Raw genomic sequence first — 56418 nt, 5'->3', positions numbered from 1 at the left:
CGGAGCGCGCGTGACCTGCTGACGCAGGTCCGGGCCGAGATCGAGCGCCGCGCCGCGAAAGCCGCGCCGCGAAGATGAACCGGGGCGGCGAGCGCCGAGCAGCCGCGCCCGGGCCCGCGGCGAGCCCGCGAACGCGGGCCGCCGGAGCCGGCCTCAGTTGGGGGGCGTGAAGACGAACGGCACCTGGAAGGCCGTCGAGCCCGCCGGGATCGCGGGGAACTTCCAGTCGCGGATCTGCGACAGCGCGCAGCTCGCGAGCGCCTTCGAGCCGAGCGTGTCCTGGATCACCTCGGCGCGCGTCACGTTGCCCGCGGCGTCCACGACCAGCGCGACGACCAGCTTGCCCTTGAGGCCTTCGTTGCGCTTGAGCTCGTTGCCGTAGCAGAACTGGATGCCGGCCGAATATTTCTGGATGACCGCCATGAGCGAAGCGTTGCTGCGGTAGACGCCCGGTCCCGCGACGCCCGAGCCACCGGGTCCGCCGCCCATGCCGCCGCCGCCGCCGCCCGCGGGCAGGCCGTTGCCACCGAGCCCGCCACCACCGTAGCCGCCGTTGCCCATCCCGGTGCCCGAGCCCACGCCTCCACCGCTTCCGCCGCCCATGCCGCCACCTCCGCCCTGGCCGCCGCGACCCGGACCGCCGCCGCCAAGCGGATCGCCGCCCACGCCACCGACGAGCGAGCCCACCGACACCGAGGCGCCGCGCACGGCGGAGCCGCCGAGGTCCGCGCCGCCGCCCACGCCGGAGCCGAGCCCGGCGCCGGACGAGGCGACCTGCGCGTCGCTTCGCACGTTGCCCACCGACGAGACGCGGCGCGCGAGCGCCGCACCGGTCCTGCCGCTGCTCGAGCCGACGACGCCGAGATCACCGAGCCCGGCGAGCGACTTTTCGAGCGAGCTGGTCGCGCCCGAGAGCTGCGCCGCGACCTGCATGGCGCGCGCCCGGCCGGCTTCGCCCGTCCCCAGCCCGGGCGAGGTTCCCTTGCCGCCTCCCGGCCCGGGCACGCCGGTGCCGGGGCCGAGCTTCGCGGCGAGCGGGCCCTTCGGCCCCGTGCCTTCGGGCGGGCCGTCGCCGAGCGGGCCGGGCCGCAGGCCCGGCGTTCCGCCGAGCGGAGTGGGCGCGGGCATCGGAACGGCGGGCGCGGGCGTGAACAGGATGCGTGCGACGCGCGGCGCGTCGTTCGCGGCCAGCTCCATCATCTGTTTCGGCAATGGCGCGAGCATCACGACGGCGAGAAAGATCGCGCCCGCCACGCCCGAGCCGCCAAGACAGCGCTGGAAGAGTCCGTCTCCGCCCGTATCCGGCGAGGACAGCCAGTGATTCGATCGAACGAAGCTCATGACGATGCCCTCACGCCTTCCGCAGGACGGCGAGCGAGACGTTGTCGTAACCGCTCTGGCTGAGCGTGAACATGACCTTGCGAAGCAGCGAGTACTCGATGGCGCGGTCGCCCTGGATCGTGACCGTGGTGGCCTGCGCGGCGCCGGCGGCGGGATTCGCCGCCGCGACGGGCAGCCGCGCCGCGAGCGCGGGGATGCCGGCATCGCGGCTGGCGGCGACTTCGGCCACGGAGGCGACCTTCTCGGAGCCGAGCTTGATCGCATCGCCGTCGATCGCGACGACCAGCGAAGCGTCGGGGGCCTTCTCGGCCGTGGATTCGGGCAGGCGGACTCCCGGCTGCGGAACCATGACCTCGCCGCCCGCCGAGTAGCTCTTCAGCAGGAAGAGCAGCAGCACGGTGAGAATGTCCATCATCGAGATGAGGTTGACGCTCGAGCTGGCCTTGAGGCCGGCGCGTGCTCGGTGTCGGCGTGAAACGAGTCGGGCCATGTCAGACGGCTCCCGGGACCGCGTCGGCGAGCGCGGCGTTCGGCATTCCCGCGGCGCGTGCCAGGTCCATGATGTCGATGATCTCTTCGTAGCGGGTGCGGGTTTCGGGAACGATGCGGACTTCGGGCTTCCTGCCTTCGCGCGAACCCAGCGCCCGCAGGGCCGCTTCGAGCTGAAGTCGTCCCGGGTCCTTCGACCCTTCGCCGCCCGGGGTGCGTGCGAACGAGCGGCGCGCGAGCCCCTGGCCCTCGACGATGTAGTCCGAGGAGCGGATCCAGATCGTGACCGGCGGCGGCGGCGCATCGTCCGCGGCCTCCGGCGGAGGGGTGACAGCGGCCGCGTTCGCGGGCAGCCCCGTGGGGATGACCGCGAGCTGCACGAACGCCGCCGACAGCAGCAGCATCGGGATGATCGAGATGAAGACGTTCAGCATGGGCATCAGTTCGAGATCGGGTGTCTCGACCCGGTGCCCCTTGCCGCGCCTTGCGTGCCGGCCGGCCATGGGTCTAGCGCGTCCCGCTCTCGCCCGCGACCTGGCGGACGGGCTGGGCCGCGACCTGCGGGCGGACGGGCCGCACGGCCTGCGTGGCCGACTGGGCCGGGGCGGACATGACCTTGCCGAGCCGGATCGCGAGCTGGTCAATGCTGTCGCCGAGTTCCTCGACGCGGCTGATGAACCAGCCCTGCACGATGAGCGTCGGAATCGCGACCGTGAGGCCGAACGCGGTGCAGTGCAGAGCTTCCGAAATGCCGGCGGAGAGCTTCGCCGAGCGCGTGGCCGCGTCGGCGACACCGACGCCGGCGATCGCGGTGATGAGTCCCGTGATCGTGCCCAGGAGTCCGATCAGCGTCGCCGAGTTGGCGAGCAGACCGAGCCAGGCGAGGCGCTTCGAAAGGCTCGGGAGCTGCAGCGTGGTGGCGTCGTCGGCCGCGCGCTGCAGGCTCTCCTCGTCCTGCGCGCCGGACTCGAGCATGGCCTGCGCGACCCGGGCGAGAGGCGTGCCCGACTGCATGGCGGTGTGGCGGGCGCCGTTCCAGTCACCACGGCGGGCATGGGTGACGATCGCGTCCACGAACGCACGGGCGTCGATGGCCATGGCCTTGCCGATGACGATGAACCGCTCGGCGATGATGGCGCCGACGATCAACCCGATCGCCAGCACCACGTGCATGAACAGGCCGCCCTCTTTATAGAAGGAGGCAAGAGCCGACAGGGCATTCATTTGCGGTTCTCCTTTCGTGCATCGCTTGCAGCGTGGGGTGAAGGTGAAATCCAGGCCGGGAACGTCGCGTCGGTCGCCAGTCGGCGGGCCGGACGCACCGACGTCGCCCGGGCGTAGTCGGTGAAGCGGTGCGGCTGGCGCACCGTGATGAAGGTCACGCGCGGCACTTCGACTTCTCCCTCGATGTGCACGTCGCCGAGGCGGCGAGCCTCGGTCCCCGGGGCCGCGGCCGGCGTGCCGGGGCGGGGCGGCTGCGCCACCGCGGGCCGCTTCGCGGCTGCGGCACGCTTCGCCGGCGTCGAGGCGGTCGCGGCGCCGACGGGCGCGGCGGCGAGCAGGAGACCGGCAAGAACCACGATCCGGAGCGCGCGCATTGTCATGGTTGCTGATTCCTCTCGGCCGGCGGGTTGGCGGGTGGCGGTGTGCTCGGAGCGACCTGTGCGCGCAGCGCCAGGCGCGGCTGCAGCGCCGCGCGCGCGCGCGCGAGCCAGGCGTCGTCGGAATCCGCCGTCGTGCCCTCGAGCAGGTCGTGCCAGACGCCCTCGGCGCGCTGGTAGAAGACGTCGCTCTGACGGTGGATGACTTCGTCGTAGGCGGCGCGGTCCTCACCCTTGAGATCGGCCGGACGCTCGCTCGCCTCCAGCGCGTCGCCAAACGCCACCAGTGCCTCGCCGATGCGGAACGAAGCCGCGTGCGACCACTCGGGATCGCCCAGGGCGATGCAGGCGCGATAGCGGGCGAGCAGCACGTCGAGCTTCGACTTGCGCGAACCGATCGTCTTCGCGAGCGGCTGCCGAAGCGCGACCCGGGCGCAGGCCGCCGCGGCCTCCTCGCCCTCGAGGAAGCGGACGCGGGCGAGCAGCGAACGGGAGGCGAGTTCGGGATGCTTCGCCGCGCGCGCAAGATAGTCCGCGAGCGACGTGCGCGGACTCGTGCGCTTCTTCGCGGCGGGCAGCCAGCGCGAGATCGGACGCGCGGTCGAGACGGAGTCGAGCGAGCGCGAGGCGACGGGCTCGAGCAGCGCGAGCGCCGTGGCCTCGTCGGCCGGGTGGCGACGAATCCACGCCAGGCGCAGCGAGTCGGCGCGGGCGGTGCGCCCCGCGCGCTCGAAGAAGCCGGCCGCCCGGAGCGACGCGTCGTCCGACTGCGGGTCGGACCGGAAGCGTGCGGCGAAGTCCAGCCAGGCCTGCGCCGCGGCGGCGGTGTCGCCCGCGGCCTCCCACGCGGACGCGGTCGCACGTCCGGCGTCGCGCGCCAGCGAACTGCCCGGCCGGCGCGCGGCCAGCGAGCCCATGGCCCTGGCGCCGTCAGCGGTGCGCCCGGCGCGGAAGTAGGCGAGCCCGGCGCGGTAGAAGGCCGCGTCGGCGTGCTCGAAGGTCGGCCAGCGCAGCGCCACGTTCTCGAAACGCGCCGCATGGCCCGAGTAGTCGGTCGAGTCCGCGGCCACCCGTGACTCGGCATAACGGTAGGCGCAGGCGGGAATCGCACGCTCGACGCGGCGGGCGAGCGAGTCGTCGCCGGCGGACCGCGCCAGCGCGAAGGCGCTCTCGTAGGCCTCCTGCGCACGGTCGAAGCGCTCGAGACGAACGAAGGCGTCGGCACGCAGCGTCGCCGCGCGGGGCGCCCGCGGGTCGCCGGGGTGCCGCCCGGCGAACGCGCCGAAGGCTTCGGCGGCGCGATCGAACCAGCCGTGGGCGAAGGAGAGCTGGCCCTGGCGCCAGCGCACGTCGGCCGCGTGCGCGTCGGCGGGGAATCCGTCGAGCAGCGACTCGCCGGCGGCGAGAACGGCCTGGGCGACGGAATCGCTGCCGACCGGGCCGGCCGATGCCGCCCGCGTGCGTTCGTACCACGCGTCGAGCACCGCGATGCGCTGCAGGCGCGCGGCCGCGGCCAGCGTGTCGCGGCCGTCGGCCACCGAATCCACGTGCGCGAGGGCGCCCGCGACGTCGCCGAGCGCGGCGCGGGACTCCGACGCCTGCAGCATCAGCGCGCGATGATTCGGCTCCGCGGGCCAGGTCGCGAGCACGCGCTCCTCGAGCCGCGCGGCCTCGCGCCAGTCCCCGGCGTCGCCCCGCTCGCGTCCGGCCGCATGGTGCTCCCACGCGACCTCGAGCAGCGCCGCGCGGGCGAACGCGTCGCCGGCCGCGCGCAGCGAATCGCCCCGGGTCGTCAGCGAGTCGCCCGCCCTCGCCGTGATCCACGCGCTGCCGGGGGAGAAGCGTTCGGCGTTGGCCAGCAGCGCCGCACGGCGCTCCTCGGGATGGTTCCAGCGGCGGTAGGTCTCGTCCATGCGCCGCGCCGACTCGAGCGCGTCGGGCGCGAGCGGGTAGCGGTCGAGCATCAGCTGATCGGCGGCGATCGCGGGCCCGAACAGCGCGTACTTGCGGAAGTGCTGCCCGAGCGCCCGCAGCAGCCGCATCTCGTAGGGCCGCGGGCCGACGCGCTCGAAGTGCGCGGTGAACGCCTCGGCGCCGCCCCCGCGCGCCAGCGAATGGACGAGCAGCACCTCGGCGTCATCGTCGAGGCGGATGCGCGCGTCCACTCGGCCGGCGGCGTACAGGTCCAGCACGTCGCCGAACGCGTCGGCCGCCTGCTCGAAGTGGTCCACGTGGAACTCGGTCCAACCGAGCTTGTAGAGCGCGATGGTGCGCAGCGTCGTGTCTGCGCCCTCGACCGCGGCGCGGTAGAGGGGGACGGCGTCGTAGAAGCGCTGCTGGTCGAACGCCTCGTCGGCGAGGTGCAGCCACGACTCCTGCGCCAGCGGCGAATCCGGATGATCGTTGACCAGCGTGCGGAAGCAGGTGATCGCCCCGGCATCGCCGCGTTCCGCCAGCAGAGTGCCGAGGTCGTAAAGCACCGCGTCGCGATGCTGGAACTTCGGGTCGTCCTGCAGGCTCGCGCGATGGAGCGCGATGGACGGTCCGGTCTCAAGGACGGGCACCGTGCCCGTGGGCGACTTCAGGTACTGCTCCATGCGGGCGCGGAACGCCACGCGCGCGCGCTGCTCGAGCAGGTCGGCGAGACGGTAGCGCGCGTCGGCGCGCCCGGCCGCCCCGGGATGGCCGGCGAGAAACGCCTGCAGGCGGGAGATCGCCTCGTCGCGCCAGCGCGACGCTTCAGGTGACTGCGCGGCCGCGCCGGAGTCGGCGGCGCCGGCATCGGTCGCGTGGTCCAGGCCGGCGGCGATCGCCCAGGCGGAGGCGGCGAGGCCGTAGTCGATCGCTTCGCGCTCGTCTTCCATCGTCGCCAGCGTGCGACGCACCGCCGAACGCGCCACGGCGTCGCGTTCGCGGCCCGCGGCGGCGCGCAGCGAGTCGGCATGACCCGCCAGGCGTTCGGCGCGGGCCGCCAGCGCACGAGAGAGCTCGGCACGGGTCGCGACCGCGAGGCTCGAGTCGAGCGAGCCGGCGAGCCGCTTCGCCCACGCGAGCGAGGCGGCCGCTTCGGCGTCCTGCCGGGCGATGCGGTCGAGCACGCCCGGCCGCCATGCCCGTTCGTACGAACGCGCGATGGTGCCGGGGCTCTCGGCCGCGACGCGCGCGGCGATGTCGGCGACGCCGCGCACGAGCGCGCGCTCGACGACGAGCACCGACTCCGGGCTCGCGTAGCCCGCCGGAGCGCGCATCGGCGCGGGGCCCTTCACCCAGAAATGGTCGAGCCCGGCGATCCAGCGCTGGTTCGCCTCGCATGCCGCGAGCAGCGCCGCGGCGCGGCGCAGGACCCGTCGTGTGGCCGAATCGCGCACGGCCCGGAGCCGGGCGTCGATCGCATCGAGCGCGCGGTGCAGCTCGCCGAGGCGCGCGAGGCGCGTTTCGATGCGCGCGTGCTCGCGCGCCAGCGAGTCCTGACCGGTCCGCAGGTAGCGCTGCAGCTCGGCGGCGCTCTCACGCTCCCGCCGGGCCTCGTCGCCCGCCCGCGCGGCCGCGGCGTCCGCCTCGCCGGTGCGCGCCTGCGCGTTCGAGAGCGCGGCCCACTCCGGGGCCGAGGGAGGCAGCACGCGGGCGGCGGTGACCACCCGCTCGGGGCGGTCGAACGCGGCGCCCGGATCGCCGGCGCCTTCACCACGGTCGGCGCGCGAGCGGCCGAGCGCCGCCGCGCCCTCGCGCGAGCGGCGGGCCGGCACGAGCGGCGCGCCGCTCGCGGCGGGATCGTCCTCCCACGCGGCGATGAGCGGCTCGAGGTCCTTCCGGGTCGCCAGCGTGCGCAACGAATCGCGCGTCGCGGTCCATTCGGCGTCGAGCGTCCCCCAGAGCCGGTAGGCCTCGTGGGCGTCGCCGCGGCGCAGGGCGTCGTCGGCGAGCAGCGCCTCGAGTTCGCGCCGGTTCGCGTAACCGGGATCGCGCTCGAGCAGGTTCGCCAGCGCACGCACGGCCGTCGAGGAATCGCCCCGTTCGTACGCGAGGCGCGCCGCCAGGTCGCGTGCGGCGGGATCGTGCGCGCTCCCGCCGGGCACGCGGCCGAGTTCGTCGCGCGCGTCCCCGCCGGCGGCGACGCTCTCGGCGGCGGCGCGGAAGTGCACCGCGCCCTCGGCGTCTTCACGCAGGCGTGGCGCGCCGCCGGCGTGCAGCGCCCCGCGGGCGTCGGCGGCCGGATCGAGCAGCGCGCGCTGGTCGGCGAGCGCACGCGTGAACTCGCTGGAGCGGGGCCAGCCGGCGACCTGGCGGGCGAGCGAATCGAAACGCGCGTGCGCGCCGAGGCGAAGCCACGCCTGCGCGAGCAGGAACGCCGCGCGGTCCGCCCCCTCGAACGCGGGTGGGGAGGCGAAGTCCACCGCTTCGAGCACGCGGATCACCTCGAGCGGCTGCCCCATGCGCCACGCCGCCTGAGCGCGGGCCAGGCGCAGCGCGCCCTCCCCGAGCGAGTCGCCGACCACCGGCCGGACCGCGGGCGGGGCTTCCGTCGCCGAGGAGGGCGCGCCGAAAGCGCCGAGCGCGAGCGCGGCGAGCAGCCACGCGAACGCCCGCGGAGCGCCGGGATGGGCGGCGCGCGAGTTCGGGGAAGTCGAGCTCACCGGGCGAGGGCGGTCCGGTCGTCCAGCACCCAGGCGGTGGCCGCGACGCTCGAGGAGTCGTCCGCGGCCAGGTGGGAGATGTCCAGGCGCAGCAGGTTCAGCCGGTCGCGCGCCGGGTCCAGCTCGAGCCAGCCGGGCGCGCCGCCGCCGAAGGCGAACTCGAAGACCTGCTCGCGTGGCTCGAGCAGGCGGTGGAGCACCTGCACGGCCCCGCCCGTACGCAGCGCGTCGCACTGCTCGGGCGAAAGGTTCACGGTTTCGCGGGTGCCATCCTCGAGCGAAATCACCAGCGCCCGCGGCGCGTCGTCGCCGGGCCAGCCGCTCAGGACGACGGCCAGCGCGGTGCGCTGCGTGCCGGCGAAATCCGCCTGCAGCACGCCGAGCCGCTCGCGCTGGCGCGCGAGCGCGCGGTCGAGCTGGTCCAGCTCGCCCTCGAGCCCGCCCAGCTCGGTGACGCTCGCGAACAACTCACGTCCCGAGCGGGCCGAGTCCGCGGCGGCCGCGGAGTCGCCGGCGGCCCGCGCCGCCGCGACCATCTCGCCGTAGCGCAGGAAGCGCGGGTCGATCGCCGCGGCCTCGCCGCTCACGCTCACGGTCTTCGCGCGCAGGCGGTCCAGCTCGGCGCGCAGGTAGTCGCGGTTGGCGCCGAGGAAACGCAGCGTCGGCAGCTTCGGCCGGTCGGGCTTGACGCGCTGGACGCGCACCTCGGTCGGCGTTTCGCCGGGAGTCACGCCCGCGAGCGAGGTGGCCGCGCCGATGGCGACGAACCACAGGGTCGGAAGGAGCAGTTTCGGGCGCATGACGGTCAGCCCCTCCAGGTCCGGCGGACCTTGCCTTCGGCCGCGTCCACGACGACCCACAGCGACGGCGCGCCCGGGGCCGTGTAGACGAGCGTCCAGGTCGTGCGGTCGGGATCCGATTCGTCGAACGCCCCGCGCATCAACAGCATCGTGCTCAGGTGGCCCTGCGCTCCCTTGCGGAACGCGCGGCCCGCCTCGCGGTCGGCCGCCGCCAGCGCGGCGCCGCTGTCGATCCAGCCTTCGGGCAGCGGCGGGGCCTCGAACGCCATCTCGACGTTCTCGGCCGCGGCGATGCGGCCGTCGCGAACGGACCATGCGCGTGCGCGTCCGGTCGCGGGGGAGACGAACAGGTAGCCCCAGCGCGCGGCGCCGCCGTCGGCGTCCACGTCCTCGTCGTTCTCGACGTAGACCAGTCGGGAGTCGGCCGCCCAGGCGGTGGCGGCGGCGCGGGCCAGCTCGAGGCCGGCTCGCGCCGCGATGGGCGGCGGCGCCTTGGCGCCCGCGGGGGCCGCGAGGCACGCCGCGACCAGCAGCGCGGCCCCGAGGGGGCGGAGGAGTCCATTCTTCATGACGCGCTCCTAGAAGAGGTAAAGAGTGCCGATCGTGAGTTCGACGTTGTGGTGGGTCTGGCGCGCGTTGGCGGCGCCCGTCTTCATGCGGTAGTCCCGCACTTCCCAGCGCACCGCGGTGCGGCGCGAGAGGTACATCGTCGTTCCGGCGCCGAGGTTCAGGCTGGGCTCGGACTCGCCCTTCATGATGCTGGAGCCGGCGCCGACGCTGACGTACGGCACCATCTGCCGGCCCGGCAGCAGTTCGTACGTCGCCATGAAGTGGTAGAACATCATGTGGAAGTCCTCGGCCTCGAGCGACAGGCCGAAGAGCGACTCCACGATCTCGGCGGGGCGGCGCACGTGCGTCCACGACAGGCCGCCCTCGACCGTCAGGCGGTCGAAGACGTAGTAGCCGAGCCGGCCGCCGGCGACGAGGGAGTTCGACTTCTGATCGAACGCGTAGCCGCCCGTGTAGCCCTCGATCAGGAACGCTCCCGTGCGCGAGTAGAGTCGCGGGTTCGGCTTGAACTCGAGGCCCGACACGTCGTCGAGTTCCTTGCACAGCGAGCGATGCACCCAGCCCGTCTCGGTGTCGGACAGCTTGACGCCGTACCAGTCGCCGCTCTTGGCGAACACCGGAAACTCGGTCTTCGCCTTGAAGACGCCGACGACCGCGTAGGTGTCGCCGGGGCCCGAGCGCACGACATTGCGCGCGGCGCCGGTCAGGCGCACGCGCTTCGATCCGACCTTGAGCTGCGGGTTCATGACCGGAGCCGCGGGTGCCGCGAGCGTGCTGTCGCCGAGCGGCGCCGTGTCGGTGGACTCACCGACGACGACCGGGGCCGCGAGACTGTCGGCCGCGGATTCGTCCTGCGCCCGTGCGGGCAGGGCGAGCGCCGGCAGCGCGAGCAGCGCCAGCAGCGACCACGTCGCCCGCGCCGTGCGGGCGAACGGAACTGCGGGTCGGGAGCGGTGTGGCTGCGATCCCTGCGCCTTCATGCGGGTCCTTCCTTTCATCGCTCGCCGAAGTAGCGGGCCAGCTCGAGCCGGCCATTCCAATTGCCGAAGGTCTCCCGCGCGTACGTCACTCCGGAGCCGGAGCGATGCGCGGTTTCGAAGGACAGGGCGGTGCGTTCGACCGCCAGCGCGGCCATCCATCGGGGGGCGATCGGGCGCCTCAACGCGGCGCCGGCGCCCCAGGTGAAGGCGTGCACCGGCGCGAGGTCCACGGTCGTCGTGCCACCGCCGGCGTCGAGCGTGACCCGGTCCGGCGAATAGCTGAGCGAGGCGCGGCCGGCGCTGCCGCGGGCCAGCAACTCGGCCCCGAGTCCGCGCGCGAGCGTGGCCTCGCCGGCCAGATCGAAGGTCGTGACGCGCACCGCCGGGTCGGGAACCGAGGCGGAGGCGTCCACATGCTGCGCCGCCAGTGCCGACCAGCCGCGCAGGGCGAGTCCGAAACGGCCCACGGTGGCGCCGACCTGCGCGCCGAATGCCGGGCGCGGCGCGAGGTTCCATTGGTAGTCGGCGAGATGCGAGTCGAATCGGGCCGTGCCGCCCGTGACGCCCACGAACCACAGCGGTCGCGCGGCCATCGCCAGCGCGGGAGCGGTCAGGCAGGTCAGCGCCAGCAGCGGCGCGCCGATTCGCAGGGTCGCGTTCGTCACGGCGTGGGCGCCGTTCCGAGCGTGAGCTTCAGGCCGACGGGCAGGATCTGGTATTGCGCGGCCGGGAAGGGGGTGATCGCGATCGAGTCGGAGCCGTCGCGCAGCTCGATCTCCTCGCCGCTGCCCAAATAGCAGAGCAGGAACAGTCCCGAGGTGGCGCCCGTGGTGTCCACCGAAGCCGGCGGGACCGCGGCGAAGGACATGGGCAGCGTCTGGACCAGGTGGTCCCAGCCGGTGATCGGGTGCACGGTGCGCCCCACCGACACCGAGTTGGCGAGGATGCGGTCAATGTCGTAAGCCATCGGTTCGCGCGAGGCGTCGGGCGAGAGCGTCACGTCGCCGTTGGCGACCGAACCGCTCGCCCGCAGCTCGGCCACCGCGTACCCGGTGACGATCGCGCGGTAGGTGATGCGGGCGACCAGCATCACCGAGTCGCGCACGCCGGGAGGCACGCTCTGCCCGGGCGCGTGGTTGGCCGAAGCGAGATCGATGCGAGTCCACCGATCCTCGATCTTGGGCGCGCCCAGGCAGCCGGCGAGGCTCGCCGTGCAGGCGGCCAGCGCCAGCAGGGCCGCGGCGCGACGGGAAGCCCGCCGCGCCCGCGTCGCCCATGCCCGGTGGGGTTGCGTCACGGAATCACCACCAGCCGCTGCGACAGCTCGCGGCCGTCGGTCGTCAGGCGGGCGAAATAGACGCCGGGCGCCACACGACCACCCCGGTCGGAGCGCAGGTCCCAGGTCACCTCGTTGCGGCCGGAGGCGAACGACGAGCCGAGCGAGCGAACGGCGCGGCCCATCGAGTCGTAGACGCGCAGCGAGGCGGCGCCGGACCCGGCGGGCAACGCGAAGGCGATGCGGGCCGAGCGGGCGGCGGGGTTCGGCGAGCTGCCGAGCATCATGGCGAAGGCCGGAGGCGCGAGAGCGCCCGAGCTGTTCCAGCGAAAGCCCGTCTCGGCCTGGGCGGAGGGACCGCCGGCGTACATGGAGGTCGCGACCAGCCGCAGGCGCAGGTCGCCGCGACCCGCGACCGCGGCGCGATCCGCCTCGGTCAGGGCCAGCGTGTGCGCGCCGGCTTCGAGCGTGCCCGCGGAACGCGAAACGAGCGGCGCACCGCCGGTGGCGTCGAGCAGCTCGACGACGACGCTGGCGCGATCGGTGAGCGTGAAACGCGCTTCGGGCTGGTCGGCGCCGGCGACGGCCAGCTCCGGCACCTCGAGGCCGAGGTTCCACAGGCGCACGCCGCTCGCGTCGGTCCATTCCTCGACGGTCAGGCCGTTCGCACGGCCTTCGCGGGTGACCGTACCGGTCCGGTGGTCGCGGACCGTGAAGAACGGCACGTGGAAGTTGCGCGGGCGCACCAGGTCGCCGCGCAGCTCGGCGACCGGCGAGAGGTCGGGCGCGTACTTGCGCACGACTCCGCGGTTGGGCGCCGCCGCGTAGAGGTTGCCCCACTGATCGGTGTCCAGCGAGGTGACGACGTCGGCGTCCACCTTCGTCTCGGACGCCCAGTGCAGCCCCGAGGCGTCGTGCAGAAGGCGCACGAGCCGGCCGTTGTGCGCGTCGGCGACGAACACGTCGTGGGTGTTGCGGCCGTCCTCGCGGCCGGCGCGAATCGCCATCGGTCCGGCGAAGCGGCCAGGACCGCTGCCGAGATCGCCGATGGCGGCGACCTCGCGGGCCGAGCCGGCGCCGAGCGCGAATGCGGCGACGCGATTGCGGCCCGTGTCGGCGACGTAGAGGGCGTCGTCACCGGGGGTGAACGGCGTGCCGCCGTCCGACCAGGCGACGTCGAACGGCCGGGAAAGACCGCGAATCTCGTAGAGCGGTTCGAGCGTCACCTCGCCGTACGTGGTGCTGGCCTGCAGGACGACGATCCGGTCGTTGCCCGCGTCGGCCACGTACACGCGATCGTTCTCGTCCACCGCCAGACCGCGCGGCTCCGAGAGGCGGCCGAGCGGGGTTCCGGCGCCGTCGTAGGCGCGCAGCGCCCGCCCAGCCTCGCCGATCACGAGCCGGTTCCAGCGCGGATCCGAGACGATCTGGAACGTACGGGACTCGACGTAGGGGAAGACGTCGTACAGGTCCACGTGTCCGATCGTCGCCGTGGCCCACGGGTCCGAGAACAGCTCCCGCCCCACCTGCTGGCGGGTGACACCGCGGGTGATGGCATCGAGACCCAGGTCGGGAACGATGCGGGCGCGCTCGAACGTGCCCGCCTGCGGCGCGGTCGCCGCGACCAGGGACAGTCCGAGACTCAGCACAATGACTCGTCGCACGTCAGGCTCCTCTCTCCGGCCACTCCATCACCTGGAATGCACCTAGAACCGGAACTCCAGTCCCGTCTCCAGGATGTCCGCTGAATAGTTGTTGCTGTTGAAGTAGCGCTCGTAGTCGAGCGAGACCGAGAACCGTCGAAACTTCGGTGAATCGGGCGCGAGCACGCCGAGATCGGCGTTCAGGTTGAAGCCGAACAGGTGGGACGACAGCGGGCTCATCCGGTAGTCACCCGTGACGTAGCCGTCCACGCCCTGCGTGGTGGCGTACTCGGGGCGCCAGAAGTCGGCGCTCGACTGCGTGTACCAGCGGTACTCGTACTGCGCGTACAGGCCGCGCGTGATGTACTGCGACAGACCGCCCGCGACCTCGTGCGAGAGCACGCCCCAATCGTCGTCGTAGAGGCGGTAGTCGAACTTGAGGCTCGAGCGGTTCGCGAGGTAGTGGTGCAACTTCAGGAAGGCATCGCGCCGCAGTCGCGACTCCGGGTGCCGCTCGGGCATCGTGGTGCCGCCGGCATACACCATGCGGTAGGGGTTGTGCTGCAGGCCGGTGACGCGATTGACCTCGACGCCCAGGCGCACGACGGACACCGGCGAAAGGACGCGGGTGGCGACGGCATTCACGTGCAGCGTGTTCTTGTGGTCGGGCGCGGTGCTGCCGCGCTGGTCCACGAGCGGTTTGATGTCGTCCCAGCCGAAGCTGGTCCCGACCGAGATGTTGATCTGGTCGTCGCGCACGTCGCGGTTGTAGGAGGCCGACACCTGGTGCCCCAGGTAGTCGCTCTCGATCGAATGGTAGTAGCCCAGCGAAGCGCCACCGCGACTGACCTGCCCCTCGAGCTCGTTGCGGACCTTGATGAAGTCCTGGAACGCGTTGCCCTCGATGGGCCGGCTCGCGGTCGTGATCGCGTCAATCGCCTCCTCGCTCCCGGCGGGAGCCGCGACGCCGGGGATGAGCACCCGCTCGTGGTTCCAATGCAGCGTCACGTTGCCGTCGCCGCGAAGCGGCACGGTGAAATCCTCGACGAACGAGCGAACCAGCACGTGCTTCGAGTCCACGAACGTCCGGAACAGCCCGTTCGCGGTGCTCGCGACTGCGACCTGCGCGCCGGCGGGGGAAGCCGCCAACGCGCCGAGCGCGATCGCCGCGAACCCGAGCCCCGTGCCGCGCGTCACTTGCACGCGCAGCCTCCGCCCTCGCCACCGACACCGCCGGTCGAGCCTTCGCGCGCCTCGAACGCCCGCACGCGGCGCGCGTCCTTCGCGGCGCGCGCCTGGAACGCCATGATGGGGTCCGCGAGTCTTTCGCGCTCGTAGGCCGCGACCGAATGCGCGGCGCAGCCCGTGAGCATCGGGGCCGCGACAGCCAGGGCGAGGATCAGCAGCAGGACGCGCCTTTCCATCGTCGAACTCATCGTCCGCCTCCGTTCGGTTCGATGCCGGCCACCGGTGCGGCGCCCGCGAGGCGACGCACGACGGACGTGAGCTTCGCCAGCTCGGCGTCGTCGGAGCGGCCGGTGCTCCAGGCGATGCGGCCGTCACGGTCCAGGACGATCGTCGCGGGCACGTGCCGAAGGTTCAGTTGACGGGCCAGCCCCTGAGGGCCGTCGCAGGCGATGGGCATGGAGAGCCGCCCGCTCCGGACGAAGCGACCGGCGTTGCGGGCGTCGTCGTCGATCGAGACGGCGAGCACCGACGCGCCCTGCGAACGCCACTCGCGGTGGAGCGCATCGAGCTTCGGCAGCTCGCGCCGGCAGGGCGAGCACCAGCTCGCCCAGAAGTTGACGATCACCACGCGCCCGCGCATCGCCGAGAGCGACGTGTTCGAACCGTCCAGCATGCGCAGCGAGTGACGGCCCAGGGCGGTCTCGGCGACCGTACTCGAGACTCCGAGGGCCTCGGCGCCGGCCGCCGGCAGGGGCGCGCCCGCGACCGGCCCGGCGGCGGCCATCGCCGCCACCGCCGATGCGAACGCCACCCGACGCACGGTCTGGGTGAGAAGGAAGCTCATGCTGGACTCGCTCACTTGTACTGGGCGCCGAGAAGCACCCAGAGGTTGAACTTGCGGCGCTCGACCGCGGTCAGCGAGTCGGCGCCGGTCGGGTGCACGCCCGAACCGCTGCGCGAACCCACGCCGAGCACGTAGTCAATGAGACGCGAGCGGCGGGGGAACGGGGGATCGGTCTCCTGCCGGCGGCCGTCCATCATTTCGCCCGACAGGTTCACGTAGGCGCGCGGGAAGATGCGGTTCATGCGGACCGTGTCGGGGACCGTCGTGAGATCGAGGCCGCCGGCCAGGGTCGTGTCGGGCCCGTTGATCACAGGGGTGTGACAGCTCTGGCACTTGGCCGCCACGACGGGTCCGATGTCGTTCTGCCAGTTGATCACCATGAACTGCGACTTCGGGATGTTCAGGTCGTGCGCCGGGAGCATGCCCGCGATCGGGTTGGGGTTCGTGGGGAACGGCCCGCCCGGAACCCGGTCCTCGTGGCAGCCGATGCAGCGATCGAACGTCTCGCCGGGGCGGACGTAGAGGTGCGTGCGCTTGACGACGAAACCGCGGCCGAGGCTGTCGAGCGTGGCGAAGCTGATCGGCGTGTCCGCCGGCACCCGGATCTTGAACGAGCCATCGGACTGCACCGGCGCGAAGCCGATGAGCGCCCGCTTCTCGAACTCGTTCGCCGAGAAGTCGTTCATTTCGCCCACGAGGGTGGGCCGCGCCGCGATGACCGCGATGCTGTCAATGCGGTCCACACCGCGCTGCGGGCGCTCCTGGCCGTCGTTGGTGCCGCGGTTGAAGACGTCCTGGGCGAGGAACACGCCGTAGTCCACCATGCGGTTCACGGTGGACGCGATGACCGGGGGTTTGGCGTGCGGCGCCAGCAACTGGGCGTCGAACTCGTTCGTGTTCGGGTCGTTGTAGAGGAACGTCAGGTCCGCGACGCTGAACGTCGCGGGGTCGGCCGTGGTGCCCGCGCCGGCCTGCGCGAGCGTGAACGTGTAGAGCGCGTAGTCCGTCTCTTCGGGCGTCGCCGCGGGAAGCGTGTAGGACGCGACGAAGCGGTTGCCGCCGAGCGGCCGCGGGTACTTGAACGCACCGTAGGGCCAGGGCTCGCCGTCGGTGTTGACCTGCGGCGTGAGGACGTCCCAGTGCAGGGCACGCGCGCCGGTCGTCGGGTCGGCGGGCCCCTGCTCGGGCTTGAGGACGGCCAGCGGGCCTTCGTCCTCGTTCACCATCGTGGACTCGATCGAGATGATGCGGCCATCCGGCGCCACGACCGGGTGGAAGAAGTTCCGGTCGTGCGGGCCGAAGAAGTGGAACGTGCCGGTGCCGTCGGGATTCGTGAAGAACAGGGGGAACCGGTTCATGGTCCCGAAGTGTTCCCAGCGCGTGTACACGAGCCGTCCGTCGGGGAGCAGCTCGGGATCGAAGTCGTCGCTCTGGTTGAAGCTGATGCGCTCGATGCCGCTGCCGTCCATGTTGCAGGTGTGCAGGCTGGCCGAAGGCGCGTGGTTGTACTCGTCCATCTCGCCGGGCCGGGTGCTGGTGAACGCGATGCGGCCGTCCGGCAGGTAGAGCGGATCGAAGTCGTCCCCGCCACCGCTCGTCACCTGGCGCAGATTCGTCCCGTCGGCGTCGATCTCGTAGATGTTGTGCGCGCCTCCGCCCGAGGGGCGCATCGAGAACAGGATCTTCTTGCCGTCGAACGATACGGCCGGGTCGCACACGTTCGCGCCCGTGAAGTTGGTGACCGGAGTGACGACGCCGTCCGGAGTGATGGGCGAGAGTTTGAACAGGTTGCCGGCGTCCTCGGTGCGATTGAGCGTGCCCGAGGCCGTGGTCTTGACGAACACGAGCGCGTCGGTGGTCGGCTCCTGCTGGATGAGGTCGTCGGGCGCGCTGTCGCGGCATCCGGCCGCCGACAGCTGGAGCAGGCACGCCGCGGCGAGCGGCGCGAACAGGGCCTTGAAGGCGCGATGCTGGGTTCGGGGCGTCATGATGTCGCTTTGACCTCCGGTCGAGGATCCGTGGGTCACGGCCTGATGGTCCGGTAGAACGCGAGACCCAGGGTCTGCTCCGCGTAGTCGTACGCGACCAGACCTTCACGGTTCGCCTGGCGTCCGAAGACGGTGCTGCGCCGCATCTCCGCCCGAAGCGCGAGATCGTCCCGGATGTACAGCTCCAGCCCGCCGCCCAGCGCGAGCATGTTCTTGGTGACGGCATCCGCGTTCACGGATCGTCCGGGGAGGACGACCGCCATGCCGTAGCCGGCAGTGACGTAGGGCTGCAGCCGCCCGGACAGCGGGCGGCGAACGAGAATGCTCAGGCGGTGGAGGATCGCGTGCACCGCCTGGCTGGGGTTGTGGGCGAGCTCGGCTTCGTAGCCGAGCCAGCGATTCGGGTTGTAGGCCACCCGGATCGCGAACAGCCGTTCGGATCCGAGCGCGCCGAAGGCCGGGGTCACCGCCAGCCGGTCGAGAAACGGCCGTGGACCGGACTCGAGCGTGTAGGCGTTCTCGGCGAGCGCGGGCACGAGCGCTTCGAGGCCGTCGCGCCGGTGCGCGGGCGGCGCCGGCGCCACGGGGGACGCGGCTTCCGCGCCCACGGCGACTTCCGAGCCGGCGGCGCTGTCGGCGGGCGCGTCCTGCGCGTGCGCGGGCGCGGCGGCCAGCGCGAGCGAGGCCACGAACGCGAGCATGCCGGCGCGGACGGGCGTCATGGCGTCACCCCGGCGAGCACCCAGGTGCGGATCGCGACGAAGTCGGTGTCGGCGGTGCTGGCGAAGGGCTTGAACGAGTGGGGCACACCGCCGGCGGCGAGCGCCAGCGGCTTGGTGAGGATGCGGCTCGAGTCCGGCGTCACCGGATTGACCTGAAGCGAGACCTGGTCGAAATCGAACCGCGTGTTCTTGGAACCCGAGGGCGAGAGCTCGAACGCCCCGCGTGGACCACCGCCGTGGCAATCCCCACCGGTGTCGCAACCACGGCGCTGGATCACCGGTTCGACCTGGGCGACGAAGTCGGAATAGCTGCCGTTGAAGGTCTTGCCGCCCGAAGGCGGCGCAGGTGGAGCGGTCGGGGAGGCACAGCCGAGCGCGACCAACGGCGATCCCAGCAGGATCGCCAGCGCGCAATGCCGCGTGCTTCTCACCGACTTCGTGAACCGATTCACGTGCTCCGCCTCTCCTGGACTCAAACTGCGAATGTGCAAGGCGCTCCGTTGCGAATCGCGACCCCGAGCCGCAATTGCGGGGGCACGCGCTCCGTGTTGCGCCTGCAAGTCGTTTGTGGCTTCGCTTGTGCGCGTCGGGCACAAGGTCCGTCGGGTTGGACGCGGTGTGCAGGGCAAGCGTCGTGCCTCGGCGCCGGATACCGGGAAATGACCCGGAAAGCGGAGCGGGCCGCGAGTGCGCGCTCTCATGTGCATGCGGAGGGGCCGGCACCGCGCTCCGCACGGAATGGCCGACTACATTAGAAGGACCGCACGCGGAGGAATCCGGCCGCTGAGGGCTCGAGGTGGAAGCGATCGAGGAGCGACGACTCCACCCACACCGTGTCCACACCATCGCGACCGGGTTCGACCAGGATCGCCTCGAACTCGGGGTGGGCGAGCGCCTTCGCCTTCGCCGCTTCGGTGCCGAGAACGAACAACGGTGTGTCCCAGGCGTCGCAGGTGAAGGCGCTCTTCGAGACGAGCGTCACCGAGATGAGACCCTCGGCCGGGCGGCCCGTGCGCGGATCCATGATGTGTCCGAAGGTCCGGCCGTCCGCCGCCACGAACTGCTCGTACTTGCCCGAGGTCGAGATCGCTTCGTCGCGCAGGGTGATGCGGGCGAACCACGGCACCCGATCGCGCGGGTCGCGAATGCCGATCCGCCAGGCCTCGGATCCCGCGGGATGGCCCATCGCGTTCATGTTGCCCGTCAGGTCCACGAGCGCGTCGTGCACGCCGTGTGCGCGCAGGGACTCCGCCGCGACGTCCACCGCCCAGCCTTTGGCGATGCCGCCAAGATCCACGCGCACGCCGGGATTCGCGAAACGCAGCGTCCGCGTCGCGGGGTCGAAGTGAACCTGGTCCGCGCCGACACGCCGGAACGCCTCGGCCGCCGCCGAGTCCGACGGAACGTGCGGGTGCCCGCCGAGAAAACCCCAGGCGCGAACCAGCGGCTCCACCGTCACGTCGAAAGTCCGGTCGGTTTCGGCGTACAGGTCGAGCGCCACCTCCAGCACCCTCGCGACTTCGGGCTGCACGGTGACCGGACCCGCCGCGGCTTCGCGATTGAGCCGGGCCACTTCGCTGGACGTGGTCCAGTTGCTCATCAGCGAGTCGGTGCGGTGGAAGACCGCCAGCGCGGTCGCGGCCAGCGGTGCGCTCGCCGCGGAGTCGGGGGTTACCAGCGTCACGTTCACGTAGGTCCCCATCGTGCGGCCGGGGTAGGTCACCGAGCGCGGCGCGGCGCCCGTGCCGATCGCCAGCAACGCCGCGAGGGCGACGAGCCGGGCGCCGGGGCGGACCATCACGCCGCCCTCGCGATCGAATCGGGAGAGCCGTCCGCGTGGGGCGTACTCACGTCCTGCGGCCTGTCCGACCCGGGCGTGAGCGCGACGGCGCGCTCGTAGGCCCAGACCTCGAAGACCTCGCCGGCGAGCAGCAGCGCCGCGCCGAGCGTCGCGCCGTCCATTCGCGGTGCGAAGCGCGCGGCGATCAGCCCGAGCCCCACCGTCAGCGCCAGCCTCAGCGCCGGCGCCCACCCGAAGACGCTCGTGACGTGTCGCGCGATCAGCTGCCCCTGCGCCGGCATGCGCGCCGCGACCAGTGCGGGCGCCAGCGTCAGCAGCGCCACGGCCGCCCACGCGAACTCGCCCGTCGCAGGACCGAAGCCGAGCGCGGACCCCATGTCGGGACGGAGCGCGGCCCCGACCAGCACCGCCGCGAACGCGATCGAGGCCGCCGCCGCGACGCGGCCGGCGAAGCGGCGAACCGAATCGCGCGAGGCGCCCGCCCCCTCGGCCAGCAGCGCAAGATCGCGCAGGGCCCACACGGGCGCGCACAGCGCCATGAACACGGCGAACACGAGTCCGAAGCGTGCCTGTGCGAGTTCGGGGTGATCGAGCCGGCCGAGCACGGCGTGCAGGCCCGGGCGCAGCGCCGCCCAGGCGAGCGTCGCGGCCACCAGCGGGGCCGCGACCGCGGCCACCCGGGCCGCGGCGGGCGGAACGTGATGCGCCGCGTGCGGGAGCGCGGCCGAGCGCGCGAGCGCGAGCACGACGAGCTCGATCACGCCTCCCGCCAGCAGGGCTTCGCAGGCCGATCGGACGCCCGTCCCGCCATGCGGCAGAAGCGGCCAGGCCGAAAGGACCGCCAGGCGCGCGAGCAGCGCCGCGGGGATCGCCGCTCCGCGCCCGTCGCGCAGCACGCTCGCGGCCAGCACCCCGCGCAGCGCGACGATCGCGGGCAGCGGCGCGAGCGCGCGCAGGACGTTCGCGGCGGTGAGGGCGGCGTCACGGCTCGTCGGCACCACTTCGCGGAACAGCCAGGCGGAGCTCGCGGGCTGACCGGCGAGCCACACCAGCACGGAGGTCGCCGTGCCTGTCGCCAGCGCCAGCCAGCCGAGGCGGCGGCGGGCGCGAGGCGTGCCCAGGAACGCGAGCGAGGTGGACTGCCACACCACGCACGCGGCTTCGAGGAGCAGCAGCACCGAGTAGCCGAGCCAGAAGCCCGCGAGGGCGGAGGCCGGACTCGGGTCGCGAGCCAGTTCCAGATTGAGAACCGGCCCGGCGAGCGCGGTGAGCAGCGCCGCGGCGGCGAGGGGCGCGTAGGCGCGGGAGAGCGGCGGGTCCGCGGCGATTCCGCCCGCACCCAGGCTGGTCGAAGGCAACGGAGTCCCCGTGGTCCGAAAATCACGTCGGGGCCCTGCGCCCCGGCTCGCCGTCGTTATCGGCGGCCCGGGGCGCCGCCGCCACCCGGAAGGCCGGGGCCCGCGCTACGCCTCGGGCGCCGTCGCCCGCTGGCGTCCGTGCCTGGAGTCGGGCGCGGGCGGACCGAAGGGCCGGGAACCGGCGGCCATCCCCGCTCCGCCGGAGTCGCGAGGCAGTTCGCGAAGCACCACACGGAAACAGGCGCCCCCGAGCGGCGAGTCGCCGACTTCGACGGTCCCGCCCAGGGCGGAGACGCAGGACCGGACCGAGAAGAGTCCGAGCCCGGAGCCGTCGGGTTTCGTGGATTCGAGGGATTCGAAGAGGGTCGCGCGGCGCTCGACCGGAATGCCGGGCCCGTCGTCGTGCACCTCCAGGGTCACCTCGGTCGGCGAATCGCGGAGACGGACCTCGATGCGGCCGCGACCGCCCGTCGCCTCGGCGGCGTTGACGACCAGGTTCGAGAGGATCTGCTGCACGAGCAGGGCGTGCGTGTGCAGGCGGACCGGGCCCGAGCGGACGAACTCGAGGCGGCAGCTTCGCACGGCCGCGTGCGATCGGGCCACCGCCAGCGTCTCCTCGATGTTGGGAACGAGGTCCACGTCCTCGGCACGGGTCGCCCGTCCGCGCCGCGCGGTGACGAGCAGCCGCTGGTTGAGCGCCACCAGCCGCTCGACCGAAACCTGCAGCCGATTCATGGTCGGATCACCCTGGGGCCTGGATCGCTCCAGCGCGTCGAGGTCGGAGATCACCGCGACCAGCACGTTGTTCGCGTCGTGGGCGATGGTGCCGGCGATGAAACCGGCGAAGACGCGGCGCTCGTTCTCGACGATCGCTCGATCGCGGGCGACCAGATGGTCGTGCATTCGATCCACCCGGACGAACATCCAGCGCGCGCCGAGGAAGATCGCGATGGCGGTCACGACCACGTAGAGCACGCCCTTGATCGTCTCGATCGTCTCGAGTTCCTCGATGTTCGTCGAGATCCGGGCGGCGATGCTGCTCGAGACGAGGATGTAGGCGGTCGCGACGACGGTGTAGCCGAGCGCCAGCATCGCGGCGTAACGCGTGGATCGCATCGGTGACCCCCGTGCTGCGCGTTCTTCGAACCGCGCGGCTTCGCGTGCAGGATACACGCGAGGGCGACGCGCCGGATACGGCCGTGTTCGGACCGGCCCGCGGAGGGGCCGAACAGGTTTCTGCGGTTCGGCATCCGAGGCTCGGCGGCGGCCCGCTTGCTCGGCTCCCTGCCTCGCTGCGCTGCATCCACTCGGGCTCTCGCCATCCATGGCTTCGCCCTCGCCGGACGCACCGCCGCCGAGCCTCGGATGCCGAATCGCTGAATGTCGTCTAGCTGGCCGGGCTTCCGAACGCCTCGAGGATGCGCGCCATGTGCCGGGCGTGGTTCGCGTAGTGGTCCACGCGCAGATTCTCGTCCGGCGCGTGCGCCCGCGTGTCCGGGTAGCCGAGCCCCGCGCACGCGACCGGCACCTTCAACTCGTGCAGGAAGCAGTGGTTGGGCCCCGAGCCCCCGATCATCGGAACGATCTGCATGGGCACCCCGTACACGGGCGCGGCCGTGTCGGAAACCAGGGAGACGAAGGGGTCGTCGGGATCGGTCCGGCCCGCGGGATTGCCGCCGAGGAAGGTGATCGTGACGTCAGGGAATCCCTGTGCGTCGAGGTGCGCGCGCAGCTTCGGCAGTAGGTCCTCGGGCGTCTGGTCGGGCACGATGCGGAAGTCCACCTTGGCCGAAGCCCTCGCGGGCAGCACGGTTTTCGAGCCCGGCCCCTGGTAGCCGGAGTCGAGCCCGCACAGGGTGCAGGTCGGCTCGAAGACCTCGGCGATGCGCAGGTCAACGCCCCCTTCCATGCCGCGCAGGAATCCGCGAACGCCGTAGCGTTCGCGATAGGCCGGAGCGGTGTCGGGCAGCGCCGCCATGAGCTCCCGGTCGCGGGCGCTCGGCGGGCGCACGTCGTCGTACCAGCCGGGAATGCGGATGCGCTCGTCCCTGCCCTTGAGGCTGGCGAGCGCCCAGGTGAGCCGCCAGGCCGCGTTCGGGAAGATCGAGCCGCCGAGCCCCGAGTGCACGTCGAGGGAGGCCGTCTCGACCGACAGCTCCACGTAGCAGATGCCGCGCAATCCGGCGAACTGCATGGGCACGCCGCGGTCGTCCACCTGGCCGAATTCCCACAGGCAGGCGTCCCCCGCGAGGCGCTCGCGGTGGGCGCGCACGAATGCCGGCAGGTGAACGCTGCCGACTTCCTCCTCGCCCTCGATCACGAACTTGACTCGGCACGGCAGCTCTCCGCGGGTGGCGAGCAGCGCGTCGATCGCCAGCAGTCGCGAGACGATGTGCCCCTTGTCGTCACTCACGCCACGACCGAAGACCTTGCCGTCGCGCCGGGTCGCCTCGAAGGGCGGGCTCGTCCACAGCTCGAGCGGCTCGGGCGGCTGAACGTCGTAGTGGTTGTAGACGAGCAGCGTGCGGTCGGAGCGTCCCGCGCGTTCCCCGAGCACCACCGGGGGGCCGCCGCCGGAGGGGACGAGCTCGACGGCGAAACCCCGGCGCTCGAGCATGGCGGCGACGAGCCGCGCGCACTCGTCCATGCCCAGCCCCTGCGCGGCGACGCTCGGCTGCGCGACGAGCCTCCCGAGTTCCGCGAGGCTTTCGTCGAGGTGATCGGCGATCCAGCGGTCAACGTCGGCGAGGCTTCTCATGCGGTCCTCCGGGGGGTGGAACCTGGGGTCACTCGCGTTTTCGCGGCGAAGCTAGCAGTCGCGCCCGCTCCGGGCACGGCCGGAATCCGCCCGCGCGAACGGTGCCGGGTGCTCCGCCTCGACGGAACCCCCGCGCGTGGCTTACTTTTTCCCCCCGCGGCGCGCCCGCGCCAGCCCCGATCGCCTCCGATCCCGAGCCAGGAACGACCATGGGACGCATTTTCGAAACCCGCAAGGCCACGATGTTCGCCCGCTGGGACCGCATGTCCAAGGCCTTCTCGCGCATCGGCAAGGAAATCACCATCGCGGTCAAACGGGGCGGACCGAGTCCCGAGAACAACCCCGCGCTTCGCCGCGTCATCCAGAACGCGCGCGCGGTCAACATGCCCAAGGACAAGGTCGAGGCCGCCATCAAGAAGGCCTCGGGCCAGAACCAGGCCGATTACGAGGAAATCCTCTACGAGGCCTACGCGCCGCACGGCATCGCCCTGCTCGTCGAAACCGCCACCGACAACACGACCCGCACGGTCGGAAACGTGCGGGCGGCGCTCATCCGCGGCGGCGGCAACCTGGGTTCGACCAACAGTGTCGCGTTTCATTTCAAGCGCATGGGCGTGTTCCGCCTCAAGCCCGAGGGACTGGACGCCGAGGCGCTGGAGCTGGACCTGATCGATCACGGGCTCGAGGAGATGGGCGAGAGCACGGGCGAGAAGGGCGAGCTCCAGCTGGTCGTGCGCTGCGCGTTCGCGGACTTCGGCCGGCTGCAGAAGGCCATCGAGGATCGCGGCATCACGCCGATCTCGGCCGAGCACGAGTACCTTCCGCTCACTCCCACGACGCTGCCCGAGGATCAGGCGACCGAAGTGCTCAAGCTCGTGGACAAGCTCGAGCAGGACGAGGACGTCCAGAAGGTCTTTCACAACCTGGCGTGAGCGCGGCGCCCCCCCTGCGCCGCGGGCCTACCAGACCATCGCGCAGGCGCCCCACGCGAAGCCGGCCCCGAAGGCCGCGAGCACGACGAGATCGCCGCGCCGGACGAGCCCCGCGTCCCGGGCTTCGGTGAGCGCGATCGGAATGCTGGCCGCGGTGGTGTTGCCGTAGCGCCCGATGTTCTGGAAGACCTTTTCGGGCGGCAGGCCGAGCCGCTGCGCCACCGCATCGGCGATCCGCTGGTTCGCCTGGTGCGGGACCACCAGCGCGACTTCCTCGAGCGAGCGGCCCGCGTCGCGCAGGACCTCGAGGATGACCTCGGGGAAGCGCGTGGTCGCGTTCTTGAAGACCTGCCGGCCGTTCATCCTCGGGTGGTGGCGCCCCTCGTCGAGCATCGCGTGCGTGATGCGGCCCGGCGCGGCCGAGCTCGGCGCCTCGCACCACAGGTCCCGCGCCATCGAGCCCTCGCTGTGCAGCGCCCACGACAGGATGCCGCCGTCCTCCGCCGCCGGCTCCACGACGGCCGCGCCGGCGCCGTCGCCGAACAGCACCGCCATGTCGCGGCCCGCGGTCGAGAGGTCGAGCCCCGTGCTCTGCACCTCGGCCCCGATCACCAGCACGCAGCGGTAGCGGCCCATGCGCACGAACGCGTCCGCGACCGACAGCGCGTACACGAAGCCGCTGCAGGCGTTGCGCACGTCGAGCGCGCCCACGGTCGCGAGGCCGAGCCGTTCCTGCACGATCACGCCGTTGCCCGGGAACATCCAGTCGGAGGTCGTGGTCGCGAAGATCACGAAGTCCACGTCCTCCGCCGCGCGACCGGCGTCGGCGAGCGCGCGGCGCGCGGCTTCGACGCCGAGGTCGCTGGAACCCGTGCCTTCGTCCGCGAAGTGCCGCGTGCGGATGCCGGTGCGCTCGACGATCCACGCGTCGCTCGTGTCCATGAGCTTTTCGAGGTCATGGTTCGAGACGACGCGGGGCGGGACGTGAAAGCCGATGCCGGTGATGCGCGAGCGGGTCATGCGGATCTCCTCGGGGGGCGGGGCAGTGTGCCGTGCGCCCGTGACGCGGGTCAAAGCGGCGCGACCGCCCGCCGCGCGCGTCAGCGGCCGAGCAGCCCGAGGTACCAGCGGAAGGCCGGCTCGCCCCACAGGAACACGACCATCGCCGCCGGGGCGAGCATCGTGCCGAAGGGCAGCGGCGTGCGGCCGTCGGCCTTGCCGCGCGCGAGCAGCACTCCGGCCCACACGGTGCCGCCGAGCGCGGCGAGGAAGATGGTGAGCAGCGCGAGCGGCCCGCCGAGGACGGCGCCGAACATCGCCGCGAGCTTCACGTCGCCGCCGCCCAGACCCTCGACCTTGCGGACCCGGAAATAGAGCTCGGCCACGAGCCACAGCAGTCCCGCGCCCGCCAGCATGCCGAACATCGCATGCCGCGCTCCCGGGCCCAGCAGCGCTGCGCCGATGCCGAGCAACGTGCCGGGCAGGGTGAGCGCGTCGGGCAGCAGCTGGAAGTCGAGGTCGATCCACAGCAGCGCGACCAGCAGGAAGCCCCAGAACGCGACCAGCGGAAAGGCGGGCGTCAGTCCGAGCTTCTGCCAGGCCAGGAACGCCCACGCGGCGCACAGCAGTTCGGTCAGCGGGTAGCGCGCGCTCACACCCACGCCGCAGTGCCGGCAGCGCCCACGGTTCACCGCCCACGACAGGACCGGGAAGAGGTCGGCGACCCCCAGCACGTGGCCGCACTTCGGGCAGCGCGAGCGGCCGTGCACCCACGACTCGCCGCGCGGCACGCGCCAGGCGAGCGCGGTCACGGCGCTGCCCATGACGAGCCCAAGTAGGACGACCGAGATGCCGATGAAGAAATCGAACGTCATGCGGGCTCCACCGGCACGAATCCGTTGAGGTCCGTGCCGAGCTCTGACAGTATCGGGCCGAGGTCGCGCAGCGGGACCACAACCCCCGGGGTGATCGACATGCAGGTGCTCTTCTTCCTCGCGATCGCGGCGAACAGCCTGGACTTGTTCGCCACCGCCGTCGGCATCCACTGGTTCGGCAACCGCGAGGGCAACCCGGTGCTCGCGACGCTCGCCTCGCAGCACTGGCTCGTGTTCGTCGCCGTCAAGGGCGCCCTCGTCCCGCTCCTGATCTGGTGGCTGTACCGGTATCGGCGCGACACCCCCCGGCTCTCCAGCGCGGGCCTCGGCCTGGTGACCGTGGCGCTCACCGTCGCGGCTGGGGCGTGGCTCGGCTGGCTCGCCGGCACGCTGCAGGTGCACGGCCTGCCGCGCTTCTGATCGCCGATTCGCGCGGCTCGCGCGGGCAGGCCCGGCGCTACGGCTGGTCGGGCAGGATACGCGGGGTGACCTCGATCACCAGGTCCTTCTTCGAGACCTGCGTCGAGGTGTGCTGGAAGAGCAGGCCGAGGCCCGGGATGTCGCCGAGGATCGGCAGCCGCGAGGTGTTCGTGGTGCGTTCCTCGCTGAGCAGACCGCCGATGATCACGGAACCGCCGTCCTTCAGGCGGACGGTCGTCGTCGCCTGCCGCGTCGCCACCACCGGCAGGTCGTCGTTGGCCCCCTTGAATCCGATGACCGAGCTGACCTCCGGCCGGATGACGGTGGTGATGTAGCCGTCGGCGTTGATGAGCGGCGTGATGGCCAGCTTCACGCCGACCTCCTCGCGCTGCACGGTCTGCGAGGTGGCGGCGCCTCCTCCGGCGAACACCGTCCCGCTGATGACGAACGGGATGCGCGAGCCGACGAGCATGCTGGCTTCGCGGCCGTTCAGCGTCGCGATCTTCGGGTTGGCGAGCACGCGCGCGCTGCCGTTCTGGATCGCCAGGTCCATGGCGACGCGGTAGACCTGCGCGACGCGGCTGAAGTTGCGCAGCTTGAAGATGTCGTTCGTCCCCGGCGTGTTCGGGAAGATCTTGAGGCCGCGGATCTGGTCCGAGCTCTCGCCGCCCTGCAGCGAATCGTAATTGCCCTCGACGAACATGAAGCCCTGGCGGCTGAGCAGGTCCCAGTCGATGCCGAGCTTCTTGAAGTCGTCGGTGGACACCTCGACGATTCGCGCCTCGAGCATGACCTGCCGGGCCGGCTTGTCGAGCTCCGAGACGATCTCCTCGATCTCGGAAATGATGCGCGGGCTGGTCACGACGACCAGCCGGTTGCCGCTGCGGTCCACCTCGATCTTGTCGGTGAGGCCCTTCAGAGCCTCCTTGACCTCGGAGGCGTCCGCGAACTTGAGGTCCACGATGTAGGACGAGAGCCCGGTCTCCTCCTGAAGGGACTTGGCGTCGGCCACGAGGATCGAGTTGCCGATGCGCTCGTAGGACAGGCCCGCGGCACGCACCACGAGATTCACCGCCTGCTCCACCGGCACGTCCTTCATCTGGATCGTGATCCTGCCCGCCGAGACCGTGGGCCCGGTGATGATGTTGAAGCCACCCTTGTCGGCGAGCGACTTGAGGACCTCGGAGATGTTGGCGTCGGTGGCGGAGAGGCTGACGACCTTTTCGGGCGCCGCCGCGCCGCTGGGTCCCGCGGCGAGCAGCAGGGCCGCGATCGCGGCGGCGAGGACGGGGCGAAGGGATTTCACGCGTCAGTCTCCCTGGGGTTTGCGTCGAAGGACGAGATTCTCCGCGCCGCGCCGAAGGACGACCTGCTCGGGCGCGATGCTCACGACGGTGAAGTCGGCGAACAGCATGCCGGTGTGAACCGTGAAGTCCCGACCCTCCCAGCGGACGATGGCCCGGGGGTCGTTGTCGTAGATGATGGCGGTCAGCACCGGCTGCGCGGGTGGCGGCGGCGTCACCACCCGGCGGCGCACGGTCTGGTCGCCTCCCGGGCCCGGCTGGGCCGCACCATAGCCGAACGGATCGCGGGATGCGTCATCGAAGCCCAGCGCCTGCGTCCGGGAGACGAGGCCGTCGAGCGACGCGAGCGGATCGGTCACGGGCACGACCGCCCGGGGCGCGCCGAAGCGCCAGACGCCGGACGCCTGCAGGGCCTGGAGGGTCTGCCAGAGCACGAACGCGAACACGGCGATGGCGAAGAGAGGTCCGAGGAACCTGCCGACGTCGCGGTTCATGGCGTGGCTCCGCGTCGCTTGAGCGTGGCGCCCGAGATCCACACCTCGATGTCGCAGGCCCCCGGCTCGCCCGGCGCCAGGGTGAAGCGCTCGACGCGAAGCAGCCGGCCGCTGTGCGCCAGCGCGTCGAGGAACGACAGCCAGTGCGCCCACGAACCCTTCATGCGCAGGTGGGCGCGTGCTTCATTCCAGCCCGGCTGCTGCGTGACCGGGCCGGGTTCGGCCCCGACGACGTCAAGATGCTGGAGGGTCGCGAGGCTGGAGATCTGCTGCACGAGTTCGGCGCCGAGCGTTCCGGCCTGCGCCTTCGCGTCCACTTCGCCAGGCGGCGCGGAGTTCTCCATCAGCAGCGTGTAGACCCGCGGGGGCATCGCGGCGGGGACGGCGCCGCCCGAGGGGTCGAGCACGGCGCCGAGGTTGCCGGCGCGACGGAGCGCGGTTTGAAAGCGGTTCTGCAGGGGCGCCTGCACGAGCGCGTGCATCGCCACGAACACGATCAGCACCGCGGCCACGAGCGCGACCGGCCACTGCGCCCGCAGGCGCGCGGAAAGGATCGGATTCATCATCGGCACTCGATCACGAACTCGGCGCCCTGCCCGGAGGCGGCCGCGCGCGTGGTGACCAGCCGGACGTTGGCGTAGCCCGCCGAGAAGAGCGAATCGCGCGACAGGACCCCGACGAACGCCAGCACCTGCTGCATGCGGTCGCCGCCGGTCGAGGGCCGGAGTTCGCCCGTGATCATCAGTTTGGCCCGATCGGCGCCGCTCAGGTTGTCCGGGTTGAAGGCCACGTTCGTCACCCGGGCATTGGCCGGCAGAAGGTGGGCGAGCCGGTTCAGGCGGTCGCGCCAGCGTCCGGCGTCGCCCAGCGAGCGCGAGACCAGGTCGGCCTCGGGCTGCCCCGGACGCCAGTCGGCGCCCGAAGGCTGCCTGCGAAGTCTCTCGACCTGCCGCTCGATCCGGGCGGCTCTCTGGGAAAGCGACGCGAGATTGAGCGCGTAAAGGCCGAGCACGATCGCGAGCACGCCGAAGTACGCGAGCCAGATGCCCATGCGGACCGCGCGGCGGCGCGCCCGGGCGCGCTCGCGCAGGAAAGCCTCCCGGCGGAAGTTGATCGTGAAGATCGTGCTCACGACATCCTCGAGGCCAGGCCGTAGGCGAGCGCGAACTGAGGCCCTCCGGCGGGGAGCTGCCCGCGCGTCTCGGCCGGCACCGATTCGAGCGGGTCGAACACGAAGGTCGGGACCTCGAGCATCGCGCTCAGCTCGCCGGCCAAACCCGGCAGGCGGGCCGTGTTGCCGGAAATCCACAGCGTGAACGGCTCGGGCAGCGGTGCGAGCGTGCGGTAGTAGGCGAACGAACGGCGCAGCTCGTCCGCGAGGCCGAGGAGCGAATCGCGCACGCCCTGCATCTCGGCCGATTCGGGCTCGACGCGGATGGACGAGTCGTCCGCGCCGGCCTCGAGTTTCCATTCCTCCGCCTCCTCGAGCGGCACGCGCAGGGCGGCGGCGACCGCCCGGGTCACGCCGGCACCGCCGAACTCGAGCCGCCGTGCGAAGTAGGGTTCGCCGCGCTGGTAGAGCGTGAGCCACGAGCCGCCGTGCCCGAGGTCCACCGCCACGCGCGCTTCGGTTTCGCGTTCGGCCGAGCGCGAGATCGCGTTGGTGAGGGCCAGCGGCGCCGCGTCCACGATGTCCGGGTCCACGCCGATCGCCTTCAGCGGGGCCATCAGGCGTTCGAGCCGGGCCTGGGGCACGGCGGCGAGCAGGACGTCGAGACGCTTCTCGGAGGGCACCCGCGCGAGCAGCTGATAGTCGATCACGCAGGTCTGCGGATCGAACGGCAGGTGCTTGCGGGCCTCGAAGCGCAGCGCGCCGGGGATTTCGCCGTCGTCCATGAGCGGCAGCGAGACCTGCTTGATGATGACGTCGCCGCCCGAGACTCCGAGCGTCAGGCCGCCGAACGAACGGGGGGAGTGACCGGAGCGGGAGAAGCACTCGGCGAGCAGGTGCCCCAGCGCTTCGGGGCTGGTTCCGCCCGCCGCGGGCAGCACCTGTTCGCTCGCACACGGCCGGTCGCCGCCGACGCCATGCCGCAACGAGAACAGCTTGATGCTGTACTCGCCGATATCCAGGCCCACCCACGGGCGGGCATTCAGGCCGACTCTCATTTCGCCGGGAGTATTACTGCAAACCCGGTGACGAGGTCCACGAACCCGATCGCAGGGTCCAGGTGCCCGCGGCCATGCCGGTCGTGCCGGGGAGCGCGCCGAGGGCCTTGAGCGTCGTGGCCAGCGACTCCATGGAGTTGTCGTACTGCAGCCACATGTTGTCCCTGGGCATGTTGTAGCCCGGCCCCTGGAAGTCGATGTTCTCGGCGAACACCGAGATGCGCCGCGCGTAGATGTCCTGCGTCTGGATCTCGTCGTGGATCCGGGCGGTTCCGTGCGTGACGACGAAGACGTTCGGCAGCGCGCTGCCCAGCGTGACCTGCGTGATCTGGATGCCCTTTTCGAACCACGGGCCGACCTGCTCGCTCCCGGCCCAGCGCTCGTTGGGGCCGACGACCAGGACGAGAGTGCCCGAGGAGGCGCCGGGAACGAGGCGCACCGTGAACTCGTTCTCGAAACGCACCCCGCGCGGGACGACCCAGACCGCGGTGCCGGCGACCTGGATGTACGTGTTCCGCTGCGTGTAGACGTCGAAGTAGGCGAGGTTGGGCTTGGTCAGCGTGAGCGAGTCCACGTGCGGGGCGAAGAACCGCACCTGGTTGGGCGCCAGGCGGGCGTCCATCGTCAGCACGAGCGAGCTGTCGCTGGTGTCCGGGTAACGCTTCGTGGCGGTGTCGCCCGGAGCGTGCGCGGCGATGAACGCCGCCGACGCTGGGTGGGGGGCGTCGCCGGATTCGAAGCTGATGTCGGACTGGGAATCGAGCGCCGCCGTCCAGCGCTTGTCCTCGTCCTCGTCACGGATGGTCTGCCACACCTTGCCGATGAGCGCGAGCGGGCGGTTGTTCTGTTCGACCTGCGTGGTGATGGTGCCCGGGCAGGTGAAGACGTAGTGATAGGGATTCTTCTGCTGGGAGCCTTCGAACGTGCCCTCGGTCGTGCGCACGACTCCGTTCACGCGGGCGGCCACGCGCAGGTGCACCGGCGCGTCCCAGTCCACGAGCCCCGTCGAGTCGGCCGGGGGACCGTCCTGCCAGGCGAGCGCCGAGATGACCCCCTCGCGGCCGACGGCCCGCGACACGTTGGAGAGGCGATAATCCGGCGGGGATCCGAGCGGGGTGGAGATGAGCGCCTTCGCCAGCTCGATGCCGCCGCTGGCGCTGTAGGCCGCCTGTCGGTCGAACAGCGTGCGGCTGAAGAACTGCGACTCGTAGCCGGACAGGCCGTAGAGCGACAGGCCGATGATGGTGAGCGCCAGCACCATCATGACCACCCCCACGAGTACGAAGCCGCGCTCCCGCGCGTGTCCGGGCGCGCCGGCCGGGAGTCCGCTCATCGGTTCCTCATCATCGCGCTGGTCGAGACTTCGACCGGCTCGCCCGTGGCCGAACGAAGGCGGAGCGCCACCTGCACGAGCGAGTTGTCCGCCACGACCCGGAAGCGCTCGACCCTGGAGGTGGACAGCGGGCCCCGGTCGTCCGTCGCCGGGTCGGGTCCCTGGTGGACCAGCGAATCGGCGGGGTCCCACCAGAAGCACCAGAAGGCGGTCGTTTCCAGTGTCCCCGACGCCTGGTTGAAGCGGAACAGGTGGACCTGCGCGTGTTCGGCGTCCGGTACGGCCGGCGCGCTCGCCCCGCCGCTCTCGCGCACGCTGTCCGCGATGGCCTGCGTGATGAGGGTGCCCTCGCGTTGCGTGATGGATTGCGACGAGGCGTCGAGCCAGGTGGATTGCGAGTTGAGGTAGAAGCCGCCCAGGCCGAGCAGCACGAGCACTCCGATCGCGGCCACGATCGTGACCTCGGTCAGCGTGAGCCCGCGCTCGTCGAGGGGGCGAAGCTTCATGGCAGCGCCAGCAACTGGCTGAACTGGACCGAATCAGGCACGGAGGAGTTCCAGCGGACGCACACGATCAGCCGGCGCAGGTCGGGACTGTCGGGCAGGTCGGGGTCGTCGTAGCCGTCCACGTGCCACCAGGTCGTCCCCAGCGCGGCGCCCCGATAGAGAAACGGCGACGTCGCCGAACGGTAGCCGACGACCAGCGAGTCCGTCGCGGGCGTCGTGTCGGCAAGCAGCAGCAGCCGCTCCATGCGGTCCTCGGCCGCGCCGAGCGCCGCACGGGCCACTTCGTAACGGTTCACCTGGCCCCGCCCGACGCTGAACGTGTAGGCAAGTCCGAGCACGGCGATCACGGCGATCACCGTGGCGGTGAGCGCCTCGATCAACGAGAAGCCCTGCTGGTCTGGGAACCTCGAGCGCATAGAAACCAAGCCCGGCCTGCCGCACGGAACGCGGCCGGCCGGGCGATCCCGTTTTCGGGTGACGGAGTCGGCGCTACGGCGAGTAGTCCGCGGCGCGTGGACGGTCCCTTAGTTCGGTGTCCAGGTGGCCACACCCGTCGTTCGATCGTAGGTGTAGTCCTGCACGAGCGGGCCGCCGACCTGCACGGCGTGCACGCTGAACGCCGTCGCGGTTCCGGTGGGCACGGTGATCGTCCACCGCGGCACCATGTCCGTGAGGTCCACCTTCAGCGCCGTCACATCGTTCGCGTACGTGTTGTTCTGCTGGAAGTAGACCTGCTGGGCCGTGATCACGGCGCCGATGGCGCCCTTGGCCTCGGTGCGGCGCGCGTCGTTGACGTAGTTGATGTACAGCGGCACCGCGACCGCCGCGAGAATCGCGACGATGACGATGACCACCATGAGTTCCATGAGCGTGAAGCCGCGCTGCAGGCTGAGCCTCTTCATCGTCACCCACCTCCTCCGGCTCTCTTCGGTTTTGGACCACCGCCCGAGCCGGGGTGTCGCCCCCGGTGCGGAGGCGCGGCGGTCCCGTGCTGCCCTGGTGAAACCCTAGTGTCCCGTGAGCCCCGAGCGCATCGCCTGGCCGAGGTTGAAGATCGGCAGGTAGAGCGCCATGAGCATCACACCGATCACCACGCCGAGGACGACGATCGCGATCGGTTCGACGAGCGACGAGAGGCCCTCGACTTTCGCGGTCACGCGCTGCTCGTAGAAGTCCGCGGTGCGCGACAGCATGTGGTCGAGCTTGCCGGTCTCCTCGCCGGTCGCCGACATCTGCACGAGCATGTCGGGAAAAACTCCCGTGTCCCCGAGCGCGCGGGAGAGCGAAATGCCCTCCTCGACCTGCCCGCGGACCTCGTCAATCCCCTTCTCCAGCACCTTGTTCCCGGGCACGGGCCGCATCACCTTGAGCGCGGTCAGAATCTGGGTTCCGCTGCCGATGAGGATGCCCAGGGTCCGGGAAAACTTGGTAACAGCATACATGGCGATCAGGGGACCGAAGAGCGGCATTTTCAGCTTGATCCGGTCCAGGGTCAGCCGACCCTGCTCGCTGCGGGCCCAGGACCAGATCAGCAACCAGCCGAGCAGCGCCAACAGTATGAACAGGAACACGTTGCGCGTGGCGAACTGGCTTACCTCAAGCAGCATGCGGGTGGGCAGGGGCAGCTCGACCTTGAAGCGCTCGTAAATGGCCGAGAACATCGGCACGATCTTGAAGATCATCGCCAGGAAGACCAGCACCGCGAAGGTCAGCACGAAGATCGGGTAGCGCAGGGCCGCCTCGACCCGCAGGCGCAGCACCTCGGCCCGCTCGAGGTAGTTGGCGGTGTGGTCCATGACCTGGTCGAGCGTGCCGCTGAACTCGCCGGTCTGGACGAGGCTGACGAACACCTCGTCGAAGACGTGCGGATGGCGCGACAGGGCCATCGCCAGCGAATCCCCCTTCTGGACGTCGTCGCCGACGGCCTGCAGCACGCCGGCGAGCCGGCGGTCGTGATGGTCGCGGGCGATCGAACGCATGGCGCGCACGAGCGGCAGGCCCGCCGAGATCATGGTCGAGAGCTGGCGCGCGAACAGCGCCACCGAGCCCGGCTGCACGCGCTGGCCCATCGCGCGCAGCGCGATCGAGACGTCGTTCGCGAGCCCGCCCAGGCCGGGAGCGCCGACGCGCGGCGTGCCGTTGGGCGAGGCGTGCACCTCGATCGACACGGGCGTGAGCTGCAGTCCCGAGAGCGTGCGCAGGACGTCGTCCTCGCTCTGCGCGACCTCGATGCCCTCGTGAGGCCGGCCGCTCGCGTCCCGGGCCCGGTAGTAGTAGCTGGGCATCAGTCCGTGTCCCCGAGCGTGGCCGCGCGGACTTCGTCAATGCTCGTCGCGCCCTCGAGGATCTTGCGGATGCCGGCCTTGCGCAGCGTCTGGAAGCCTTCGTCCAGCGAGCGCCGGCGGATCTCCTCCTCGTTCAGCCCGTCGAGGACCATGCGCCGGATGGCGCGGTTCAGCTCCAGCACCTCGAACAGCGCGATGCGTCCCGAGTAGCCGGTCTGCTTGCACGACATGCAGCCACGGCCGTGCATGAGCGGTTTGCCGCGCAGCAGTTCGGCGTCCTCGCCGAGCACGGCGAGCCGGTCGGGATCGGGGTAGTAGGGCTCCCTGCAGCGCTCGCAGATGCGGCGCACGAGGCGCTGCGCCATCACCATGGACATGGCCGAGCCCACGAGGTAGCGGGGAATGCCCATGTCAATGAGTCGGGTGAGCGTGCCGGGCGCGTCGTTGGCGTGCACCGTCGAGAACACGAGGTGGCCGGTGAGCGCGCTCTTGACGGCCATGTCGGCGGTCTCGGTGTCGCGGATCTCGCCGACCATGATGACGTCCGGGTCCTGCCGGAGGATCGAGCGCAGGGCGCGCGCGAAGGTCATACCGACCTTCTGGTTCGCGTGCACCTGGCTGACGGCCTCGATGTGGTACTCGATCGGGTCCTCGACCGTGACGAGGTTCTTGTGGGCCGACTTGATGTCCTGCAGCGCCGAGTAGAGCGTCGTCGTCTTGCCGCTTCCGGTCGGGCCGGAGATGAGCACCATGCCGTAGGGCTGGCGGATGACGCGCCGGAACGATTCGAGCGCCGCGCCTTCCAGCCCGAGATGCTCGACCTGCCGCTCGAACGCGCCCTTGTCGAACAGCCGCATCACGACCTTCTCGCCGTGCGCGGTCGGCAGGGTCGAGACCCGCAGGTCCACCTCGCGGTCGGGCAGGTGCACGGTCAGCCGCCCGTCCTGCGGCAGCAGCCGGACCGCGATGTCCAGCTCCGAGAGCACCTTGATGCGCGAGACGATGGCCATCTGCAGGTGCTTGGGCGGCTTCATCACCTCGTGCAGCACGCCGTCGATGCGGAAGCGCACCACGACCTTGTCGCGCGACGGTTCGACGTGGATGTCGCTGGCGCGCTGGTCAATGGCTTCGGCGATCATCAGGTTGACGAGCCGCACGACCGGCGCGTCCTCGACCTGCTGGCGCAGCTGGGCGAGATCGACGTCCTGTTCCTGGTCGCCGCCGCGCGTCAGGTCGATCTTGTCGAGGATCTCGCCGAGGTGTTCGCTCGCCCGCAGCTCGGAGTAGAAGCTGTCGATCGTCTCGCGCACCTCGCTCGGGCGCGCGACCCAGACCTTGAGCTGGCAGCCGGTCAGGGCCCGCAGGTGATCGAGCGCGACCACGTCGAGCGGGTCGCCGACCGCGACCTCGAGCGTGTTGTCCGTGCGCGAAAGCGCCAGCACCAGCGCCTCGCGGGCCAGCGTCTCGGGGACGAGCTGCACGGCGGCACGGTCGGCGTGCGAGAGCCGCTCGTTGTCGGCGACGGGCAGCGAGAACTGCTCACCGAGCACGGCGACGACTTCGGCCTCGGTCATGAAGCCGAGCCGGGTCACCGTCTGGCCGAGGCGTTCACGGTTGTCGAGCCGCGAGCGCAAGGCCTGCTGCACCTGCTCGGGGCTCAGCCGACCACGCTCGATCAGGATCTCGCCCAGCCGGCGGGTCGAAAGCCGGTAGCTCGTGCTCATCAGGCCCGCTCCGCCACCGGCGCGGTGCGGTACACGCGCTTCTGCAGCGCGGCCCGCTTCTCGGTGTCGGTGAAGTAGGGGTGGGCGGCCTCGTACTCGACGCTGGCGCGATCCACCAGCTCGGCGAGCGCGTCGTCCATGGACAGCATGTCCTCGCGCAGCCCGGTCGAGATGACGTTCGGAATCTGGTGGACCTTGTCGTCGCGGATCAGGTTCTGGATCGCCTGGGTGGTGAACAGGATCTCGCGCGCGGCGATGCGCCCCCGGCCGTCACGGCGGGGAAGGAGCTGCTGCGCGATCACGGCCCGCAGCGTCAGCGCGAGCTGGGCGCGGATCTGCGGCTGCTGATGGGGAGGGAACGAGTCCACGATGCGGGTGACGGTCTGCGCCGCCGACTGCGTCGCCATGGTCGAGATGACGAGGTTGCCGGTCTCGGCCGCGGACAGCGCCATGCTCATGCTGGTCAGGTCGCGCATCTCGCCGACGAAGATCACGTGCGGCAGCTGGCGGAGGGCGCCGCGCAGGCCGCGCGCGTAGGTCTTCGTGTCCAGGCCGACCTCGCGCTGCTCGATGACCGCCTGCCGGGGCTCGAAGACGAACTCGATCGGGTCCTCGATGGTGATGATGTGCCGGCGCGGTCCGCGGGTATTCAGCTGCTCCAGCAGGGACGCGATCGTGGTGGACTTGCCCGAACCCGTCGGTCCGGTCACCAGCACCAGCCCGCGCGTCACCCCGAGCAGGCGCTCGACGACGTGCGGCGCGAGACCGATCTCGCCCGGGAGCGGAATGTGCAGCGGGATGATCCTGACGGCGGCGGCCCAGTGCCCGCGCTGGACGAAGAGGTTCACGCGGAAATGAGCCACGCCGGGCAGGTAGTAGCGCGTGTCGAGCTCGAGGTCGCGGGTGAAGCGCTCGCGGAGCGCCGGGTCCAGGAACGCCTCGCCGAAGGCCTGCGTCGCGCTGGGATTCAGCACCTCCGAGCCCGGCAGCGGTTCGAGCAACCCGGCCCGCTGCACCATGATCGGGTGCCCGGCGGTGACGATCAGGTCCGACGCGCCGAGCTCGACCGCTCGTCGCAGGACATCGTCTCTTTCGAGCGCGGGTGCGTTCATGGCGGACGGATTTCCCATGGCGGGCCGGGCGCTCACCGGACGGCCCTTCGGCCGTCCGCGCGCGGCGGTTGGAAGCATCGAGCCGGCGGTGCGGCTCCGGGTCAGGTGGGCGGAACGGTCGGGGAGCCCGGCGAGCTGCTGCCGGACGAGGCCTGACCCCGGGTACGAGTTCGCGAAAAAGGATATGGCCCGGCATCCCGTCGGTCAATCGCCGTCGGTCAGAGGGTGGCGCTCTACCCGGTTGGCCGCGACGGTGCGGCGCCGCCCCTGCCGACGTCCGAGGTATGGGAAAATTCATTCGTTCAAGGGCGTGTTTCTTCTTGCCGTGGCCGCGCGGCTCTGGCAACTTGCGCCGCATGCATGCCCGCTCGGCCGGGCCGTGCCGCTTCAGGGAAGGAGCCCCCCAGCACCTCCCCCCATCGCCGAATGCAACGGCGCGGAAGGTCGCCTCGCCGTTGCAGAGGAACAGCCCGCCCGCCCTCTGGACGTGCGGCCTGCAAGCCGAACTCCCCACGCTGCAGCAGCCGGTTCGACTCGCGGAAACTCGTTGCGCTCACGGGCGATGAGTATTCCGGGAACGGATCGGAGTCATCGGTTGTAGGTCGTTCGCGGGGCACGCTTCGTGCTGCCGGCGCGCCCCGGTATCGGACTCGCAGTGGTTGCGAAGGTCCGGTCCCGGAGAGCACCGGCAGGGCGACCCCGCCTCGGCCACCGCACTCTGCACCCTGGGATCTGCTCGCGCGGAAGAGCCTGGCCCCCACACATGGCTCGTGGGCGTGGGTTCGGCTGGAGGCAACGCTCCGATGACGACGCGTTGGCTGGTTTTCCTTGCACTGATGTTCGTTCTCTTCATCGGCTCGACCGGGGTGGCCCGGGCCCAGCAGGCGTGGAACAGCGTCCTGCTGAACTGGACCACTCCAGGGGACGACAGCTTGAGCGGCACCGCGACCCAGTTCGACATCCGCTACTCGACCTCGCCGATCAGCGCGGCGAACTTCGCGTCGGCGACCCGCTGGACGGCCGGCGTGCCGGCTCCCTCGGGGCCCGGAAGCGCGCAGAGCGTCCGGGTCACGGGGCTCTCGCCCGCGACCACGTACTGGTTCGCGATCAAGACGGCGGACGAAGTGCCGAACTGGGCGGGGCTGTCCAACGTCGTCTCGCGCACCACCGCGGTCGCGCCCGATGTCGTGCGGCCGGCGGCGCTCGCGATCAGCGTCGCCTCGCTCACGGACACGACGGTCACGCTCGCCTGGACGGCGACCGGCGACGACAGCCTGACGGGCACCGCCGCGTCCTACGACGTGCGCTGGTCCACGTCGCCCATCACGGCGGCGAACTTCTCGAGCGCGAACGCGGCGACGGGCCTGCCCGCTCCCGGAGCGCCCGGCACGCCGCAGTCGTTCACGGTGACCGGGCTTTCGCGCCAGGCCACCTACTACTTCGCCGCGAAGGTCGTGGACGAGGCGGGCAATGCTTCGGCCCTCTCAAACGTGCCGAACGCGACGACGCCGGACACCAAACCACCCGCCGCGATCAACGACCTGGTGGTCGGACTGACGTGGCTCAACTGGTCCAGCGCGACGATGCTGCCGCGCGGGAGGGAGTGAGGTAGCGAAGAGTGACCTCCGGGCGCCCGCGCGACAGGGGAAGTTCGCCAACGCTCGTTCGCCGCGACGCGCTCGGCTACTTCGTGCTGCTCCTGCTGCTGCTGTGGTTGGCGCCCGCGCTCTCCCGAGCGCAGGGCGCCGACTCGCTCGTGGTGCGCTGGACCGCGCCCGGTGACGACGGCAACGTCGGCCGCGCCGCCATCTACGAACTGCGCATCGCCACCTTCGCGATGACGGCGGCGACCTTCGGCTCCGGCCTGATCGTGCCGGGCGTGCCCGATCCCGCGACGGCGGGAACGCAACAGTCGTACGTCGTGCGCGGGCTCACGCGCGGCACGCCCTACTGGCTCGGGATGCGGACGATGGACGATTCGGGCAACTGGTCGCTCGTCTCCAACATCGTCGCCTTCAACTGGCCGCCCGACGGGGCGCCGCCCGCGACGCCTTCGGGTGTCGCCGTCGGACCGGGCGCCGACGACTCCAGCGTTCGGGTGACCTGGCGGGCGAACTCCGAGGGCGACCTCGCCGGCTACCGCGTGTACCGCGCGACCACGCCCGAAGGGCCCTGGACGCGCATGGTCTCGCTGTCGGCGGCGACGACGGGCTGGACGGACACCGCGCTGCCCGTCGGCGTGGACGCGCTGTGGTACGCGGTCAGCGCCTACGACCGCTCGGGCGGCGAGGGCGCGCGCTCGGCGGCCATGCAGATCGTGCTCAAGTCCGGCATCGCCAACGCGCCGCTCGCGTGGGACCTGCAGGCGCCGTACCCCAATCCCGCGCGCATGGGCGAGCCGATGAACCTGCCCGTCGCGGTGCCCTCGGGGGGCGGCTCCGCGCGTCTCGACCTGCTCGACGGATCGGGCCGCCAGGTTCGCCGCTTCGACCTGGGCACGCTCGCACCCGGCATTCACGACGTCGTCTGGGACGGCGCGAACGACGCCGGCCGCCCGTGCGCGCCCGGCGTCTACCGGGCCGTGCTGGTGGCGCCGCGCCTGACGCGGTCCCTCAACGTGGCGAGGGTGCCCTGATGATGCGTCGCGCACGGACGCGCCCGGCCGCGATCACCGCTCTCGCGTTGTTCCTCGTGCTGCCGCTCGCGCACGCACGGCGCGCGCGCGCGGGCGATGAGGCCGCGGGCACGCGCGTGGGCGGCTTCCTCGCGACCGATCCTGGCCCGGCCGTGGTGGGACGCGGCGGCACCGGTTTCGCGTTCGGCGGCGACCTGCAGTCGGCCGCGCTCAACCCGGCCGCGCTCGCGGGCCTTTCCACGGGCAACTTCGCGTTCTCGCACGCGGCGCTCGCCAACGATGCCGCTCACGACTGGGCCGCGTTCGGCGGCCGCGTGGGCCGAAGCGCCGTGCGCTGGGGCATGAGCGGCATCCTGCGCAGCGAGGGCACGATCGAGGGCCGCGACGCCGCCAACCAGCCGACGACCACGGACGAGGCGCGCAGCTGGGCGCTCGCGCTGCAGCTCGCGCGTCCGCTCGGGCGCAACCTGGTCGTGGGCGGCGCCGCCCGCTGGGTGGGCGAACGCATCGGCGAGAGTGGCGGCGACGGTCTGGCCTTCGACGCCGGAGCGCAACTGCGCGCGGGCGCGCTGAGTGCCGGACTCTCGGCGCGGAACTTCGGCGGCGGCATGAACTGGGGCGGCCAGCGCTGGCGCATGCCCGCGAGCCTCGGCGCCGGCGTCGCGCTGGAGCACGCCGCGAGCGGGATGCGGCTGCTGCTCGACCTCGCGGCCCCTTCGGACTACTACCGCAGCCTGCGCGCCGGCGCCGAATGGCGATGGCGCGGCCGATTCGCACTGCGCGCCGGCTACCGCCGCGAACTGGGAGCGCCGGCCGACGATCGGTTGAACGGCCCGGCCTTCGGGTTCGGCGCCGGCCTCGGCTCGATGTGGCTCGATTACGGCTACGTCGCGTCGCCGGACGGCGAGTCCGTCCACCGGGTCGGGCTGGATCTGCGCCGGCTCGCCTCGCCCGCTTCCGCGCCGGCCGAGGCGGCGGTCCCCGAGCGAAAGTAGCCGCTCCCGGGCCGGGCGCCGCCGGCGCCGCGTCCCCCTCGCGCTCGTCCGCCGTGCCCGGCGAATGCGCGCACGACGCACGGCCCCGCGCCGAAAGCGATGCGCTTCGCATTCCTCCGGCTCCGGCCCGCGGAGACGCCGTCGGGGCCAACGGCACGCATCGACCGCAATTTGCGGCCACGGCGGGGCCGGAGGACTCGCGGGCACGCAAGCTGCTGCAGGCGACGCGGTCGCGGCCCGCCGCGGCCAGCGGGACCGGGCGCTCAGCTGCGCCGCCGGGCTCCCGCGACACCCCTCGAACCTCGGCAGGATGAGCCCGGCGATCGGGCATCAACTCGGGAGTGGAGCATGGTCCGTCGCCTGTTCGTGGTGCTCGTCGTGCTTGCGGCGCTCGCCGGCGCACGCGTTCCGGGCGCCCGCGCGCAGGGGACCACGAGCGTGACGCTCTCATGGACCGCTCCGGGTGACGACGGCTCGACCGGCACCGCGACGCAGTACGAGGTTCGCATCTCGACCTCGCCGATCAACGCGGGCAACTTTACGGCGGCCACCCTGGTCGCGAACCCGCCCGCCCCGCAGCCCGCCGGAACGCAGCAGTCCATGTTCGTCAACGGGCTGCAGACGCTGACCGCCTACTGGGTGGCGATCCGAACCGCCGACGAGCGCGGCAACTGGTCGGCGATCTCGAACGTCGTCGGCTTCACCTCGTCGGCGGGCGACACGGTGCGTCCCGAATCCGTCGCGCTCGCCTCGGGCGCCACGACCGCCTCGAGCGTGACGCTCGGCTGGACGGCGACCGGCGACGACAGTCTGACCGGCGTCGCGCATCACTACGAGTTGCGCTGGTCGGCTTCGCCGATCACCGCCGCCAACTTCGCCTCGGCCACGCTCGTCGGAACGGGTGTGCCGTCCCCCGCGGCGCCGGGCACGGCTCAGGGCTGCACCGTGAACGGGCTGAACCGCACGGTGGATCTCTACTTCGCGATGCGCGTGCATGACGAGTCCGGCAACGCTTCGGCGCTCTCGAACGTCGTGCTCGTGGACCACCTGCTCGACACCGCGCCGCCGGCCACGCCGAGCGGCCTCGCGGGCGGCGCCGACGCGGGCGGCGTGCGGCTGCGCTGGAATGCGAACACCGAACCCGACCTGGCCGGCTATCACGTGTACCGCGCGGTCACCTCGGCGGGGCCGTTCGCGCGCGTGGACGCCTCGACCGTCACCGCGGCCAACTTCACCGACTCCTCGGCGCCCGACAGCGCCTCGCTCTGGTACGCCGTGACCGCCCTGGACGCGACCGGCAACGAGAGCGCCCGCACCGCCGCCGTGCAGGTCTGGTTGAGCGGCGGCAACGTCACCGCGCTGCAGCTGCAGGCCGCGTATCCGAATCCGTGCCCGCTCGCCGACGCCGTGACCCTGCCGGTCGAAGCGCCCGTGGGCGGCCCGTTCGACGCGCGCGTGGACATCCTGAACTCGGCCGGCGAGCGCGTGCGCACGCTGGAACTGCGGGGACTCACGCCCGGAACGAACCTCGTCACCTGGGACGGCCGCAGCGACGGCAACCGCACGTGCGCGCCCGGCGTGTATCGCGCCTGGCTGCAGGGCGGCGGCGCGAGCCGGCAGGTGAAGATGGTCCGCACGCCCTGACGCTCCGCACGCCACCGCCGCCCCCACCGGAGACCCACATGCTTCGCATCCGCCTGACCGCGCTCGCGCTGATCCTTTCGGCGGGCCTCGCCCACGCCGGCATCGAGAACGCCGGGACCACCGCCGGGAACTTCCTGTCGGTCGGAACGGGTGCGGGCATCCTCTCGATGGGCGGCGCCACGCTCGGGGCGGGCCGCGATCTGAACGCGGCGGCGTGGAATCCGGCGGCGCTCGGTTCGATGACTTCGCCGGAGTACGCTCTCTCGCACTCGGCGCTGGCGCTCGACGTGTCGCAGGACTGGCTGGCCGCGAGTGGCCGTGTCGGCCGCAGCGCGACGCGCTGGGCGGCGAGCGTGCTCTACCAGAGCGACGGCTCGTTCGACGGTCGCGACGCCTTCGGCGCCCCGACCGGATCCTTCAACGTCTCGAACATGGCGTTCGGCCTCGCGTTCGCGCGGCCCTTCTCGCCCGATGTCACCGGCGGTGCGCGCGTGCACCTGCTGCACGAGAGCCTGGCGTCGGCCTCGGGCTCGGGCTTCGGCCTCGACCTCGGCGTTCAGGCGCGCCGCGGCGCGTTCGGATTCGGCGCCGCCGCCCGCAACCTCGGCGGGAAGATGAAGTACGACTCCGGCTCCTACGACCTGCCGGGCGTCTTCGGCCTCGGCGCCTCGTGGGCCGATGAGAGCAAGGGGCTGCGCCTGGCGCTGGACGCCAACTTCCCGCGCGCCTATTACAACGACGTGCGCCTGGGCGGTGAATGGATGTGGCAGCAGCGTGTGGCGCTGCGGGCCGGTTACCGCCTCGAGCTGGGCGCCGGAAGCGGCGAGCCTCTTGGAGGCCCGAGCTTCGGTCTCGGCACCGGTGTGAACGGCTTCTGGTTCGACTACGCGTTCCTCGCCGGGGCCAACGAGGCCCAGGGCGCGCACCGCTTCGGCGTCACGTTCCATCCGGCGTTCTTCCAGCAGCACGGAGCCGCACCGCGTGCGGGCGCCGGTTCCTCCGCGAGCGAACCCGTGGCCGCGTCGGCGCCGAAACGCGCGACTCCGGCGCCCGCGACGAAGCGCGGCGCCTCGACGACGCAGACACCCGTCGCCACGCAGGATCGTGAGGTCCCGAAGGCGAAGAGCGCTCCGGTCGCGGCCGCCGCGCCGCCCGCGCCGATGCCGGACCTCCGGGTGCCCGAGGGCGGAAGCTCGTCCTCGGCCGCCGCGCGCACGACCGCTCCGGCCGCCGCGTCGCTCGCTCCTTCGGCGGCGGTCCAGGTGACGAGCCTGGCGAAGCCCGAAGCCCCGACGGCCCAGGTCACGTCCGCCGCGACGCCCGCGGCGCCCGCGGCGCCTGTCGCCGGACCGGCGAAGCCCGCGCAGGCCGCCGACGAATCCGCGTCGCCGGGCGCGCCCGCGATCGCGAAGGTCGCGGCCACCCCGGCGCCCACCGTCGTCGTCGTGCGCCATGCGCCGGAGCCCGCGCGGGCGGCGGCGAAGGCTTCGGGACCGCGGCCGGCGAGCGTCACGGTTCAGAAGAACGAAACGCTGGCCGATATCGCAAGCCGGTGGGGAACCAGTGTCGCCGCCATCATGATGGAGAACAACCTGGTCCAGACGCGCGTCAAGCCGGGCCAGAAGCTCAAGCTGCCCAAACTCTAGAACCGCGCGCTCTCGCGACGCGCGGGGAACGAGACGAGAAGAAAGGCGCGGACCCCGGTCCGCGCTGGCGCCCGCAGGGGGGATGCTCCCGGGGCGCCATTCTCGTTTTCGGGCCGCGGGCGCGCCCGCCGGGGTCTCAGCCCTGCGGGGGGGGAGACGCGACGTACTTGACGATCTCGACCGGGTCGGCCGTCACCAGTCCGTCGGTGATCATCCCGTCGCATTCGGCGAGGAACGCACGCACGCGGTCCTCGCGGTCCACGATCTCGACGATCATGGGCAGGTTCTCGGACAGCCGCAGCACCTTGGCCGTGTGCAGGCGACTGCGCGCGCCGAAGCCCTCGACGCCGCGCAACACCGTCGCGCCGGCGAGCCCCATCTCCCGCGCGCGGATCACGAGCGCGTCGTAGAGCGGTCGCCCGTGCCAGCGGTCGGTTTCGCCGACGTAGATGCGGATCCGCAGTCCGGGACCGTCAATGTGCATGAGCCTTCTCCTAAACGCGCGTGACCAGCGCCCAGCCCACGAACGCCGCCGCCACGCCGAGGACGAGCGAGCCGAGCGAATAGCCGACCGCGGCCGGCCACTGCCCGTCCCGGGCAAGTTGCAGCGTCTCGTACGAGAACGACGAGAACGTCGTGAATCCGCCGAGCAGCCCCGTCACCAGCAGCAGCCGCATCGCGGGCGGGACCAGCGCCCGCTCGAGCGCCAGGCCGAGCAGCGCGCCGATGGCGAACGAACCGATCGCGTTGACGGCGAAGGTGCCCCACGGAAACGTCGAGCTCGGCGTCAGGGACTGCACCCAGCCGCCGACGAGCCAACGCAGCACGCTGCCCAGTGCGCCCCCGAGGGCGACGAGCAGGGCCGATCTCACAGCGGGAACGCCCCCTCGAACTTCGTCCCGTGGCCGAGCGAGAGCGCGTACTTCATCTGCTCCTGCAGGTGCGCGGGCACCGAGGCGTAGACGTCGGTGAAGAGCGTCTCGATCGCCGGCGGGCCGGCGGCCTCGGCCTCGGTCACCGCCCGCGAAATCTCGTCGTTCAGCTCGGCCGACCACGCTTCGAGGTCGGCGTCGGCGAGCAGGCCGCGCGAGCGCAGGTAGGCGCCGAAGCGCGCGATCGGATCGCGCCGTTCCCATGTCTTCACCAGCTCCGCGTCGCGGTAGCGGGTCGGGTCGTCGCTCGAGGAGTGCCCGCCCATGCGAAACGTCACCGACTCGACGAAGGTCGGGCCCCCGCCCGAACGGGCGCGATCCACCGCCTCGCGCATCGCGGCGATCACCGCCAGCAGGTCGTTGCCGTCCACGCGGATGCCGGGCATGCCGTAGGCGGCCGCCTTGATCACCAGGCTGCTCGAGGCCGTCTGCGACGACAGCGGCACCGAAATCGCCCACTGGTTGTTCTGGCAGAAGAACACGCACGGCACCTTCTTCACGGCGGCGAAGTTCATCGCCGCATGGAAATCGGACGACGAGGTGCCGCCGTCGCCGATGTAGCCGACCATCACGTCGTCCGTGCCGCGCAGCTTCGCGGCCCAGGCCGCCCCCATCGCGTGCACGAGCTGCGTGCCGATGACGCTCGACCAGGCGACCGAGTTCACGCGCCGGTCGCTGAAATGCATCGGCATCTGCCGGCCGATCAGCACGTCCGCCGAGTTGCCGATGAGCTGGCAGACGACCTCCTTCACGGTCGTGCCGCGCCACATCGAGACGCCCGTCTCGCGCAGGGCGGGAAAGATCCAGTCCGCGGCGCGCAGCGGATACGCCGAGCCCGTGACGCTGGCTTCCTGGCCCGTCGTCAGGCCGTAGAAGCCGATGCGGCCCTGGCGCTGCAGCGAAAGCATGCGCTGGTCCATGGTGCGCATCATCAGCATGTGCCGGTGCATCGCCCGCAGATCGGCCTCCGGCACGTCCGGAGCCGACCCGACCGGGCGGCCTTCGTCGTCGAGCACGCGGCGCAGGGTTTCGTCGATCACCTCAGGTCTCCCTCGTTCAGCCAGGCCGCCGGCGCCTGCAGCCGGTCGGTCAGCGCGTACAGGAAGTCGGCCCCCACCGCGCCGTCCACGACGCGGTGGTCCATGGACAGCGACAGGTTGCCGAGATCGCGGATCACGATCTGCTCGTCCACGACCGCCGGCCGGCGCGTGATCGCGTGCACGCCGAGGATCGCGACCTGAGGCAGGTGAAGGATGGGCGTCGCCAGAACGCCGCCCTTCGCTCCCGTGCTCGTCACCGTGAACGTGCCGCCGTGCAGTTCCTCGAGCTTGAGCCGGTGCTCGCGCGCCGCGGCCGACAACCGTTCGATTTCGCGCGCGAGCGCGAACAGCCCGAAGCGGTCGGCGTCGTGGAGAATCGGCACCGTCAGCCCTTCGTCCGTGTTGGTCGCGAGCCCGAGGTGCCAGTAGCCCTTGGTGACGATCTCCTGCCGCTCCTCGTCGAGCGTCGCGTTGAGGAGCGGAAACTCCCTGAGCACCTGGGGCAGAGCGCGGAAGACGTAGGCGAGGTAGGTGAGGCGCACGCCCGCCGCCTCGGCCTTCGCCCGGACCGACGCCCGGTGCCGGACGATCTCGGTGAAGTCGCACTCCGCGACGAACGTGAACTGCGCGGCCGTCGAAACCGAGTGGCGCATGTGCTCGGCGATCCTGCGGCGCAGGCCGCGCAGCGGCTGGCGCGACTCGGGGCCCCTGGGAGGGGGCGAGGCCGCGGCGCTGGCCGGCGAGCGCGCCGACTTCACGTCGTCGGCGGTGATCCGCCCGCCGGGGCCGGTGCCGCGCACCGACTCGAGCGCCACCCCCAGTTCCTTCGCGAGCGCGCGCACTGCGGGAGTCGCTTCGACGCGGGCGGCGACCGGGGGCGCCGCGGCTCCGGCGGCGGCCTGGGCCGGGGGAGCGGCGTGGGATGGCGCCGCGGCCGTCGCCGGGGCCGGGCGGGCCTCTCCCGCCGCGAGCGCGATCGAGACGATCACCGTGCCGACCGGAACCATCGCGCCTTCCTCGACGTGGATCGCCTCGATCGTGCCGGTGCGTGGCGAGGGGATTTCGACGGTGGCCTTGTCGGTCATCACCTCGACCAGCGGCTGATCCTCGCGCACCGCTTCGCCCGCCTTGACCAGCCAGCGCACGATCTCGCCTTCGGCAACCCCTTCGCCGATGTCCGGCAGCTTCACGTCGTAGGCCATGGGTCTCCCGCCAGGGACGGCGTTTTCAATAGCTCATCACGTGCTCGAGCGCCGCGAGCACGCGGTTGGCGTCGGGCAGATAGGTGTGCTCGAGCGTGAACGGGAACGGCGTGTCGTAACCGGTCACCCGCACCACGGGCGCCTGCAGGGAGGTCAGCGCCTGTTCGGCCACGATCGCGGCGAGCTCGGCGCCGTAGCCGCACGTGCGCGGCGCCTCGTGCAGGATCACGACGCGTCCGGTCTTGCGGACGCTCGCGAGCATCGTCGCCGTGTCGAGCGGCAGCAGCGTCCGCAGGTCCACGACCTCCACCGACCACCCGCGTCCGGCCGCCGTCGTGGCCGCCTCGAGCGCGACCGGCACCATCGCGCCGTAGGCGAGCACGGTGGCCTGTTCGCCCGCCTGCGCGATCCGCGCCCGGCCGATCGGCACCGTGAAGCGGCCCTCGGCGACCTCCTCCTTGACGGTGCGATAGAGGCGCTTGGGCTCGAGGAAGATGACCGGATCCTCGCCCTCGAGCGCGGCCAGCAGCAGGCCCTTGGCGTCGGAGGGCGTGGAGGGAATCACGACCGTGAGGCCGCTGGTGTGGCAGAAGTACGCCTCGGGGCTCTGCGAGTGGTAGAGCCCGCCGCGGATGCCGCCACCGTAGGGCGCCCGCACCACGACGGGGCAGGAGTACTGCCCGGCCGAACGCCAGCGCAGCTTCGCCATCTCGCTGACGATCTGGTCGAAGGCGGGGTAGATGAAGTCCACGAACTGGATCTCGGCGACCGGCTTCATGCCGTAAAGCGCCATGCCGATCGCTCCGCCGACGATGCCGTTCTCGGCGAGCGGCGTGTCGGCGACCCGTTCGGGTCCGAACTCCGCCTGCAGGCCCTCGGTGACGCGGAACACGCCGCCGTTCAGGCCGACGTCCTCGCCCAGGACCACCACGCGCGGATCCTCGCGAAGGGAGACTCGCAACGCGTCCTGGATGGCCTGGACCATCGTCATCTGGGGCATGGCACTCTCCGCAGGGTGGCTGGCGAGGCGGCAGGTTAGCCGAGCGGCTCGGGCCGCGCCAAGCGGCGTGCGGAGCCGGGACGACCGCCGCGTCCCGCACGCGCGCAGCCGCGGCGGCCGGTTCCCTCGCCGTGACGCCTCCGCTCCGAGCGGTGGGCTCCCGCGCCGGCCGCAGGTCCGGGAATCCGGCGACGCCCTTCGGCGCGCCGGCTCCCGAGCCCGAAATTAGGCTGGACAAACTCGGTTGTTAGTCGTAACTAATACGCCGCTCGCGCACGCGGCCAGCGCCGGCGCCGCTCGCGATTTCCGACGGAGGTCCGACCCGCATGCTCCAGACGAAGAACCCCGACGCGATCGGCGTCCCGCCCGGCCCGCCCGGCCCGCCGGCGTGCGCGGCCGGCGCCGGCGGGCCGGCCGTCCGCCCCGCAGCGCGGAGGCGGCGATGACCGCCTCGTTGACGCGTTCGCGCCAGGATTACCTGAAGGCGCTGCACGACCTCGGGCAGGACGCTCCCGTGACGGTCACGGCGCTCGCGCGACGACTGGGCGTCTCGGCGCCGAGCGTCACGAACATGCTCGCGCGCCTGGCCGGCGAGCGGCTCGTGCGCCTGCATCGCCGCGGCGCGGCGCGGCTCTCGGCGGTGGGCGAGCGGGCGGCGCTGCAGGTGGTGCGCCGCCATCGCATCCTCGAGACGTTCCTCGTCAACGTGCTCGGGCTCGACTGGGCGGACGTGCACGAGGACGCCGAGGTGCTCGAGCACCACGTCAGCGACCGCGTGCTGGGAGCGATCGACCGGCTGTGCGGCCATCCGAGCGAGGATCCGCACGGGCACCCGATTCCCGATCGCCACGGGCGGATCGCGCGCCGCGCGCTCGTGCCGCTGGCCTCGCTGCGCGCGGGCGAGAAGGGCGTCGTGCGCGAGATCCGCGACCGCGACGTGCGCCGCATGGTGCGCTGGAAGGCCGCCGGGCTCGTGCCGGGCGCGGCGGTGCGCATGCGCGCGGTGCGGTCCGAGGACGGCGTGCTCGAGATCGAAGTCGCCGGCTCGGCGTTCGTCTCGGCCGGCGCGGCGGTGGACGGCGTCCTGGTGCAACTCGGACGGGGAAGGGCGGACGCATGAGCGAGGCGCACGACCGCTCGCTGCCCGAGGTGCATGGCAGCGTCGCGATTCCGAAGACGGGATCCTGGCTGCGTCGCTTGATCGCCTTCGCGGGCCCGGCGTACCTGGTCAGCGTCGGCTACATGGACCCGGGCAACTGGGCGACGGACATCGCGGGGGGCGCGCGCTTCGGCTACCAGCTCGTCTGGGTGCTGCTGATGAGCAACCTGATGGCGGTGCTGCTGCAGACGCTCGCCGCGCGCCTCGGCGTCGTCACCGGCAGCGACCTCGCCCAGGCCTGCCGCGACGCCTACCCGCGCTGGGTCGTGATGCCGCTGTGGATCCTGTGCGAACTCGCCATCGTCGCCTGCGACCTCGCTGAGGTGCTGGGCGCGGCGATCGGGCTGCACCTGCTCACCGGCATTCCGCTGTTCTGGGGCGTGATGATCACGGCGCTGGACGTGCTGCTGCTGCTCGCGCTGTCCCGCTTCGGCATGCGAATGCTCGAGGCGGTCATCATCACGCTGGTCGCGACCATCGGCGTGTGCTTCGCCATCGAGATGTTCCTCTCGCGTCCCGATGTTCCGGCCATTCTCGCCTCGTTCCTGCCGCGTGACTCCGCCGGGCACCCCAGCCTGTTCGCCCGCCAGCCGGGCGGGGGCCTGTCGGTGCTCGGGCTGAACGGCGAATCGCTGTACGTCGCGATGGGCATTCTCGGGGCGACGGTGATGCCGCACAATCTCTACCTGCACAGCGCCCTGGTGCAGAGTCGCGCGAGCGCCGCCACGCTCGAGGGCAAGCGCGACGCGTGCCGGATGAACCTCGTGGACACGGTGGTCGCGCTCAACGCGGCGCTGTTCGTGAACGGCGCGATCCTGGTGCTCGCGGCGGCGACCTTCCACGGCGCGGGCCACGAGAACGTCGCCGGGCTCGCCGAAGCGCACGGACTGCTCGCGCCGCTGCTGGGCACTTCGCTCGCCTCGACCGTGTTCGCGATCGCGCTGCTCAGCTCGGGCCAGTCGAGCACGATCACGGGAACGCTCGCCGGACAGATCGTGATGGAGGGATTCGTCCGCATCCGCGTGCGGCCGTGGCTGCGGCGGCTCATCAGCCGCGGGCTCGCGATCGTGCCGGCGGCGCTCGTCATCGGACTGCGCGGCGAGCAGGCGGTGGACAGCCTGCTGGTGCTCTCGCAGGTCGTGCTAAGCATGCAGCTGTCCTTCGCGGTCGTGCCGCTCGTCGTGTTCACGAGCGACCGGCGCCGCATGGGGGAGTTCGCGAACCCCGCGTGGGTGAAGGCGCTCGCGATCGCGGTCGTCGTCGTGATCGCGGGGCTGAACGGCAAGCTCGTCGTGGACACGGTGGGCGGCTGGGCCGCGGCCTCGCCGGGCGCCTGGTGGGTCTGGGGCCTGGCGCTGCCGCTGGCGGCCGGGCTCGGGCTGCTGCTGGCGTACGTCGCGCTGGCGCCGTGGCTCGAACGCCGCTGGCCGGCGCTGCTGCCCGAAGCCGCCGCCGCCGTGCACGCGATCGGCTCGCGCATTCGCGAGGAGGCCGGGCACGCCGCCGAAGCGCTGCACCTGGGCGAGCCGCACGCCGCGCCGGCCTCGCCGTCGCCACCCTCGCCGCTCGCCCTGCAGGCGCTGGGACACCGCCGAATCGCGATCGCGCTCGAGCGTGGTCGCGCCGACCGGAGCGTGCTCGAGTTCCTGCGCTCGCTCGAGTTCCAGCCGGGAACGGAACTGGTCTTCCTGCACGTCGTGGAGTCGGCGGCCAGCCGCTACCTGGGCGAGCAGAGCCGCGACGAGGAAGTGCGCGAGGACGAGGCCGCGCTGCGGGTCATCGCGGTCGCGTTCGCCTCGCGCGGCGTGCAGGCGAGCGTCCGGCTGGGGCACGGGGACGCCAAGTCGGAAATCGCCCGGATCGTGAACGAGGTCGGGGCGGACCTGCTCGTGACGGGTTCGCACGGCCATCGCGGCCTTCACGACGTCGTCTACGGCGCGACGGTCTCCGGCGTGCGGCACCTGGTCCGGTGTCCGGTGCTCACGGTGCCGCCGACCGGCTGAGGCCGGGCCCGCGGCGCCGGACCCCTGGCGCGCGGCGGCGCGCGATCAGGCCGGATCGTCGGCGAAGGGCGGCGCCGAGACGAGGATGCCGGCCATGAGCATGCCGGCGACGAGCGCCGCGGCGGTCACGAACATCCAGAACGCCGTCTCGACGCCGCTCAGCACGTCGCGGTTCATGAGCATCGTCAGGCTGCGAAAGCCGATGCTGCCGGGCACCAGCAGCAGGATCGAGGGCACGAGCGTCGTCGTTGGTGAACTGCGGCGCCGGCGCGCCAGCAGGTTGCTCAGCGCCGTCGCGGTGAACGCGCCGGTGAACGCGCCGAGCTCGGTTCCGACGTAGGCGGTCGCGAGGCGGCCCGCGTAGTAGGCGCCTGCGCCGACGGCCAGCAGCCACGGAAAGTCCCGGGGTCGCGCGCGCAGCAGCACGGTGAACGCGAGCGGCGCGATCACGAGCGAGGCCACCTCGGTCCACATCGGCAGCGGCGCGGGCGTGACGAGCGGCGGCGGGCCCGCGGCGAGCGCCGCGAGCCTCGCTCCCATGGCCACCCCGAACGCGAGCCCGAGAAACTGCGCGCCCGCCCCGGTCAGCCGCGCGGTGCCCGAGACCAGATGGCGCGACGACAGCTCCGCCATCGCGACCGTGAGCGTCAGGCCCGGCAGCAGCACGAGGATCGCGCCGACGGTCGCGACATACGCCGACAGCGGGACGCGAGTGGCCAGCAGCCCGGCGAGCAGGGAGACTGCGAAGGCGGCCAGCGGCTCGAACAACCGCCCGACGACCGCGACGCGCGGCGCCAGCGCGGCGAGCAGCGCCACCACGCCGCCGAGCGCTGCCGCCGCCGCGGTTTCCGGCGCGCCGCCGCCCAGGAAGCGGCTCGCGGCCGCGCCCGAGAGCGCGAAGGCCACGGTGGTCGAGAGGACTCCCCAGCGCGGCGGCGAGGCGAGTTGCGTGGCGAGCAGGCGCGAGCCCTCGGCGGGAGTGAGACGGCCGGCGAGCACCTCGCGGCCCGTCGCCAGCACCTGCTCGACGCGCTCGAGGTGGAGCTCGCCGGGCTCGACGCGGAGCAGGCGCGTCTGCTGGCGTTGCTGCTCGCCGAAGGCGGCGAAGATCGAGGTGGGGGTCGTGAAGAACTGGCCGCGAAGGCCGAGGCGCGCCGAGGCCCGCTCCATGCCGGCCTCGAGCCAGTGCGACGGGTGCCCGTGCGCGTGCAGCGCGCGTCCGAGATCGAGCACGAACTCGATGGCGTCCTGCTCGCGCGAGGCGGAAGGGTCACTCACGGGCCGCATGCTGGACACGCCGCGCACCCCGCGCAAGTCGGCGCGCGATCCCCGCGGTCACGCGGCGTCCGAACCGCGGATGCCGAATCCCCGAAAGTCCACTAAGATGCCGCGCGGTGCGTCGCGGGCGGCCGGCCCGGCCCGCGGAATCGCCCGAAGCCCGAGGCCCCGTGACCGAGAAACTCTACTTCGGAAGACTCCAGGCGTCGGTCGCCGACGTGGTGGACGCCGGCGACCTGCTGCCGGAGTTCGAGCTGGCCGCGATCGCGGTCCTCGAGGGCCAGGAACGGCCGGGCGAGGAGCCCGCGATCCGGCGGCGGCTGCGCGCCGAGGGCGTTCGCCCGACCGAACACCGCGGCACGCTGCTGCTCGATCCGGGCGAGCTCGAACACTGCGCCTCGGTGGGACTGTTCGGCGGAAGCGACGAGCTGTACATCGGCAACGAGTGGAACGACGAGTTCGAGGCGTTCCCGGGACGCGTGAGCGCGGAGGCGAGCGACTTCCGCGAGGGTGTGCCGCTCGGGCTCGAGGAATGGATGCTCGACACGCAGTGCGTGCTCGTGCTGGGCGACGGCGCGGCGCTCAACTACGCGACGACCAGCGCAGAGACGCACGAAAAGCTGCGCGCCCGCTTCAAGCCCGCGCGGACGTGAGCGGATCCCACCCGGCCGACGACGCGCGCCTGCTGCCGGTGACTCTGCGCGGCGACGCAGGACCGATCGAGGGCCTGCTGCAGGAGCGCGAAGGGCACGAGCACGCGCTCACCGCCGTCGTCTGTCATCCGCATCCGCTCTATGGCGGCACGATGCACAACAAGGTCGCGCACCGCGTGGCCGCGACCCTGCACGGGCTCGGAGCGGCGGTGCTGCGGTTCAACTTTCGCGGGGTCGGCCGCAGCGCCGGCGCGTTCGACCGCGGCGAGGGCGAACTCGCCGACGCGCGCGTCGCGCTCGCCTTCCTGCGCGAACGGCATCCCGCCGCGCGCCGCTGGGCTGCGGGCTTTTCCTTCGGCTCGTGGGTCGCGTCGCGACTCGCCGCCGAGCCCGACATCGAGCGCGTGCTGCTCGTCGCGCCACCGGTTCACACGCAGCCGTTCGACGAGATGCGCACCCTGCCGACGCCCAAGCTCGTCGTGCAGGGCACGGACGACGAGGTCTGCCGGCCCGAAAACCTCGAACGCGTCTGGCCGCAGTGGGCGGAGCCCAAGCGTCTGGTGCGCGTGCCCGGTGCCGGTCACTTCTTCGACCGCCGGCTCGGAGAGCTGGCGGACGCGATTCGCGCCGGACTGCGCTGAGCGCCCGGGCTCGGCTAACAGGCTGCTGAAAAGGGGCTCCTCTCGACTTTCCATGGAGCGCTGGGCCTGAGTTGACGGCGTAGGCGCTCCGGATCATCCGTACCCTTTTCGGGGCTTCCGAGAATGGTGTGGCTGGAATCATGCGCCTGACCACGCGCAGGCGGGGTAGAGGTCGAGCCCGCCGCAGTGGAGGCAGATCGCGATGCGGAAGCGCGACATTCGAGGAGCACGAGATCCCGCTGTCGCGGATGCTGACCGACCGCGGCACCGAGTTCTGCGGCACCGACGCGCACGAGTACGAGCTGTACCTGGCGGTGGAGAACATCGACCACACCCGCACCAAGGCGAGGAGCCCGCAGACGAACGGCATCTGCGAGCGCCTCCACAAGACGGTGCTCAACGAGTTCTACCGGGTGGCGTTCCGCAAGAAGCTCTACACGTCGCTCGCGGACCTGCAGGCCGACCTCGACGCGTGGCTCAACGTCTACAACGGGGAGCGCACCCACCAGGGCCGCTGGTGCTACGGCAAGACGCCGATGCAGACGTTCTTGGACAGCGTGCCGCGCTCGCGAAGGAGAAGATGCTCGTCGCGTGACCACGCGGCGGACACCGAAACCATCCGACGCTGTCAGATGAAGTCTCGACTTATACAAGTAAGCCCTTCTCAGTCCTGCCGCGTCACGGGGCCGTCTGCCGGTCGCCGTTGAACAGCATTACGCGACTCCACACTCGTTCTCAACGGTCGCGCCCAGTCAACTTCCTGAGCCTGCGATATCTATGCCCCTCGGACTCACTCGAGCCCAGTCCATGGTCGAACTCCCATCCCCCAAGAGCCAGCGCCCGCCCACCAACGCCAACCTCAACCCCGGATGCTGTGCTTCTACTTTCACTGACAACAATACCATTGCGAATAAGCACGTACCGATTTATGGGCGAGTGTGCGATCAGCCGCCACGATCCAGTGGCACGCCGATGACTCGCCCCGGCACCCACCACGACGTGCTGCCGCATCACTCCATCCGGCAGCAGCTCAAGCGTGTCTGTGAACGCTGCGGTCCCGGATACATATACCCCAAGTAGATCCTGCTCCTTTGGACTACACCCGCCGCTCAGAACGCACACGAGACCGAGCCACAACGCTCTGTGAAAGCACGTCTTGCTCGAGCCCGCCAATCCGTGAGCAGGCACGAACTTCGACGAGACCCTCATGGGCGCTGCTTCGCTTCCGGGCATTCTTTACATTCCTCTGGAAGTGGTTCTGTCCACTTGAACACCTGATGAATGTGGCTCCTCTCACCTTTCCGTGGAGTGCCGGGCCTGAGTTGACGGCGTAGGCGCTCCGGTTCATCCATGGCTCTTCTTTCTTCGCGGGAAGGAGGAGTCAGCGGGATGAACCAGGAGCCGGGCGATCTTGTCGCGGCGTATCTCGGGTTGCAAGGGTTCG

Annotated in this window: 54 protein-coding genes and 1 pseudogene (1 of these 55 only partly in view); 13 read left to right on the top strand and 42 right to left on the bottom strand. The window is 71.7% G+C overall.

The features are described 5' to 3' along the window. Positions 1-78, top strand: partial view of an SRPBCC family protein gene (locus IT347_01645; protein MCC6348280.1) — the final stretch only. It extends 552 nt beyond the left edge of the window; the window shows 78 of its 630 coding nt (coding positions 553-630); the start codon falls outside the window, past its left edge; it ends in the stop codon at positions 76-78. 75 nt (positions 79-153) lie between these two features. On the opposite strand, the gene IT347_01640 is transcribed toward IT347_01645, so the two are convergent. The 22 genes from IT347_01640 to IT347_01535 form a co-directional block, all read right to left on the bottom strand. Beyond that, positions 154-1341 (bottom strand): TonB family protein, encoded by a 1188-nt coding sequence (locus tag IT347_01640; GenBank protein ID MCC6348279.1) that lies wholly within the window; start codon positions 1339-1341, stop codon positions 154-156. Between the two features lie 10 nt (positions 1342-1351). Beyond that, complete coding sequence (locus IT347_01635) at positions 1352-1831, bottom strand: biopolymer transporter ExbD (protein ID MCC6348278.1); 480 nt, start codon at positions 1829-1831, stop codon at positions 1352-1354. Position 1832: 1 nt separating this feature from the next. Next, on the bottom strand, positions 1833-2333 hold the full coding sequence (locus tag IT347_01630) for a biopolymer transporter ExbD (protein ID MCC6348277.1): 501 nt from the start codon (positions 2331-2333) through the stop codon (positions 1833-1835). Positions 2334-2337: 4 nt separating this feature from the next. Continuing rightward, positions 2338-3054, bottom strand: a complete 717-nt coding sequence (locus IT347_01625; GenBank protein MCC6348276.1) for a MotA/TolQ/ExbB proton channel family protein — start codon at positions 3052-3054, stop codon at positions 2338-2340. Next, positions 3051-3434, bottom strand: coding sequence for a hypothetical protein (locus IT347_01620; protein ID MCC6348275.1), 384 nt, complete (start codon positions 3432-3434; stop codon positions 3051-3053). Before IT347_01620 ends, IT347_01625 begins: the two co-directional genes overlap by 4 nt. Further along, positions 3431-8065: a tetratricopeptide repeat protein gene (locus tag IT347_01615; GenBank protein MCC6348274.1), complete on the bottom strand. Its 4635-nt coding sequence runs from the start codon at positions 8063-8065 to the stop codon at positions 3431-3433. The genes IT347_01620 and IT347_01615 overlap by 4 nt, the downstream gene beginning before the upstream one ends. Further along, complete coding sequence (locus IT347_01610; GenBank protein ID MCC6348273.1) at positions 8062-8865, bottom strand: hypothetical protein; 804 nt, start codon at positions 8863-8865, stop codon at positions 8062-8064. Before IT347_01610 ends, IT347_01615 begins: the two co-directional genes overlap by 4 nt. Before the next feature lie 5 nt (positions 8866-8870). Then, on the bottom strand, positions 8871-9434 hold the full coding sequence (locus IT347_01605; GenBank protein ID MCC6348272.1) for a hypothetical protein: 564 nt from the start codon (positions 9432-9434) through the stop codon (positions 8871-8873). Positions 9435-9443: 9 nt separating this feature from the next. Then, the gene (locus tag IT347_01600; GenBank protein ID MCC6348271.1) at positions 9444-10415 is read right to left on the bottom strand and encodes an outer membrane beta-barrel domain-containing protein; all 972 of its coding nucleotides are present in this window, start codon (positions 10413-10415) and stop codon (positions 9444-9446) included. Positions 10416-10429: 14 nt separating this feature from the next. Further along, positions 10430-11080: a hypothetical protein gene (locus IT347_01595; protein ID MCC6348270.1), complete on the bottom strand. Its 651-nt coding sequence runs from the start codon at positions 11078-11080 to the stop codon at positions 10430-10432. Then, a complete protein-coding gene (locus IT347_01590; protein MCC6348269.1) occupies positions 11077-11712 on the bottom strand; it encodes a hypothetical protein in 636 nt (211 codons plus the stop codon). Before IT347_01590 ends, IT347_01595 begins: the two co-directional genes overlap by 4 nt. Continuing rightward, positions 11709-13355 carry a T9SS type A sorting domain-containing protein gene (locus IT347_01585; protein MCC6348268.1) on the bottom strand — a complete coding sequence of 549 codons (1647 nt, stop codon included), beginning with the start codon at positions 13353-13355 and terminating at the stop codon, positions 11709-11711. Before IT347_01585 ends, IT347_01590 begins: the two co-directional genes overlap by 4 nt. Before the next feature lie 42 nt (positions 13356-13397). Beyond that, the gene (locus tag IT347_01580) at positions 13398-14537 is read right to left on the bottom strand and encodes a DUF3570 domain-containing protein (GenBank protein ID MCC6348267.1); all 1140 of its coding nucleotides are present in this window, start codon (positions 14535-14537) and stop codon (positions 13398-13400) included. Next, positions 14528-14758, bottom strand: a complete 231-nt coding sequence (locus IT347_01575; protein MCC6348266.1) for a DUF4266 domain-containing protein — start codon at positions 14756-14758, stop codon at positions 14528-14530. The genes IT347_01580 and IT347_01575 overlap by 10 nt, the downstream gene beginning before the upstream one ends. 8 nt (positions 14759-14766) lie before the next feature. Then, positions 14767-15366, bottom strand: coding sequence for a TlpA family protein disulfide reductase (locus IT347_01570; protein ID MCC6348265.1), 600 nt, complete (start codon positions 15364-15366; stop codon positions 14767-14769). Positions 15367-15377: 11 nt separating this feature from the next. After that, entirely contained in the window at positions 15378-17354 is a 1977-nt protein-coding gene (locus IT347_01565) for a PD40 domain-containing protein (protein MCC6348264.1), read from the bottom strand. Between the two features lie 35 nt (positions 17355-17389). Continuing rightward, the gene (locus tag IT347_01560) at positions 17390-18076 is read right to left on the bottom strand and encodes an outer membrane beta-barrel protein (GenBank protein MCC6348263.1); all 687 of its coding nucleotides are present in this window, start codon (positions 18074-18076) and stop codon (positions 17390-17392) included. Continuing rightward, positions 18073-18528 carry a hypothetical protein gene (locus tag IT347_01555; GenBank protein MCC6348262.1) on the bottom strand — a complete coding sequence of 152 codons (456 nt, stop codon included), beginning with the start codon at positions 18526-18528 and terminating at the stop codon, positions 18073-18075. Before IT347_01555 ends, IT347_01560 begins: the two co-directional genes overlap by 4 nt. Before the next feature lie 299 nt (positions 18529-18827). Further along, positions 18828-19877: an FAD:protein FMN transferase gene (locus IT347_01550; protein ID MCC6348261.1), complete on the bottom strand. Its 1050-nt coding sequence runs from the start codon at positions 19875-19877 to the stop codon at positions 18828-18830. Beyond that, entirely contained in the window at positions 19874-21235 is a 1362-nt protein-coding gene (locus IT347_01545; protein ID MCC6348260.1) for a hypothetical protein, read from the bottom strand. The genes IT347_01550 and IT347_01545 overlap by 4 nt, the downstream gene beginning before the upstream one ends. Before the next feature lie 105 nt (positions 21236-21340). Continuing rightward, positions 21341-22351: a HAMP domain-containing histidine kinase gene (locus tag IT347_01540; GenBank protein ID MCC6348259.1), complete on the bottom strand. Its 1011-nt coding sequence runs from the start codon at positions 22349-22351 to the stop codon at positions 21341-21343. Between the two features lie 271 nt (positions 22352-22622). Beyond that, positions 22623-23993 carry a M20/M25/M40 family metallo-hydrolase gene (locus IT347_01535; GenBank protein MCC6348258.1) on the bottom strand — a complete coding sequence of 457 codons (1371 nt, stop codon included), beginning with the start codon at positions 23991-23993 and terminating at the stop codon, positions 22623-22625. A gap of 209 nt (positions 23994-24202) precedes the next feature. Here IT347_01535 and IT347_01530 point away from each other — a divergent pair, with 209 nt between their 5' ends. Continuing rightward, positions 24203-24925: a YebC/PmpR family DNA-binding transcriptional regulator gene (locus IT347_01530; GenBank protein MCC6348257.1), complete on the top strand. Its 723-nt coding sequence runs from the start codon at positions 24203-24205 to the stop codon at positions 24923-24925. Positions 24926-24952: 27 nt separating this feature from the next. On the opposite strand, the gene IT347_01525 is transcribed toward IT347_01530, so the two are convergent. Both IT347_01525 and IT347_01520 read right to left on the bottom strand, forming a co-directional pair. Beyond that, positions 24953-25945: a ketoacyl-ACP synthase III gene (locus tag IT347_01525; protein ID MCC6348256.1), complete on the bottom strand. Its 993-nt coding sequence runs from the start codon at positions 25943-25945 to the stop codon at positions 24953-24955. A gap of 80 nt (positions 25946-26025) precedes the next feature. Beyond that, positions 26026-26799, bottom strand: coding sequence for a prepilin peptidase (locus IT347_01520; protein ID MCC6348255.1), 774 nt, complete (start codon positions 26797-26799; stop codon positions 26026-26028). Positions 26800-26898: 99 nt separating this feature from the next. Here IT347_01520 and IT347_01515 point away from each other — a divergent pair, with 99 nt between their 5' ends. Then, positions 26899-27219, top strand: a complete 321-nt coding sequence (locus tag IT347_01515; GenBank protein MCC6348254.1) for a hypothetical protein — start codon at positions 26899-26901, stop codon at positions 27217-27219. A gap of 37 nt (positions 27220-27256) precedes the next feature. Here IT347_01515 and IT347_01510 read toward each other — a convergent pair whose 3' ends face one another. The 12 genes from IT347_01510 to IT347_01455 all read right to left on the bottom strand — a co-directional run bounded on the left by IT347_01510 (position 27257) and on the right by IT347_01455 (position 38146). Continuing rightward, positions 27257-28525 (bottom strand): hypothetical protein, encoded by a 1269-nt coding sequence (locus IT347_01510; GenBank protein ID MCC6348253.1) that lies wholly within the window; start codon positions 28523-28525, stop codon positions 27257-27259. Positions 28526-28528: 3 nt separating this feature from the next. Further along, complete coding sequence (locus tag IT347_01505; protein MCC6348252.1) at positions 28529-29017, bottom strand: hypothetical protein; 489 nt, start codon at positions 29015-29017, stop codon at positions 28529-28531. Next, complete coding sequence (locus IT347_01500; GenBank protein ID MCC6348251.1) at positions 29014-29583, bottom strand: hypothetical protein; 570 nt, start codon at positions 29581-29583, stop codon at positions 29014-29016. Before IT347_01500 ends, IT347_01505 begins: the two co-directional genes overlap by 4 nt. Beyond that, positions 29580-30149: a hypothetical protein gene (locus tag IT347_01495; protein MCC6348250.1), complete on the bottom strand. Its 570-nt coding sequence runs from the start codon at positions 30147-30149 to the stop codon at positions 29580-29582. The genes IT347_01500 and IT347_01495 overlap by 4 nt, the downstream gene beginning before the upstream one ends. After that, positions 30146-31186, bottom strand: coding sequence for a pilus assembly protein PilM (pilM, locus tag IT347_01490; GenBank protein ID MCC6348249.1), 1041 nt, complete (start codon positions 31184-31186; stop codon positions 30146-30148). The genes IT347_01495 and pilM overlap by 4 nt, the downstream gene beginning before the upstream one ends. Before the next feature lie 13 nt (positions 31187-31199). Beyond that, positions 31200-32519: a hypothetical protein gene (locus IT347_01485; protein MCC6348248.1), complete on the bottom strand. Its 1320-nt coding sequence runs from the start codon at positions 32517-32519 to the stop codon at positions 31200-31202. Beyond that, a complete protein-coding gene (locus IT347_01480; GenBank protein MCC6348247.1) occupies positions 32516-33025 on the bottom strand; it encodes a hypothetical protein in 510 nt (169 codons plus the stop codon). Before IT347_01480 ends, IT347_01485 begins: the two co-directional genes overlap by 4 nt. Then, the gene (locus IT347_01475; protein ID MCC6348246.1) at positions 33022-33441 is read right to left on the bottom strand and encodes a prepilin-type N-terminal cleavage/methylation domain-containing protein; all 420 of its coding nucleotides are present in this window, start codon (positions 33439-33441) and stop codon (positions 33022-33024) included. Before IT347_01475 ends, IT347_01480 begins: the two co-directional genes overlap by 4 nt. A 108-nt stretch (positions 33442-33549) precedes the next feature. Then, the gene (locus IT347_01470; protein ID MCC6348245.1) at positions 33550-33927 is read right to left on the bottom strand and encodes a prepilin-type N-terminal cleavage/methylation domain-containing protein; all 378 of its coding nucleotides are present in this window, start codon (positions 33925-33927) and stop codon (positions 33550-33552) included. Positions 33928-34032: 105 nt separating this feature from the next. Then, positions 34033-35310 carry a type II secretion system F family protein gene (locus IT347_01465; protein ID MCC6348244.1) on the bottom strand — a complete coding sequence of 426 codons (1278 nt, stop codon included), beginning with the start codon at positions 35308-35310 and terminating at the stop codon, positions 34033-34035. Next, complete coding sequence (gene tadA / locus IT347_01460) at positions 35310-37034, bottom strand: Flp pilus assembly complex ATPase component TadA (protein MCC6348243.1); 1725 nt, start codon at positions 37032-37034, stop codon at positions 35310-35312. Before tadA ends, IT347_01465 begins: the two co-directional genes overlap by 1 nt. Further along, positions 37034-38146: a PilT/PilU family type 4a pilus ATPase gene (locus IT347_01455; GenBank protein ID MCC6348242.1), complete on the bottom strand. Its 1113-nt coding sequence runs from the start codon at positions 38144-38146 to the stop codon at positions 37034-37036. The genes tadA and IT347_01455 overlap by 1 nt, the downstream gene beginning before the upstream one ends. 803 nt (positions 38147-38949) lie before the next feature. Between IT347_01455 and IT347_01450 the strand changes: the two genes are divergently transcribed. The 5 genes from IT347_01450 to IT347_01430 all read left to right on the top strand — a co-directional run bounded on the left by IT347_01450 (position 38950) and on the right by IT347_01430 (position 45066). Further along, complete coding sequence (locus tag IT347_01450; GenBank protein ID MCC6348241.1) at positions 38950-39753, top strand: hypothetical protein; 804 nt, start codon at positions 38950-38952, stop codon at positions 39751-39753. Positions 39754-39764: 11 nt separating this feature from the next. After that, positions 39765-40781 (top strand): hypothetical protein, encoded by a 1017-nt coding sequence (locus tag IT347_01445; protein MCC6348240.1) that lies wholly within the window; start codon positions 39765-39767, stop codon positions 40779-40781. Beyond that, entirely contained in the window at positions 40781-41776 is a 996-nt protein-coding gene (locus IT347_01440; GenBank protein MCC6348239.1) for a PorV/PorQ family protein, read from the top strand. Before IT347_01445 ends, IT347_01440 begins: the two co-directional genes overlap by 1 nt. Positions 41777-42124: 348 nt before the next feature. Next, on the top strand, positions 42125-43420 hold the full coding sequence (locus IT347_01435; GenBank protein MCC6348238.1) for a hypothetical protein: 1296 nt from the start codon (positions 42125-42127) through the stop codon (positions 43418-43420). A 38-nt stretch (positions 43421-43458) separates the two neighbouring features. Beyond that, the gene (locus tag IT347_01430; protein MCC6348237.1) at positions 43459-45066 is read left to right on the top strand and encodes a PorV/PorQ family protein; all 1608 of its coding nucleotides are present in this window, start codon (positions 43459-43461) and stop codon (positions 45064-45066) included. A 136-nt stretch (positions 45067-45202) separates the two neighbouring features. Here the strand turns inward: IT347_01430 and IT347_01425 are convergent, their stop codons facing one another. The 5 genes from IT347_01425 to IT347_01405 all read right to left on the bottom strand — a co-directional run bounded on the left by IT347_01425 (position 45203) and on the right by IT347_01405 (position 49240). Further along, positions 45203-45550: a DUF190 domain-containing protein gene (locus IT347_01425; protein ID MCC6348236.1), complete on the bottom strand. Its 348-nt coding sequence runs from the start codon at positions 45548-45550 to the stop codon at positions 45203-45205. Positions 45551-45560: 10 nt separating this feature from the next. After that, positions 45561-45938, bottom strand: a complete 378-nt coding sequence (crcB, locus tag IT347_01420) for a fluoride efflux transporter CrcB (GenBank protein MCC6348235.1) — start codon at positions 45936-45938, stop codon at positions 45561-45563. After that, positions 45935-46948 carry a 3-methyl-2-oxobutanoate dehydrogenase gene (locus IT347_01415; protein MCC6348234.1) on the bottom strand — a complete coding sequence of 338 codons (1014 nt, stop codon included), beginning with the start codon at positions 46946-46948 and terminating at the stop codon, positions 45935-45937. The genes crcB and IT347_01415 overlap by 4 nt, the downstream gene beginning before the upstream one ends. Positions 46949-47034: 86 nt before the next feature. Then, positions 47035-48240, bottom strand: a complete 1206-nt coding sequence (locus IT347_01410; protein ID MCC6348233.1) for a 2-oxo acid dehydrogenase subunit E2 — start codon at positions 48238-48240, stop codon at positions 47035-47037. 25 nt (positions 48241-48265) lie between these two features. Further along, on the bottom strand, positions 48266-49240 hold the full coding sequence (locus IT347_01405; GenBank protein ID MCC6348232.1) for an alpha-ketoacid dehydrogenase subunit beta: 975 nt from the start codon (positions 49238-49240) through the stop codon (positions 48266-48268). 442 nt (positions 49241-49682) lie between these two features. Here IT347_01405 and IT347_01400 point away from each other — a divergent pair, with 442 nt between their 5' ends. Both IT347_01400 and IT347_01395 read left to right on the top strand, forming a co-directional pair. Next, complete coding sequence (locus tag IT347_01400) at positions 49683-50360, top strand: metal-dependent transcriptional regulator (GenBank protein MCC6348231.1); 678 nt, start codon at positions 49683-49685, stop codon at positions 50358-50360. Further along, complete coding sequence (locus tag IT347_01395) at positions 50357-52402, top strand: Nramp family divalent metal transporter (GenBank protein MCC6348230.1); 2046 nt, start codon at positions 50357-50359, stop codon at positions 52400-52402. The genes IT347_01400 and IT347_01395 overlap by 4 nt, the downstream gene beginning before the upstream one ends. 45 nt (positions 52403-52447) lie before the next feature. Here the strand turns inward: IT347_01395 and IT347_01390 are convergent, their stop codons facing one another. Then, on the bottom strand, positions 52448-53680 hold the full coding sequence (locus IT347_01390) for a threonine/serine exporter family protein (GenBank protein ID MCC6348229.1): 1233 nt from the start codon (positions 53678-53680) through the stop codon (positions 52448-52450). 170 nt (positions 53681-53850) lie between these two features. Between IT347_01390 and IT347_01385 the strand changes: the two genes are divergently transcribed. From IT347_01385 to IT347_01375, 3 genes and pseudogenes are all read left to right on the top strand, one after another. Next, positions 53851-54333, top strand: coding sequence for a hypothetical protein (locus tag IT347_01385; protein MCC6348228.1), 483 nt, complete (start codon positions 53851-53853; stop codon positions 54331-54333). Continuing rightward, positions 54330-54974: an alpha/beta hydrolase gene (locus IT347_01380; GenBank protein ID MCC6348227.1), complete on the top strand. Its 645-nt coding sequence runs from the start codon at positions 54330-54332 to the stop codon at positions 54972-54974. The genes IT347_01385 and IT347_01380 overlap by 4 nt, the downstream gene beginning before the upstream one ends. A 218-nt stretch (positions 54975-55192) precedes the next feature. Beyond that, a pseudogene (locus tag IT347_01375) lies at positions 55193-55531 on the top strand (transposase). Positions 55532-56418 lie beyond the last annotated feature (887 nt).

The sequence above is a fragment of the Candidatus Eisenbacteria bacterium genome, assembly GCA_020847735.1.
Lineage (GTDB): Bacteria > Eisenbacteria > RBG-16-71-46 > RBG-16-71-46 > RBG-16-71-46 > CAIXRL01.
Note: the sequence above shows the minus strand (reverse complement) of the source record. Positions and strands in the feature narration are given on the sequence as shown.

Bases quoted from the DNA above. Each gene is read 5' to 3' on its own strand.
- IT347_01575 (MCC6348266.1), bottom strand. From the start codon at position 14,758: ATGGAAAGGCGCGTCCTGCTGCTGATCCTCGCCCTGGCTGTCGCGGCC.
- IT347_01395 (MCC6348230.1), top strand. From the start codon at position 50,357: ATGAGCGAGGCGCACGACCGCTCGCTGCCCGAGGTGCATGGCAGCGTC.
- IT347_01635 (MCC6348278.1), bottom strand. From the start codon at position 1,831: ATGGCCCGACTCGTTTCACGCCGACACCGAGCACGCGCCGGCCTCAAG.
- IT347_01530 (MCC6348257.1), top strand. From the start codon at position 24,203: ATGGGACGCATTTTCGAAACCCGCAAGGCCACGATGTTCGCCCGCTGG.
- IT347_01525 (MCC6348256.1), bottom strand. From the start codon at position 25,945: ATGACCCGCTCGCGCATCACCGGCATCGGCTTTCACGTCCCGCCCCGC.
- IT347_01535 (MCC6348258.1), bottom strand. From the start codon at position 23,993: ATGAGAAGCCTCGCCGACGTTGACCGCTGGATCGCCGATCACCTCGAC.
- IT347_01455 (MCC6348242.1), bottom strand. From the start codon at position 38,146: ATGAACGCACCCGCGCTCGAAAGAGACGATGTCCTGCGACGAGCGGTC.
- IT347_01470 (MCC6348245.1), bottom strand. From the start codon at position 33,927: ATGAAGAGGCTCAGCCTGCAGCGCGGCTTCACGCTCATGGAACTCATG.
- IT347_01440 (MCC6348239.1), top strand. From the start codon at position 40,781: ATGATGCGTCGCGCACGGACGCGCCCGGCCGCGATCACCGCTCTCGCG.
- IT347_01565 (MCC6348264.1), bottom strand. From the start codon at position 17,354: ATGACGCCCCGAACCCAGCATCGCGCCTTCAAGGCCCTGTTCGCGCCG.
- IT347_01430 (MCC6348237.1), top strand. From the start codon at position 43,459: ATGCTTCGCATCCGCCTGACCGCGCTCGCGCTGATCCTTTCGGCGGGC.
- IT347_01465 (MCC6348244.1), bottom strand. From the start codon at position 35,310: ATGCCCAGCTACTACTACCGGGCCCGGGACGCGAGCGGCCGGCCTCAC.
- IT347_01400 (MCC6348231.1), top strand. From the start codon at position 49,683: ATGACCGCCTCGTTGACGCGTTCGCGCCAGGATTACCTGAAGGCGCTG.
- IT347_01435 (MCC6348238.1), top strand. From the start codon at position 42,125: ATGGTCCGTCGCCTGTTCGTGGTGCTCGTCGTGCTTGCGGCGCTCGCC.
- IT347_01605 (MCC6348272.1), bottom strand. From the start codon at position 9,434: ATGAAGAATGGACTCCTCCGCCCCCTCGGGGCCGCGCTGCTGGTCGCG.
- IT347_01625 (MCC6348276.1), bottom strand. From the start codon at position 3,054: ATGAATGCCCTGTCGGCTCTTGCCTCCTTCTATAAAGAGGGCGGCCTG.
- IT347_01610 (MCC6348273.1), bottom strand. From the start codon at position 8,865: ATGCGCCCGAAACTGCTCCTTCCGACCCTGTGGTTCGTCGCCATCGGC.
- IT347_01480 (MCC6348247.1), bottom strand. From the start codon at position 33,025: ATGAAGCTTCGCCCCCTCGACGAGCGCGGGCTCACGCTGACCGAGGTC.
- IT347_01485 (MCC6348248.1), bottom strand. From the start codon at position 32,519: ATGAGCGGACTCCCGGCCGGCGCGCCCGGACACGCGCGGGAGCGCGGC.
- IT347_01415 (MCC6348234.1), bottom strand. From the start codon at position 46,948: ATGCACCGGCACATGCTGATGATGCGCACCATGGACCAGCGCATGCTT.
- IT347_01410 (MCC6348233.1), bottom strand. From the start codon at position 48,240: ATGGCCTACGACGTGAAGCTGCCGGACATCGGCGAAGGGGTTGCCGAA.
- IT347_01600 (MCC6348271.1), bottom strand. From the start codon at position 10,415: ATGAAGGCGCAGGGATCGCAGCCACACCGCTCCCGACCCGCAGTTCCG.
- IT347_01570 (MCC6348265.1), bottom strand. From the start codon at position 15,366: ATGAGCTTCCTTCTCACCCAGACCGTGCGTCGGGTGGCGTTCGCATCG.
- IT347_01505 (MCC6348252.1), bottom strand. From the start codon at position 29,017: ATGAACCGCGACGTCGGCAGGTTCCTCGGACCTCTCTTCGCCATCGCC.
- IT347_01640 (MCC6348279.1), bottom strand. From the start codon at position 1,341: ATGAGCTTCGTTCGATCGAATCACTGGCTGTCCTCGCCGGATACGGGC.
- IT347_01450 (MCC6348241.1), top strand. From the start codon at position 38,950: ATGACGACGCGTTGGCTGGTTTTCCTTGCACTGATGTTCGTTCTCTTC.
- IT347_01515 (MCC6348254.1), top strand. From the start codon at position 26,899: ATGCAGGTGCTCTTCTTCCTCGCGATCGCGGCGAACAGCCTGGACTTG.
- IT347_01540 (MCC6348259.1), bottom strand. From the start codon at position 22,351: ATGCGATCCACGCGTTACGCCGCGATGCTGGCGCTCGGCTACACCGTC.
- pilM (MCC6348249.1), bottom strand. From the start codon at position 31,186: ATGAGAGTCGGCCTGAATGCCCGCCCGTGGGTGGGCCTGGATATCGGC.
- IT347_01620 (MCC6348275.1), bottom strand. From the start codon at position 3,434: ATGACAATGCGCGCGCTCCGGATCGTGGTTCTTGCCGGTCTCCTGCTC.
- tadA (MCC6348243.1), bottom strand. From the start codon at position 37,034: ATGAGCACGAGCTACCGGCTTTCGACCCGCCGGCTGGGCGAGATCCTG.
- IT347_01560 (MCC6348263.1), bottom strand. From the start codon at position 18,076: ATGACGCCCGTCCGCGCCGGCATGCTCGCGTTCGTGGCCTCGCTCGCG.
- IT347_01425 (MCC6348236.1), bottom strand. From the start codon at position 45,550: ATGCACATTGACGGTCCCGGACTGCGGATCCGCATCTACGTCGGCGAA.
- IT347_01520 (MCC6348255.1), bottom strand. From the start codon at position 26,799: ATGACGTTCGATTTCTTCATCGGCATCTCGGTCGTCCTACTTGGGCTC.
- IT347_01405 (MCC6348232.1), bottom strand. From the start codon at position 49,240: ATGCCCCAGATGACGATGGTCCAGGCCATCCAGGACGCGTTGCGAGTC.
- IT347_01630 (MCC6348277.1), bottom strand. From the start codon at position 2,333: ATGGCCGGCCGGCACGCAAGGCGCGGCAAGGGGCACCGGGTCGAGACA.
- IT347_01500 (MCC6348251.1), bottom strand. From the start codon at position 29,583: ATGATGAATCCGATCCTTTCCGCGCGCCTGCGGGCGCAGTGGCCGGTC.
- IT347_01475 (MCC6348246.1), bottom strand. From the start codon at position 33,441: ATGCGCTCGAGGTTCCCAGACCAGCAGGGCTTCTCGTTGATCGAGGCG.